This is a genomic window from Agromyces excoecariae, assembly GCF_051715505.1.
GTDB lineage: Bacteria > Actinomycetota > Actinomycetes > Actinomycetales > Microbacteriaceae > Agromyces.
On the sequence record NZ_JBPSLA010000001.1, the window covers coordinates 899,370 to 955,397 of the forward strand.

60 protein-coding genes (1 of these 60 cut by a window edge) are annotated in these 56,028 nt (G+C 70.5%); 55 read left to right on the forward strand and 5 right to left on the reverse strand.

What is annotated here, in order from left to right:
* Positions 1-65 precede the first annotated feature (65 nt).
* Positions 66-920 carry a spermidine synthase gene (locus ACSJD1_RS04210; protein ID WP_438854048.1) on the reverse strand — a complete coding sequence of 285 codons (855 nt, stop codon included), beginning with the start codon at positions 918-920 and terminating at the stop codon, positions 66-68.
* Between the two features lie 24 nt (positions 921-944).
* Entirely contained in the window at positions 945-1,700 is a 756-nt protein-coding gene (locus tag ACSJD1_RS04215) for a spermidine synthase (protein ID WP_438854049.1), read from the reverse strand.
* 107 nt (positions 1,701-1,807) lie between these two features.
* Here ACSJD1_RS04215 and ACSJD1_RS04220 point away from each other — a divergent pair, with 107 nt between their 5' ends.
* Positions 1,808-2,164, forward strand: a complete 357-nt coding sequence (locus ACSJD1_RS04220) for a group I truncated hemoglobin (protein ID WP_438854050.1) — start codon at positions 1,808-1,810, stop codon at positions 2,162-2,164.
* A gap of 15 nt (positions 2,165-2,179) precedes the next feature.
* Here the strand turns inward: ACSJD1_RS04220 and ACSJD1_RS04225 are convergent, their stop codons facing one another.
* On the reverse strand, positions 2,180-4,852 hold the full coding sequence (locus ACSJD1_RS04225) for a LuxR C-terminal-related transcriptional regulator (protein WP_438854051.1): 2,673 nt from the start codon (positions 4,850-4,852) through the stop codon (positions 2,180-2,182).
* A gap of 501 nt (positions 4,853-5,353) precedes the next feature.
* Between ACSJD1_RS04225 and ACSJD1_RS04230 the strand changes: the two genes are divergently transcribed.
* From ACSJD1_RS04230 to ACSJD1_RS04330, 21 genes are all read left to right on the forward strand, one after another.
* Entirely contained in the window at positions 5,354-5,731 is a 378-nt protein-coding gene (locus ACSJD1_RS04230; RefSeq protein WP_438854052.1) for a hypothetical protein, read from the forward strand.
* 1 nt (position 5,732) lies between these two features.
* Positions 5,733-6,134, forward strand: a complete 402-nt coding sequence (locus tag ACSJD1_RS04235; protein WP_438854053.1) for a hypothetical protein — start codon at positions 5,733-5,735, stop codon at positions 6,132-6,134.
* A 338-nt stretch (positions 6,135-6,472) separates the two neighbouring features.
* Positions 6,473-9,964 carry a DNA-directed RNA polymerase subunit beta gene (gene rpoB / locus ACSJD1_RS04240; RefSeq protein WP_438854054.1) on the forward strand — a complete coding sequence of 1,164 codons (3,492 nt, stop codon included), beginning with the start codon at positions 6,473-6,475 and terminating at the stop codon, positions 9,962-9,964.
* A 44-nt stretch (positions 9,965-10,008) separates the two neighbouring features.
* The gene (rpoC, locus tag ACSJD1_RS04245) at positions 10,009-13,911 is read left to right on the forward strand and encodes a DNA-directed RNA polymerase subunit beta' (RefSeq protein ID WP_438854055.1); all 3,903 of its coding nucleotides are present in this window, start codon (positions 10,009-10,011) and stop codon (positions 13,909-13,911) included.
* Positions 13,912-14,075: 164 nt separating this feature from the next.
* Positions 14,076-14,750 (forward strand): hypothetical protein, encoded by a 675-nt coding sequence (locus ACSJD1_RS04250; protein ID WP_438854056.1) that lies wholly within the window; start codon positions 14,076-14,078, stop codon positions 14,748-14,750.
* 127 nt (positions 14,751-14,877) lie between these two features.
* Positions 14,878-16,005: a hypothetical protein gene (locus ACSJD1_RS04255; RefSeq protein WP_438854057.1), complete on the forward strand. Its 1,128-nt coding sequence runs from the start codon at positions 14,878-14,880 to the stop codon at positions 16,003-16,005.
* Between the two features lie 120 nt (positions 16,006-16,125).
* Positions 16,126-17,304, forward strand: coding sequence for an RDD family protein (locus ACSJD1_RS04260; protein ID WP_438854058.1), 1,179 nt, complete (start codon positions 16,126-16,128; stop codon positions 17,302-17,304).
* On the forward strand, positions 17,301-21,782 hold the full coding sequence (locus ACSJD1_RS04265; RefSeq protein ID WP_438854059.1) for an FtsK/SpoIIIE domain-containing protein: 4,482 nt from the start codon (positions 17,301-17,303) through the stop codon (positions 21,780-21,782). Before ACSJD1_RS04260 ends, ACSJD1_RS04265 begins: the two co-directional genes overlap by 4 nt.
* 133 nt (positions 21,783-21,915) lie before the next feature.
* Positions 21,916-22,206 carry a WXG100 family type VII secretion target gene (locus tag ACSJD1_RS04270; RefSeq protein WP_400996246.1) on the forward strand — a complete coding sequence of 97 codons (291 nt, stop codon included), beginning with the start codon at positions 21,916-21,918 and terminating at the stop codon, positions 22,204-22,206.
* A gap of 86 nt (positions 22,207-22,292) precedes the next feature.
* Complete coding sequence (locus ACSJD1_RS04275; RefSeq protein WP_438854060.1) at positions 22,293-22,592, forward strand: hypothetical protein; 300 nt, start codon at positions 22,293-22,295, stop codon at positions 22,590-22,592.
* Between the two features lie 10 nt (positions 22,593-22,602).
* Complete coding sequence (locus ACSJD1_RS04280; RefSeq protein WP_438854061.1) at positions 22,603-23,880, forward strand: hypothetical protein; 1,278 nt, start codon at positions 22,603-22,605, stop codon at positions 23,878-23,880.
* A complete protein-coding gene (locus ACSJD1_RS04285) occupies positions 23,877-24,491 on the forward strand; it encodes a hypothetical protein (RefSeq protein WP_438854062.1) in 615 nt (204 codons plus the stop codon). Before ACSJD1_RS04280 ends, ACSJD1_RS04285 begins: the two co-directional genes overlap by 4 nt.
* The gene (locus ACSJD1_RS04290; RefSeq protein ID WP_438854063.1) at positions 24,491-25,036 is read left to right on the forward strand and encodes a hypothetical protein; all 546 of its coding nucleotides are present in this window, start codon (positions 24,491-24,493) and stop codon (positions 25,034-25,036) included. Before ACSJD1_RS04285 ends, ACSJD1_RS04290 begins: the two co-directional genes overlap by 1 nt.
* A complete protein-coding gene (locus tag ACSJD1_RS04295; protein WP_438854064.1) occupies positions 25,033-25,944 on the forward strand; it encodes a hypothetical protein in 912 nt (303 codons plus the stop codon). The genes ACSJD1_RS04290 and ACSJD1_RS04295 overlap by 4 nt, the downstream gene beginning before the upstream one ends.
* A gap of 46 nt (positions 25,945-25,990) precedes the next feature.
* Positions 25,991-26,467 carry a hypothetical protein gene (locus ACSJD1_RS04300; RefSeq protein WP_438854065.1) on the forward strand — a complete coding sequence of 159 codons (477 nt, stop codon included), beginning with the start codon at positions 25,991-25,993 and terminating at the stop codon, positions 26,465-26,467.
* A gap of 73 nt (positions 26,468-26,540) precedes the next feature.
* On the forward strand, positions 26,541-27,188 hold the full coding sequence (locus ACSJD1_RS04305; RefSeq protein ID WP_438854066.1) for a spermidine/putrescine ABC transporter substrate-binding protein: 648 nt from the start codon (positions 26,541-26,543) through the stop codon (positions 27,186-27,188).
* A 306-nt stretch (positions 27,189-27,494) separates the two neighbouring features.
* On the forward strand, positions 27,495-27,869 hold the full coding sequence (gene rpsL, locus ACSJD1_RS04310; protein WP_022889720.1) for a 30S ribosomal protein S12: 375 nt from the start codon (positions 27,495-27,497) through the stop codon (positions 27,867-27,869).
* Positions 27,869-28,339 carry a 30S ribosomal protein S7 gene (gene rpsG, locus ACSJD1_RS04315; RefSeq protein ID WP_067948599.1) on the forward strand — a complete coding sequence of 157 codons (471 nt, stop codon included), beginning with the start codon at positions 27,869-27,871 and terminating at the stop codon, positions 28,337-28,339. Before rpsL ends, rpsG begins: the two co-directional genes overlap by 1 nt.
* 97 nt (positions 28,340-28,436) lie before the next feature.
* A complete protein-coding gene (gene fusA, locus ACSJD1_RS04320) occupies positions 28,437-30,551 on the forward strand; it encodes an elongation factor G (protein ID WP_438854067.1) in 2,115 nt (704 codons plus the stop codon).
* A 112-nt stretch (positions 30,552-30,663) separates the two neighbouring features.
* Positions 30,664-31,857: an elongation factor Tu gene (tuf, locus tag ACSJD1_RS04325; RefSeq protein ID WP_438854068.1), complete on the forward strand. Its 1,194-nt coding sequence runs from the start codon at positions 30,664-30,666 to the stop codon at positions 31,855-31,857.
* 138 nt (positions 31,858-31,995) lie between these two features.
* Positions 31,996-33,210 carry an acyltransferase family protein gene (locus tag ACSJD1_RS04330; protein WP_438854069.1) on the forward strand — a complete coding sequence of 405 codons (1,215 nt, stop codon included), beginning with the start codon at positions 31,996-31,998 and terminating at the stop codon, positions 33,208-33,210.
* Between the two features lie 19 nt (positions 33,211-33,229).
* Here the strand turns inward: ACSJD1_RS04330 and ACSJD1_RS04335 are convergent, their stop codons facing one another.
* Positions 33,230-33,679 (reverse strand): OsmC family protein, encoded by a 450-nt coding sequence (locus tag ACSJD1_RS04335; protein WP_438854070.1) that lies wholly within the window; start codon positions 33,677-33,679, stop codon positions 33,230-33,232.
* A gap of 529 nt (positions 33,680-34,208) precedes the next feature.
* Between ACSJD1_RS04335 and rpsJ the strand changes: the two genes are divergently transcribed.
* The 23 genes from rpsJ to map all read left to right on the forward strand — a co-directional run bounded on the left by rpsJ (position 34,209) and on the right by map (position 46,726).
* On the forward strand, positions 34,209-34,517 hold the full coding sequence (gene rpsJ, locus ACSJD1_RS04340) for a 30S ribosomal protein S10 (protein WP_017201594.1): 309 nt from the start codon (positions 34,209-34,211) through the stop codon (positions 34,515-34,517).
* Between the two features lie 8 nt (positions 34,518-34,525).
* Complete coding sequence (gene rplC / locus ACSJD1_RS04345; RefSeq protein ID WP_438854071.1) at positions 34,526-35,182, forward strand: 50S ribosomal protein L3; 657 nt, start codon at positions 34,526-34,528, stop codon at positions 35,180-35,182.
* 1 nt (position 35,183) lies between these two features.
* On the forward strand, positions 35,184-35,843 hold the full coding sequence (gene rplD / locus ACSJD1_RS04350; RefSeq protein WP_438854072.1) for a 50S ribosomal protein L4: 660 nt from the start codon (positions 35,184-35,186) through the stop codon (positions 35,841-35,843).
* Complete coding sequence (gene rplW, locus ACSJD1_RS04355; protein ID WP_155052791.1) at positions 35,840-36,142, forward strand: 50S ribosomal protein L23; 303 nt, start codon at positions 35,840-35,842, stop codon at positions 36,140-36,142. Before rplD ends, rplW begins: the two co-directional genes overlap by 4 nt.
* A 19-nt stretch (positions 36,143-36,161) precedes the next feature.
* Entirely contained in the window at positions 36,162-37,001 is an 840-nt protein-coding gene (gene rplB / locus ACSJD1_RS04360; protein WP_438854073.1) for a 50S ribosomal protein L2, read from the forward strand.
* A 12-nt stretch (positions 37,002-37,013) separates the two neighbouring features.
* Positions 37,014-37,295 (forward strand): 30S ribosomal protein S19, encoded by a 282-nt coding sequence (gene rpsS / locus ACSJD1_RS04365; protein ID WP_155052793.1) that lies wholly within the window; start codon positions 37,014-37,016, stop codon positions 37,293-37,295.
* 25 nt (positions 37,296-37,320) lie between these two features.
* Positions 37,321-37,686, forward strand: coding sequence for a 50S ribosomal protein L22 (gene rplV, locus ACSJD1_RS04370; protein WP_154346541.1), 366 nt, complete (start codon positions 37,321-37,323; stop codon positions 37,684-37,686).
* Entirely contained in the window at positions 37,686-38,432 is a 747-nt protein-coding gene (gene rpsC, locus ACSJD1_RS04375) for a 30S ribosomal protein S3 (protein WP_438854074.1), read from the forward strand. The genes rplV and rpsC overlap by 1 nt, the downstream gene beginning before the upstream one ends.
* A gap of 2 nt (positions 38,433-38,434) precedes the next feature.
* A complete protein-coding gene (rplP, locus tag ACSJD1_RS04380; protein WP_155052795.1) occupies positions 38,435-38,854 on the forward strand; it encodes a 50S ribosomal protein L16 in 420 nt (139 codons plus the stop codon).
* The gene (gene rpmC, locus ACSJD1_RS04385) at positions 38,854-39,168 is read left to right on the forward strand and encodes a 50S ribosomal protein L29 (RefSeq protein WP_430647863.1); all 315 of its coding nucleotides are present in this window, start codon (positions 38,854-38,856) and stop codon (positions 39,166-39,168) included. The genes rplP and rpmC overlap by 1 nt, the downstream gene beginning before the upstream one ends.
* A 2-nt stretch (positions 39,169-39,170) precedes the next feature.
* The gene (gene rpsQ, locus ACSJD1_RS04390) at positions 39,171-39,473 is read left to right on the forward strand and encodes a 30S ribosomal protein S17 (protein ID WP_438854075.1); all 303 of its coding nucleotides are present in this window, start codon (positions 39,171-39,173) and stop codon (positions 39,471-39,473) included.
* A 33-nt stretch (positions 39,474-39,506) separates the two neighbouring features.
* Positions 39,507-39,875 (forward strand): 50S ribosomal protein L14, encoded by a 369-nt coding sequence (gene rplN / locus ACSJD1_RS04395; RefSeq protein WP_129233339.1) that lies wholly within the window; start codon positions 39,507-39,509, stop codon positions 39,873-39,875.
* Positions 39,876-39,877: 2 nt separating this feature from the next.
* Positions 39,878-40,237 carry a 50S ribosomal protein L24 gene (rplX, locus tag ACSJD1_RS04400; protein ID WP_129233340.1) on the forward strand — a complete coding sequence of 120 codons (360 nt, stop codon included), beginning with the start codon at positions 39,878-39,880 and terminating at the stop codon, positions 40,235-40,237.
* Positions 40,237-40,830: a 50S ribosomal protein L5 gene (gene rplE, locus ACSJD1_RS04405; RefSeq protein ID WP_438854076.1), complete on the forward strand. Its 594-nt coding sequence runs from the start codon at positions 40,237-40,239 to the stop codon at positions 40,828-40,830. The genes rplX and rplE overlap by 1 nt, the downstream gene beginning before the upstream one ends.
* A 166-nt stretch (positions 40,831-40,996) precedes the next feature.
* Complete coding sequence (rpsH, locus tag ACSJD1_RS04410) at positions 40,997-41,395, forward strand: 30S ribosomal protein S8 (RefSeq protein WP_400996200.1); 399 nt, start codon at positions 40,997-40,999, stop codon at positions 41,393-41,395.
* A 4-nt stretch (positions 41,396-41,399) separates the two neighbouring features.
* Positions 41,400-41,936: a 50S ribosomal protein L6 gene (rplF, locus tag ACSJD1_RS04415; RefSeq protein ID WP_438854077.1), complete on the forward strand. Its 537-nt coding sequence runs from the start codon at positions 41,400-41,402 to the stop codon at positions 41,934-41,936.
* A gap of 2 nt (positions 41,937-41,938) precedes the next feature.
* Positions 41,939-42,298 (forward strand): 50S ribosomal protein L18, encoded by a 360-nt coding sequence (rplR, locus tag ACSJD1_RS04420; RefSeq protein ID WP_155052801.1) that lies wholly within the window; start codon positions 41,939-41,941, stop codon positions 42,296-42,298.
* Positions 42,295-42,990, forward strand: coding sequence for a 30S ribosomal protein S5 (gene rpsE, locus ACSJD1_RS04425; protein WP_400996194.1), 696 nt, complete (start codon positions 42,295-42,297; stop codon positions 42,988-42,990). Before rplR ends, rpsE begins: the two co-directional genes overlap by 4 nt.
* A complete protein-coding gene (rpmD, locus tag ACSJD1_RS04430; protein ID WP_155052802.1) occupies positions 42,990-43,175 on the forward strand; it encodes a 50S ribosomal protein L30 in 186 nt (61 codons plus the stop codon). The genes rpsE and rpmD overlap by 1 nt, the downstream gene beginning before the upstream one ends.
* On the forward strand, positions 43,175-43,822 hold the full coding sequence (rplO, locus tag ACSJD1_RS04435; protein WP_438854078.1) for a 50S ribosomal protein L15: 648 nt from the start codon (positions 43,175-43,177) through the stop codon (positions 43,820-43,822). Before rpmD ends, rplO begins: the two co-directional genes overlap by 1 nt.
* Before the next feature lie 118 nt (positions 43,823-43,940).
* Positions 43,941-45,263, forward strand: a complete 1,323-nt coding sequence (gene secY / locus ACSJD1_RS04440) for a preprotein translocase subunit SecY (RefSeq protein ID WP_438854079.1) — start codon at positions 43,941-43,943, stop codon at positions 45,261-45,263.
* Positions 45,260-45,886, forward strand: coding sequence for an adenylate kinase (locus ACSJD1_RS04445; protein ID WP_438854080.1), 627 nt, complete (start codon positions 45,260-45,262; stop codon positions 45,884-45,886). The genes secY and ACSJD1_RS04445 overlap by 4 nt, the downstream gene beginning before the upstream one ends.
* Positions 45,887-45,898: 12 nt before the next feature.
* Positions 45,899-46,726 (forward strand): type I methionyl aminopeptidase, encoded by an 828-nt coding sequence (gene map / locus ACSJD1_RS04450; protein ID WP_438854081.1) that lies wholly within the window; start codon positions 45,899-45,901, stop codon positions 46,724-46,726.
* 21 nt (positions 46,727-46,747) lie between these two features.
* On the opposite strand, the gene ACSJD1_RS04455 is transcribed toward map, so the two are convergent.
* Entirely contained in the window at positions 46,748-48,658 is a 1,911-nt protein-coding gene (locus ACSJD1_RS04455) for a BglG family transcription antiterminator (protein ID WP_438854082.1), read from the reverse strand.
* 228 nt (positions 48,659-48,886) lie between these two features.
* Between ACSJD1_RS04455 and ACSJD1_RS04460 the strand changes: the two genes are divergently transcribed.
* The 10 genes from ACSJD1_RS04460 to rpsK form a co-directional block, all read left to right on the forward strand.
* Entirely contained in the window at positions 48,887-49,195 is a 309-nt protein-coding gene (locus tag ACSJD1_RS04460) for a PTS sugar transporter subunit IIB (protein ID WP_438854083.1), read from the forward strand.
* Positions 49,196-49,286: 91 nt separating this feature from the next.
* Positions 49,287-49,553 (forward strand): HPr family phosphocarrier protein, encoded by a 267-nt coding sequence (locus ACSJD1_RS04465; RefSeq protein ID WP_438854084.1) that lies wholly within the window; start codon positions 49,287-49,289, stop codon positions 49,551-49,553.
* 45 nt (positions 49,554-49,598) lie between these two features.
* A complete protein-coding gene (ptsP, locus tag ACSJD1_RS04470; protein ID WP_438854126.1) occupies positions 49,599-51,281 on the forward strand; it encodes a phosphoenolpyruvate--protein phosphotransferase in 1,683 nt (560 codons plus the stop codon).
* A gap of 18 nt (positions 51,282-51,299) precedes the next feature.
* Entirely contained in the window at positions 51,300-52,832 is a 1,533-nt protein-coding gene (locus ACSJD1_RS04475) for a PTS mannitol transporter subunit IICB (protein WP_438854085.1), read from the forward strand.
* Between the two features lie 150 nt (positions 52,833-52,982).
* Entirely contained in the window at positions 52,983-53,423 is a 441-nt protein-coding gene (locus tag ACSJD1_RS04480) for a PTS sugar transporter subunit IIA (protein WP_438854086.1), read from the forward strand.
* Positions 53,420-54,568 (forward strand): mannitol-1-phosphate 5-dehydrogenase, encoded by a 1,149-nt coding sequence (locus tag ACSJD1_RS04485; protein WP_438854087.1) that lies wholly within the window; start codon positions 53,420-53,422, stop codon positions 54,566-54,568. The genes ACSJD1_RS04480 and ACSJD1_RS04485 overlap by 4 nt, the downstream gene beginning before the upstream one ends.
* 150 nt (positions 54,569-54,718) lie before the next feature.
* Complete coding sequence (gene infA / locus ACSJD1_RS04490; RefSeq protein ID WP_011186713.1) at positions 54,719-54,940, forward strand: translation initiation factor IF-1; 222 nt, start codon at positions 54,719-54,721, stop codon at positions 54,938-54,940.
* A gap of 69 nt (positions 54,941-55,009) precedes the next feature.
* Positions 55,010-55,123 (forward strand): 50S ribosomal protein L36, encoded by a 114-nt coding sequence (gene rpmJ / locus ACSJD1_RS04495; protein ID WP_056734976.1) that lies wholly within the window; start codon positions 55,010-55,012, stop codon positions 55,121-55,123.
* Between the two features lie 132 nt (positions 55,124-55,255).
* Complete coding sequence (gene rpsM, locus ACSJD1_RS04500) at positions 55,256-55,636, forward strand: 30S ribosomal protein S13 (protein WP_400996166.1); 381 nt, start codon at positions 55,256-55,258, stop codon at positions 55,634-55,636.
* A 32-nt stretch (positions 55,637-55,668) separates the two neighbouring features.
* Positions 55,669-56,028, forward strand: partial view of a 30S ribosomal protein S11 gene (gene rpsK / locus ACSJD1_RS04505; RefSeq protein WP_092668574.1) — the 5' portion only. Its footprint extends 39 nt past the window's final position; the window shows 360 of its 399 coding nt (coding positions 1-360); its start codon is at positions 55,669-55,671; its stop codon lies off the right edge, out of view.

The window sequence follows — 56,028 nt, forward strand, 5'->3', positions numbered from 1 at the left end:
GGCGTGCCCACGGAACCGTCCTCGTGTGGTCGTTCGCCCTCGGATGCCGAGCAGGGTCGACGCCGCTACGGCTTGGACAGGAACACCGACCGGGCCGGCGGCGGGGACGGCACCGCCGTGGCATCCGTCACGATCGACGCGCCGGCGATGAAGCGCACGAGTTCGTCGCCGTCGACGAGCTTCGCCGGGGCGGGGTCGCTCGCGAGCCGCCTCGGCATCGCGTCGAACGGCAGCGCGTCGTGCGAGGCGTACATGACGACGTTGCCGAAGCGTCGCCCCTTCAGCATTCCCGTGTCGGCGGCGATCGCGACGTGTGCGTAGACGTGCGCGAGCGTCGCCGCCTGCGAGCGCGCGAACGCGAGCCCGGCGCCGTCGGCCACGTTGACGGCGACGATGCCGCCGGGCGCGAGCCTCGGCGAGATCAGCCCGTGGAACTCGACGCTCGTGACGTGGGCGGGCGTTCGGGCGCCGGAGAAGATGTCGACGACCGCGAGGTCGACCGCGCCGTCGAGCCCGGCCGGGAGCTTGGCGAGGACCTCGCGCGCGTCGCCGTGGCGCACCCGCACCTGCGCGCCGCGGGGGAGGGGCAGGTTCGTGCGCACGAGGTCGACGAGGTCGGACTCCAGCTCGATCACCTGCTGGCGGGAGCCCGGTCGGGTCGCGATGACGTACCGGGGGAGCGTGAACGCCCCGCCGCCGAGGTGGAGCGCGGTGATCGGCCGGCCCGGTTCGCGCACGAGGTCGACGGCGTGCCCGATGCGCCGCACGTACTCGAAGCCCAGCCACTCGGGCTGCTCGAGGTCGACGTGCGACTGGGGCGTCCCGTCGACGGTCAGCGTCCATGATCCCGGGCGCGTGCGCGACTCCTCGAGTCGGGCGAGGTGACCGCTCACGGCGAGGCGTCGTTCGAGTTCCGGCACGGATTCCACGCTACCCGCGTCGGATCAGCACGCGTCCCACAGCACCGCGTCCAGCCGCGCGCCCCGGAGCACCTCGACGGGGAACGGTCCGGCCTCGCGGAGCCGCTCGACGACGCGTGCCGGGATCGCGGGACCGGCGACGATCACCGCGTTGCCCTCCTCGGCGCCCGCGAGCACGGCGGGCGGCCCCGCGACGAGGAGGTCGGCGGCGGGCTCGGCACGCGCGAGGCCCCGGGCCTGGGCGGCGAGGCGCGGGCCGCCCGCGGCATCCGCCACGTTCACGACGACGGCCCCGTTCGGCGCGAGACGCGAGAGGCAGGCGCCGAGGAAGGAGGGTTCGTCGACGAACGCGGGCGCCTCGAGCCGGGCGTAGAGGTCGACGATCACGAGGTCGAACCGCAGACCGGGGTCGAGCCGGTCGAGCGCGTCGCGCGCGTCGGCCACCATGACCGAGATGCCGGAGCCCTCCGGCAGCGGGAGCCGTTCGGCCACGAGCGCCACGACCCGGGGGTCCGCGTCGACCACGACCTGGTTCGAGTCGGGGCGCGTGGCCGAGACGTACCGCGCGAGGCTCATGGCACCCCCGCCGAGGTGGAGCGCGCCGATCGGCGCACCGGGATCGGCGATGGCGTCGATCACGTTGCCGATGCGGCGCACGTACTCGAAGAAGAGGCGCGTCGGCTGCTCGGCGTCGACATGCGACTGCGCGGCCCCGTCCACGAGCAGCGTCCAGCCCCTCGACGAGAACACGTCGCGCTCGAACTCGATGCGGGGCGCCATGCGGGCATCGTCCCACAGCGCGGGCCCGCCACAGCCGGATCCGCGATCGCGGCTCCCCTCCGGCGGCGGCGGGCGAGTCTAGGATCGCTGGAGACGAGGGAGGCGGGATGCCCGAGCTGTACGACGAGGTCGGCGGTCAGGACGGCGTGCGGGCGGCGGTGGCGGTCCTCTATCGCCGCGTGGTCGTCGACGAGGAGCTCGTTCCGTGGTTCCGCGACATCGACCTCGACCGGTTGCAGTCCCACCAGCGCGCCTTCCTCACCGCCGCATTCGGCGGCCCCCACGTGTTCGGCGGACGCGGCCTCGCCGAGGCCCACGCCGGGCTCGCCATCACCGACGTCGCATTCGACCGGATCGTCGAGACGCTCATGACGAGCCTCGCCGACCTCGGCGTCCGTCACGAGGCGGTCGCGGCCGTCGGCGAGCGCCTGGAGCGCCTTCGCCGCGAGGTCGTGTCGGCGTAGCCGTCCCGGGCGGCCTCAGACCCGGAGTTCGCGGCGACCGCGGATGCCGAGCTTGGCGTACGTCGACTGCAGGTGGTTGTTCACGGTCCTCGGCGACAGGAACAGCCGTGCGGCGATCTCGTTCGAACTGAGTCCCTGCGCGGCGAGCGAGGCGACCTCGCGCTCCCGCGGCGTGAGGGGCTCCGTCCCCTCGGCGAATCGCAGCAGCGGAGTCCGCGCGCCCTCGCAGGCGGCGGCGAGCGTCGCCGAACGCTGCAGGTCGGCCGTCGCCTCGCGGCCGCGGCCGCCGGCGCGCGCCGCCTGCCCGGCCGACGCATGGGCCTCTGCGGCGTAGAGCAGGGCGCCGACCCGCTCCCATTCGGCCGCCGCCGCCCGCAGCGCCTCGGGATCGCCGTCCGCCTCGGCACGCGCGTGCGTCGCGCGGCGCACCAGGTCGGGCGCGTCGCCCGCGGCCGCCCGGAGGCGTTCCAGTCGCGTGGCGGCCTCCGCGGCGTGCTCGCGCGATCCGAAGCGGACGACGTGGTGCAGGAGGGCTGCAGCGACGCTCGCGGCGCCGCGGAGGGTCACCACGTCGACCCTGGCGAAGACGCGCGAGGCCGCCCGGTCGACCGCCCCTTCGGCGGCATCGATCCACGCGTCCGCGAGCGCCGTGACGGAGCTGTCGCGTTCCAGGCCGGGGACCACGCGCTCGCGATGGTCCCGTGCTGCCGCAGGGTCGCCCTGTTCCGCGGCGACCAGCGCGAGGAAGCAGCGCGCGTGCTCGCGGAGCGACTTCGGACCGTGCAGCTCGGCGCCTCCGACGGTGTCCCGGAACCAGCGGGCCGCGGTGTCGAGGCGCCCGAGCTGCCAGAAGATCCGCCCCATCATGAACTCGTCGAGCCGTGCCGTGAGTTCGTCGTTCTCGCGGATGGCGGCGTGCAGCGAGTCGACGACCGTCGCGCGTGCCTCCTCGAGGCGATCGGCCGCGATGAGCACGTGCGCGAGTCCGACCTCTGCGCGCCGCAGCGCGATCGACGCGTCCGGACGGCGGGCGAACGCGACGGCGCGCTCCGCGGCGGCGACGGCGTCGTCGGTGCGGCCGGTCAGCGAGAGCGGCATCGCCATGGCCAGGTCGAGCATCGCGCGGGCGTGCTCGCCGTCGCCGAGGGCAGCCGCCGCGGTGCGAACGCTCTCAAGCGCCGCCGAGCCGTACTCGAGATGGACCTGCATGGCCGCCTTGCTGAGCCCGATCGCCGCAGCCTGTCCCGGCAGCTCGGCCTCGAGGTACTCGAGGAGGTCGAGCCCGCGCCTTGTGCCCAGCGGATCGCCGCCGTGGACGTCGGCCTGCGCCCGCCCGATGGCCGCGAGCAGGGCTTCGTCGGCACCGTCATCCAGCGCACGTCGCTCGGCGCGCTCGAGGGCCTCGAGCGCCTCCGCCGAACGACCGAGCGACCAGAGCACCTCGCCGTACATCAGCAGCGTGGGCGCGTCGTCGGCGCCCGCGTCGACCGCCGCGCCCGCGAGACGTGCGGCGGTGCGGTGGTCATGGGCCGATCGGGCGAGTGCCGCGGAGCGCGCGAGCAGCGCGGGGTCGGACGGTCGGCCGGCGTCGAGTCGCCAGACCGCGACCCGCAGCTCGTCGCCGGCGTCCGTCGCGCGGGCTGCGACCAGGGCCGCCTGGTCCTCGAGCAGCGAGATGGCGCGGATCCTCGGGATCAAGTCGCGGACGGCTGCGGCGTAGTGCGGGTGCGCCAGGGCGACGCGGACGCGCACGGTCGACTCGTCGACGCGGATGAGGCCGCGCAGCTCGAGCCTCGCGAGCGCCTCATCGGATCCCGGCCGCGAGAACTCGTCGAGTGCGAGCGGCTCGCAGAGCGCGAGCCGTTCGATCGCGTCGCGCTCGGCCTCGTCGAGCCCGTTCAGCCGGGAGCGGATGAGGTCGCGCAGCGCCGGGGTGCCGACCGGATCGCCGGTGAGCTGCCAGAGCCCGTCGCGTGAGACGAGCGAGCCGGCCGCGGCCGCGCCGATGACGAGTTCGCGGAGGAACAGCGGATTCCCGTGCGCGGCCCGATGCAGCTCGACCACGTCGCGATGCGCGACCGCACCGCCGAGCACGCGGATCAGGAGCTCCGCGACCTCGTCGACCGTGAGCGGCTCGACGTCGAGCCGCAGCGCATCGGCGGAGCCGGCGACCGTCAGGAGGCCCTCCGGGACGGGGTCCGATTCGCGCACGGTCGCGGCGAGACGGATGGCGCCCGCGTCGACGAGTTGCGCGACGAGCGCGATCGAGACCGGATCCGCGACCGAGACGTCGTCGACGGCGAGGAGCACCGGGCGACCCTCGGCGAGACGGCGGACGGTCGCATCGGCCGACGAGAACAGCGCGACCGGGTCGCCGGTCGCGCCCACCAGCGAGCCCGGTTCGCGGGCGAGGACCGGCGCGAGGGTGGAGAGCGGGACGGCGCGGAGCGTCGCATTGCCGCTCGCCGAGAGCACGAGCCATCCGTCGGTTGCGAGCCGATCGGCGACGGCCCGGACCACTCGGCTCTTGCCGATCCCGGAGGCGCCGTACGCGAACGCGGCGTGCGCGGATCCTCGCAGCCCGGCCACGGCGCGCTCGACGAGCGCATCGCGTCCGACGAGCGGCCAGCTCCCGTCGAGCGCGAGGGACGGCCCGTCGGTCGTCCCCCCGGCATCCAACGCCACCATGTCGGCCCTTCAGGTCTCCGGCGAGGCCGGTGGTCTCACTGTACGGCGTGGTCCGCGGCGCGGGCACGGGTGGAGGAGTGCCCCGAACGGGGGACGGGATGCGGGCGCAGACCGGCCGGCTCGGACCTCCGCCGGGGGCGTCAGGTGGTCCGACTCCGCCCGGGCCTGGGCAATCGCGCTCGGGTCCTGAGCAATGCGCCCGCGCGATTGAGTACGCCGTGCCCATCCGTCCGGCCCGGCCTGGGCCGATGCTCGTCATCGGCGGCCGACCTCCGCCCCGCGCCGGCACCGAGTGCGCGACCTGAGACGAGGAGAGACGATGCGTACCCCGATCCAGCTTCCCGAACCGCTCCTCGGCGGGCCGTCCTCGATGCGGCCGCGGCCGCGGCCCACGTCGGCCGCCGGCCGCTCCGGCCGCGCCAGATGATCCCGACCACCCGTCCCCGTCGACGCGACACCACACGAGGTCGACGCGACACCACACGAGAAGGAACGACCACCATGAAGATGTTCAGCCAGTTCGGCGACATGGCGAAGATGGTGAAGGCCGCACCCGGCCTCATCGACCAGGCGAACACGCTCGCCGCGCAGAGCGAGTCCTACCGGCAGCAGATGGACGCGATGGCCGTCCAGGCCATGCGGGCCGAGCCCGCAGCGGGCGCGCTCGAGCCCATCGCCGGCGTCGACCTCGACCGGTACGCCCGCATCGTCAAGGGCATCGCCGCGTACGGCTACGACGAGACGAAGCTGCCCGTCGTGGCCGGCATGTTCGGCATCGACCCCGAGACCTGGGCGCAGGCGCAGGCCGGGTGGGGCGCACGGATCCAGGCCGACCGGGGCGTCGGCCGCGCCTTCAACGAGATCTACGCGGTGGTGTGAGATGGGCTTCCTCGCAGACCTCCGCACGCTGAACGCCCAGGCGACCGCCGTCCGCGACCGCATGGACGTCGGCGCGACCCTCGCAGCCGCCCAGCAGTCGCTCGAGCAGGCGAATCGGGTGATGGCCGCGAGCGTGGCCGCGAACGACCCGGTGTCCGACGCCGCACGCGTCCGCACGACCGCCACGGTGGTGTCGGCCAGGCAACTGCCGATGATGATCGGCATGGACGCCGTCGTCGAGCTCGAACTCGTCGCGCAGCTGCCGGGAGGCATCCCGCTGCCGGCGTCCCGGACCCAACCGCTCGCGCCGATCCAGCTCGCCCGCGTGACCCCGGGCGCGATCGTCGACGTGAGCCTCGTGCCGGGTCGTCCGGACACGGTCCGGCTCGAGCTCGGAGCCTGATCGGGCCCTCGACCGGTGGGTGACGACGGATGCCGCGCGGGCCGTCCCGCGCGGCATCCATCCGTCGCGTTCCGGGCTCCGACGGGCGCAGCCGCCGGGGTCTTCCGGGCCGTTCGCGCGGGTTATACCCGAGATGCCGAGACAAATCAAGAATCCGACTGGACATGGCGCGCCATCCGGTCTATGCTTGACCTTTGCGCTCCCAGACCCACTATGCCTTCATATTGCGGTCGGCTTCTGCGTGTCGGGTCTCCCGGCATCCGCACCACGTCTGAGGGGTCAACTCCACCACCACCGACAGTGAACCGGCCCCTGACGGGGCCATGGAGGTCATTTCCTTGGCTGCTGCGCGCAACGCAACCACGCCCACCCCCAAGAACGGACGCGGTGCAAGCCGCCTCTCGTTCGCGAAGGTCACCGACACCCTCACCGTACCCGATCTGCTCGCCCTCCAGACCGAGAGCTTCGACTGGCTCGTCGGCAACGAGGCGTGGCGGGCCCGCGTCGAGGAGGCCATCGAGTCCGGCCGTCAGGACCTTCCCGAGGCCACCGGCCTCGAGGAGATCTTCGAGGAGATCTCGCCCATCGAGGACCTCGGCGAGACCATGCAGCTCTCGTTCTCCAACCCCGAGCTCGAGCCGCCGAAGTACACCATCGACGAGTGCAAGGAGAAGGGCAAGACCTACTCCGCTCCGCTGTACGTCAACGCGGAGTTCATGAACCACCTCACCGGTGAGATCAAGACCCAGACGGTCTTCATGGGCGACTTCCCGCTCATGACCCCCAAGGGCACGTTCGTCATCAACGGCACCGAGCGCGTCGTCGTCTCGCAGCTCGTCCGTTCGCCCGGCGTCTACTTCGAGCGCACCCCCGACAAGACCTCCGACAAGGACATCTACTCGGCGCGCGTCATCCCGAGCCGCGGCGCGTGGCTCGAGTTCGAGGTCGACAAGCGCGACCAGGTCGGCGTCCGCATCGACCGCAAGCGCAAGCAGTCGGTCACGGTCTTCCTGAAGGCCCTCGGCCTCACCTCCGAGGAGATCCTCGAGGAGTTCGCCGGCTACGAGTCCATCGCGCTCACCCTCGAGAAGGACAACATCCTCACGAAGGAGGAGGCGCTCAAGGACATCTACCGCAAGCTCCGTCCGGGCGAGCAGGTGGCCGCCGAGGCTGCGCGTGCGCTCCTCGACAACTTCTACTTCAACCCGAAGCGCTACGACCTCGCCAAGGTCGGCCGGTACAAGATCAACAACAAGCTCGGCCTCGAGGCGCCGCTCACCGACTCGGTGCTGACGGTCCAGGACATCGTCGCCACGATCAAGTACCTCGTCGCCCTGCACGAGGACCGTGCGACCCTCCCGGGTCGCCGCGGCGGCAAGGCGGTCGACATCCGCCTCGACGTCGACGACATCGACAACTTCGGCAACCGTCGCATCCGCGCGGTGGGCGAGCTCATCCAGAACCAGGTCCGCACCGGCCTGTCGCGCATGGAGCGCGTCGTCCGCGAGCGCATGACCACGCAGGACATCGAGGCGATCACGCCGCAGACCCTGATCAACGTGCGACCCGTCGTCGCCGCGATCAAGGAGTTCTTCGGCACCTCGCAGCTCTCGCAGTTCATGGACCAGAACAACCCGCTCGCGGGTCTGACCCACAAGCGCCGCCTCTCGGCGCTCGGCCCCGGCGGCCTCTCGCGCGACCGCGCGGGCGTCGAGGTCCGCGACGTGCACCCCTCGCACTACGGCCGCATGTGCCCGATCGAGACGCCGGAAGGCCCGAACATCGGCCTCATCGGCTCGCTCGCGTCCTTCGCGCGCATCAACTCGTTCGGCTTCATCGAGACGCCCTACCGTCGCGTCGAGAACGGCAAGGTGACCGACCACATCGACTACCTCACCGCGATGGAGGAGGACGACTACATCGTCGCCCAGGCCAACGCGCCGCTCGACGGCAAGGGCCACTTCGTCGAGGAGCGCGTCCTGGCGCGCCGCAAGGGCGGCGAGGTCGACCTGTTCCCGGCCGACGAGATCGGCTACATGGACGTCTCGCCGCGCCAGATGGTGTCGGTCGGCACGTCGCTCATCCCGTTCCTCGAGCACGACGACGCGAACCGCGCCCTCATGGGTGCGAACATGCAGCGCCAGGCGGTGCCGCTGCTGCGCAGCGACTCGCCGTTCGTCGGCACGGGCATGGAGGGCTACGCCGCGATCGACGCCGGTGACGTGATCACGGCCGACCGCGCCGGCGTCGTGGCAGAGGTCTCGGCCGACGCCGTCACGCTGCAGCTCGACGAGGGCGGCACGCAGACCTACTACCTGCGCAAGTTCGACCGCTCGAACCAGGGCACGTCGTACAACAACCGCGTCGTCGTCTCCGCCGGCGAGCGCGTCGAGGTCGGCGAGGTCATCGCCGACGGTCCCGCGACCGACAACGGCGAGCTCGCGCTCGGCAAGAACCTCCTCGTGGCGTTCATGCCGTGGGAAGGCCACAACTTCGAGGACGCGATCATCCTCAGCCAGAACCTGGTGAAGGACGACGTCCTCTCCTCGATCCACATCGAGGAGTACGAGGTCGACGCCCGCGACACCAAGCTCGGCAAGGAGGAGATCACCCGCGACCTGCCGAACGTGAGCCCCGACCTGCTGGCCGACCTCGACGAGCGCGGCATCATCCGCATCGGCGCCGAGGTCCGCCCCGGCGACATCCTCGTCGGCAAGGTCACGCCGAAGGGCGAGACCGAGCTCTCGGCCGAGGAGCGCCTGCTCCGCGCGATCTTCAACGAGAAGAGCCGCGAGGTCCGCGACACCTCGCTGAAGGTGCCGCACGGCGAGCAGGGCACGATCATCGGCGTCAAGGTGTTCGATGCGCAGGACGGCGACGACGAGCTCGGCTCGGGCGTCAACCAGCGCGTGGTCGTCTACATCGCCCAGAAGCGCAAGATCACCGAGGGCGACAAGCTCGCCGGCCGCCACGGCAACAAGGGCGTCATCTCGAAGATCCTGCCGGTCGAGGACATGCCGTTCCTCGCCGACGGCACGCCGGTCGACGTCATCCTGAACCCGCTCGGCATCCCCGGTCGAATGAACTTCGGCCAGGTGCTCGAGACCCACCTCGGATGGGTCGCCAAGCAGGGCTGGAAGGTCGACGGCAACCCCGAGTGGGCCAAGCGCCTGCCCGAGGTCGCCCGCGAGGCCGAGCCCGGCACCAAGGTGGCCACGCCCGTGTTCGACGGCGCGCTCGAGGAGGAGATCGCGGGCCTGCTCGACTCGACCCTCCCGAACCGCGACGGCGAGCGGCTCATCGACTCCAGCGGCAAGACGCAGCTGTTCGACGGCCGCTCGGGCGAGCCCTTCCCGTACCCGGTCTCGGTCGGCTACATGTACATCCTGAAGCTCCACCACCTCGTCGACGACAAGATCCACGCGCGTTCGACCGGCCCGTACTCGATGATCACCCAGCAGCCGCTCGGTGGTAAGGCGCAGTTCGGCGGCCAGCGCTTCGGCGAGATGGAGGTGTGGGCTCTCGAGGCCTACGGCGCCGCATACGCGCTGCAGGAGCTCCTCACGATCAAGTCCGACGACATCCTCGGCCGCGTCAAGGTGTACGAGGCCATCGTCAAGGGCGAGAACATCCAGGAGCCCGGCATCCCCGAGTCCTTCAAGGTGCTCATGAAGGAGATGCAGTCGCTGTGCCTGAACGTCGAGGTCCTCTCGGCCGACGGCACCGCGGTGAGCCTCCGCGACACCGATGACGAGGCCTTCCGCGCAGCGGAGGAGCTCGGCATCAACATCTCCGCGCGCTTCGAGTCGTCGAACATCGACGAGATCTGATCCGCCAGGCATACGAGAACGACTTCAGGAATCTAGGAGAGAAATTGCTCGACGCAACGACGTTCGATGAGCTCCGTATCGGCCTGGCGACCGCCGAGGACATCCGCAAGTGGTCCTACGGCGAGGTCAAGAAGCCCGAGACCATCAACTACCGCACGCTGAAGCCCGAGAAGGACGGGCTCTTCGGCGAGCAGATCTTCGGACCCAGCCGCGACTGGGAGTGCGCCTGCGGCAAGTACAAGCGCGTGCGCTTCAAGGGCATCGTCTGCGAGCGATGCGGTGTCGAGGTCACCAAGTCCTCGGTCCGCCGCGAGCGGATGGGCCACATCGAGCTGGCCGCGCCCGTGACGCACATCTGGTACTTCAAGGGCGTGCCCTCGCGCCTCGGGTACCTGCTCGACATGGCGCCGAAGGACCTCGAGAAGGTCATCTACTTCGCCGCCTACATGGTGATCGACGTCGACGACGAGGGTCGTCACGCCGACATGCCCGGCCTCGAGAACGAGCTCCGGCTCGAGATCAAGGCCATCGGCGACGCTCGCGACGCTCGCATCGCCGAGCTCATGCAGCGCAAGGAGGAGGAGCTCGCGGCACTCGAGGCCGAGGGCGCCAAGTCCGACCAGAAGAAGCGCGCCGAGGCCGCGGCCGACAAGGAGATGGCCGGCGTCCGCAAGTCGGGCGACGAGCAGATCGCGCACCTCGAGCGCGTGTGGGAGGACTTCCGCACGCTGAAGGTCGGCGACCTGAAGCCCGAGGACTCGGTCTTCCAGGAGCTGCAGGACCGCTTCGGCATGTACTTCGAGGCCTACATGGGCGCCGAGGCGATCAAGAAGCGCCTCCTGTCCTTCGACCTGGCCGCCGAGGCGGAGGACCTGCACCTGCAGATCGCCGAGGGCAAGGGCCAGAAGAAGATCCGCGCCATCAAGCGGCTCAAGGTCGTCAACTCGTTCCTGCAGACCGGCAACTCGCCGGCCGCGATGGTCCTCGACGTCGTCCCGGTGATCCCGCCGGAGCTGCGCCCGATGGTCCAGCTCGACGGTGGCCGCTTCGCGACCTCCGACCTGAACGACCTCTACCGTCGCGTGATCAACCGCAACAACCGACTCCGCCGCCTGCTCGACCTCGGCGCGCCCGAGATCATCGTGAACAACGAGAAGCGGATGCTGCAGGAGGCCGTCGACGCGCTGTTCGACAACGGCCGTCGTGGTCGCCCCGTCACCGGCACCGGCAACCGCGCCCTGAAGTCCCTGAGCGACATGCTCAAGGGCAAGCAGGGTCGCTTCCGCCAGAACCTGCTCGGCAAGCGCGTGGACTACTCGGGCCGTTCGGTCATCGTGGTGGGCCCGCAGCTCAAGCTGCACCAGTGCGGCCTGCCCAAGCAGATGGCGCTCGAGCTGTTCAAGCCGTTCGTCATCAAGCGCCTGATCGACCTGAGCCACGCGCAGAACATCAAGGCCGCCAAGCGAATGGTGGAGCGTTCGCGCCCGCAGGTGTGGGACGTGCTCGAGGAGATCATCCGCGAGCGCCCCGTGCTGCTGAACCGTGCGCCCACGCTGCACCGCCTCGGCATCCAGGCGTTCGAGCCGCAGCTCGTCGAGGGCAAGGCCATCCAGCTGCACCCGCTCGTCTGCGCCGCCTTCAACGCGGACTTCGACGGCGACCAGATGGCCGTGCACCTGCCGCTGTCGGTCGAGGCCCAGGCCGAGGCCCGCATCCTGATGCTGGCGTCGAACAACATCCTCAAGCCGTCCGACGGCCGTCCGGTGACCCTGCCCTCGCAGGACATGATCATCGGCCTGCACCACCTGACGACGGTCATCGAGGGCGGCGCCGGTGAGGGCCGCGCGTTCTCCTCGATCGCCGAGGCGATCCTCGCGTTCGACCAGAACCGTCCGGGCGAGCCCGTGCTCGACCTCGGCGCCACGGTGAAGATCCGCCTCGAGGGGCTGCACTTCGCCGAGGGCCAGGAGCCCGAGGGCTTCGTGTCGGGCCATCCGTTCCTCATGGAGACGACCCTCGGTCGCGCGCTCTTCAACGAGGCGCTGCCGGCGGACTACCCGTACTTCAACGCCCAGGCGGGCAAGTCGCAGATCTCGCAGATCGTCAACGACCTCGCCGAGCGCTACCCGAAGACCGAGGTGGCCGCGACGCTCGACCGCATCAAGGACGCCGGCTTCCGCTGGGCGACCCGTTCGGGCGTGACCGTCGCGCTCTCCGACATCGTCGAGCTGCCGCAGAAGCGGGAGATCGTCTCGAAGTACGAGAAGCAGGCCGCGAAGGTCCAGTCGCAGTTCGAGAAGGGTCTGACGACCGACCTCGAGCGTCGTCAGGAGCTCATCCAGATCTGGACCAAGGCGACCGACGAGGTCGCGAAGGCCATGCAGGAGGAGTTCGCCGCGAACCAGGGCAACACCATCAACCGCATGGTGACCTCGGGCGCTCGAGGCAACTGGCTGCAGGTGCGCAACATCGCCGGCATGCGAGGCCTCGTGAACAACCCGAAGGGCGAGATCATCCCGCGTCCGATCATCTCCTCGTACCGCGAGGGGCTGTCGGTGGCGGAGTACTTCATCGCCACGCACGGTGCCCGCAAGGGCCTGGCCGACACGGCCCTCCGCACGGCCGACTCGGGCTACCTCACGCGTCGTCTGGTCGACGTCTCGCAGGACGTCATCATCCGCGAGGACGACTGCGGCACGTCGAAGGGCCTCGAGCTGCCGATCGCCGCGGTCGACTCCACGGGTGCGCTCGTGCGCGACCCGAACGTCGAGAACTCGGTGTTCGCCCGGTCGCTCGCGACCGACGCGGTCAACGCGAAGGGCGAGGTGGTCGCCGAGGCCGGCGACGACGTGGGCGACGTGCTCATCGACAAGCTCGTCGCGGCGGGCGTCGAGTCGATCAAGGTCCGCTCGGTGCTGACCTGCGAGTCCGCGGTCGGCGTGTGCGCGAAGTGCTACGGCCGTTCGCTCGCGACCGGCAAGCTCGTCGACATCGGCGAGGCGGTCGGCATCATCGCGGCCCAGTCGATCGGCGAGCCGGGCACCCAGCTCACGATGCGCACCTTCCACACCGGTGGATCGGCCTCGGCCGACGACATCACGCAGGGTCTTCCCCGCGTGCAGGAGCTCTTCGAGGCCCGCACCCCCAAGGGTGCGTCGCCCATCGTCGAGGCCCCCGGTCGCATCACGATCGACGAGACCGAGAAGCAGCGCAAGGTCATCCTCACGCCCGACAACGGCGACGAGCCGATCGCGTACAACGTGCTCAAGCGTTCGACGCTGCTCGTCGAGGACGGACAGCACGTCGAGCTCGGCCAGCAGCTGATCGTCGGCACCGTCGACCCGAAGGAGGTCCTCCGGGTCAAGGGCGTGCGCGAGGTGCAGAAGCACCTGGTGAACGGCGTCCAGGACGTGTACCGCTCGCAGGGCGTGCCGATCCACGACAAGCACATCGAGGTCATCGTCCGGCAGATGCTCCGCAAGGTCACCGTCGTCGACCACGGCGACACCGACCTGCTGCCGGGTGAGCTCGTCGACCGCTCGCGGTACAACGAGATCAACCGGACGGCGCTCACCGAGGGCAGGAAGACGGCGTCGGCGCGCCAGGAGGTCATGGGAATCACCAAGGCCTCGCTCGCGACCGAGTCGTGGCTGTCGGCCGCGTCCTTCCAGGAGACGACCCGCGTGCTCACGCAGGCCGCCATGGAGGGCAAGTCCGACCCGCTCGTCGGCCTCAAGGAGAACGTGATCATCGGCAAGCTGATCCCGGCCGGTACGGGCCTCGCCAAGTACCGGAACGTGACCGTCGAGGCGACCGAGGAGGCGAAGGCGGAGCGCTACCCGAACCGCATCTTCGCCGACGACGCGTCGTTCACCGAGGGCGACCTCAGCTTCGTCGACTTCGACTCGTTCTCGAGCGACGACTTCACCCCCGGCAACTACAGCTGATCCATGCGGGCGGCGGCCTCGCCGCCGCCCGCACCCCACGACGGGCCCCGGAGCGATTCCGGGGCCCGTCGTCGTCTCGGAGCACGTCACCTGATGACGGCACTCAGGTGCGGCGGATAGTATCTCGGGCGGTCGCCCTCATCCGTTTCCGACCCGGAGCCCACATGCCAGACGCCGCCCCCGCCTCCCGCCGAACGAGGACGCTGCTCATCGTCGCGGCGTCCGCGCTGGTGATCGCGGTCGTCGCGCTCGTGGCGGCGCTCGTGCTGCCCGCACCGGTCAGCCAGTCCGCCGAGCCGACGTCGCCGCCGCGCCCGGCGCCCTCCAGCGAGGCGGCGCCCGCGCCCGTCGTGGTGCCGACCCCCGAACCGGTGCGGGACGAGCGCATCCCGACGGATTGCGCGGCCATCTACACGTTCGACTGGTCGAGCACCTTCGCTCCCGACTACGTCCTGAATCCGGGATGGTCGACCGCCGAGGGCGCCACGGCCCTCTTCGGCACGGACGACCCGGGCGCACTGCCCATCCTGCAGGAGACGTCGCAGCTCACGTGCGGGTGGCTCCCCCCGGACGGCGGCGACGGCCGCATCGGGCTGGTGACCAACGTCGCGAGCCTCGACGAGGCGCAGACCGCGGCCGCCATCGCGGCCCTCCAGGCCGCAGGTCAGGAGTGCTACGAGGAGGAGGGGGGCACGCGCTGCATCCTCGAATTCGGGGGAGTCACGGGTTCGGCCGGCGAGTCGCACTTCTTCCGCGAGGGCCTCTGGATCGCCACGCGCTGGGACGGCCCCTCGGTGAGCGGGTACACGCTCGACATCGCGACGCAGCTCTTCTCCTGACCCGCAGGCGGACCCGTCGACCGCGACGCGCGGTCGACGACCCGCGCGTGCTTCCGGATGGCGCGCCGACGCGTTGCTAGAGTGAGCCGCACCACGGGCGGCCGGTGCTGCCCGGAAGGAGCGGACGATGAGCAGCACGACCCCCGGATCCGAGCCCGGCCGCCGCGACCTCGACGGCGACGGCCTGCCCGATCGACCGATCGACGACGACGGGTCCACGACCGCCGAGACGACCGATGCGCCGGCGATGACGGGCGCTGCGCCCGACGAGGTCGCCGCCGAGCAGGCGGAGGTCGACCCGACCGCCCCGCATGCGGAGGACGTCGATCGCGTCGAGCACCCGGTCGCCGCTCCCGACCCGACCACGGAGTCGGAGGACGCGGAGCACGGCTTCACCGGCACCGACGACGCGCCCGAGCCCGTTCCCGCCCAGCCGCTGCCCTCGGCGGACGCGGACTCCGGCGACGAGCGTTCCGAGCTCGATGCCGCCGTCGAGCGGGCGCGGACCGAGCACCCGCCGGTGGTCGATGAGACCGCGGTGGTCGAGGAGCACCCCGAGCCGGTGCGCGCCGCGGAGGTGCGCCGCGAGACCGGCGTGCCCGAGACGGTCGGCGCGGCCGGCATGGGCGCGGCAGCGGGGGTCGGAGCGGCGACCGCGGCCCCCGAGGCCCCCGCGCCGCCACTGCCGCAGACGATCTACGTCCAGGCCCCGACACCGCCGAAGGACAAGGGAAACCGCGGCTTCGGCGTACTCGTCGGACTGGTCGCGACCGTCGCCTTCGCCCTCCTCTACGCGGGGATCTCCTACCTCGTGATCGCCTGGTACGGCGCGGGTCGCGGCGACGGCATCCGCGTCTACACCGAGTTCCTCGCGCAGCCGGTGTTCTGGGTCCCCGTGGTCTTCTTCTTCCTCGCGTTCGCGCTGCTCGCCGCGATCCTGAACCGCGCCGCGTGGTGGACCTGGGCCGTCTTCGGCCTCGCGATCGGCATCATCGTCTACTTCTCGTACATCGGCGCATCGTTGCTCACCGTCGCGGCGTGGCAGTTCACGCCGCAGCAGGCCGCGGACTTCGTCGCCGAGCGCTGGGTCGACCCGTTCGCGATCATCGCGTTCATCGTCGCCCGCGAACTGCCGATCTGGTTCGGCGGCTGGATCGCCGCGCGCGGCCGTGCCGTGGGCGAGCGGAACGTCCGGGCGCGCGAGGAGTACGACCGCCAGATCGCGGCGGGTCCGCAGCCGATCACGACGCGCTAGCGGAGGCGATCGTCCGGGTACCCTCGTCTGGGGTTGCGCGCATGGTGAGCGCTCCCCATCGACGTGGCGCACCCGGCCTGCTTGGGTGGCTCCCTGACCCTGCACACCCGAGGAGCGCTGTTGAGCATCACGATGCAGACCGCCGAGCCAGTCCCCGGCACCGGTCCCGACGGTCGGCCCGATCCCGCGTACGCGGCGGCGCTGGGGCTCGTGCCCGCTCCGAACGGCCGGCGGTCCGCGGCGTTCACGATCGATGCGGCGGTGTTGGCGCTGGTCGCGGTGCCCGCGGCCATCGGGTGGGCGCAGCTCGTCGTCGCGCTGTCGGCGAACGGCGGGGCGACCCCGACGACGGCGGATGCCTCAGCGTTCGTCGGCCCGCTGGTCCTCCTCGGCGCGGGGCAGCTCCTCGTCGGCCTGCTCGGCATCGTGCAGCTCGCGCTCCACGGCCGGAGGGGCGTCACGATCGGCAAGGCCTCGCTCGGCCTGCGTTCGGTGAACGTCGCCACCTTCGAACGACCCGGGTTCTGGAGGGTCGTGCTCCGTGCACTGGTGCTCTGGCTGTCCCAGGGCGTCCTCCCGTTCGCCGGGCCGGCGATCTGCTTCGGTTCGGGCCTGTGGGATCCGGACGGCCGCGGCCGCAGTTGGCTGGACCGCGTCGGCCGCTGCTTCGTCGTGGACGCCCGACGCGGCCTCGATCCGTTCGACGCGAAGGCGTTGCGGCACGCGCGGCGGCAGGTCGAGGCCGAGCCGCTCGCGCCGCGCGCGAGCCTGCCGTCGCTCGCCTCCGAACGCGGCCTCGACGAGCGCACGTTCATCCCGTCGGCGCGGTCGAGCGCCGGCGTCGTCGCGGCGCCGCCTCCGGCCGCGGCCGCGCCGCAGGCCGGCGCGGGTGGCTGGACCCCGCCGCCGCTCGGGACCCCGCCGTCGCGCGAGACGCCGTCGGCGCCGCCGGCACCCGGGCCCGCCGTCACGCTCGTGTTCACCGACGGCGCGCGGATCGCGGCATCCGGCACCACGCTGCTCGGCCGCGGTCCCGCGCGGAGCGATGCCGACCCCGTCGATGCCGCGCTCATCGCGCTCGTCGACCCGAGCATGGGGCTGTCGAAGACGCACGCGGCCGTCGAGGTCGACGCCAGGGGCATCCGCGTGACGGACCGCTGGTCGAGCAACGGGACGTCGTTCGTCGACGCGACCGGCGCCGAACGCGGCCTCGAGCCCGGCGTGGCCCAGAGCGTGCCGCCGGGTTCGGCGGTCCGACTGGGCGGCCTGGAGTTCCGCATCGAGGCGGTCGGCGCGTGAGGCTCAAGCTCGGGCTGCGGCGGCAGTCGGGTGCCGGCGTCGACGTCGTCGTCACCGCCGACGCGACCTCGACGGTCGGCGACCTCGCACGGGCGGTCGCCGACACCGATCCCGCCTCGGCGCACCTGCCGTCGCATCCCGGGCTGCTCACGCTCGCGGTCGCGCCGCCGACGTCGTCGGAGCCGGTCGTGCTCGACCCGGACACGCTCGCCGCCGACGCCCCGATCGGTTCGGGGTTCAACGCCGCGGTGGTCTCGCCGGCCGCGCGATCGTCCGTCGCCGACGCTCCCGTCGCGGTCATGCACGTCCACTCGGGGCCGGATGCGGGGCGCGAGTTCCCGCTCCGCCGCGGCCACGGCGTGATCGGCCGTGCGGCGGACGCCGACGTCGTGCTCGCCGACCCGCTCGTGTCGAAGCGGCACGCGCGCGTCGAGGTCGATCAGGCGGTCGAGCTCGTCGACCTGAACTCGGCCAACGGGCTGCTCGTCGACGGCGGCCACGTCGCGCGCGTGCGCGCCCTGCCGGGCGTCCGCGTCACGATCGGCGACACGGTCGTCTCGTTCAGTGCCGTCGCCGGCACGGATGCCGCGACCGATCCGATCCTCGAGCGCGGCGGCGCGCTCATGTTCAACCGGTCGCCCCGCGTCGAGGCCCGCTATCCGGGCACGGCGCACCCCGAGCCGCGCGTGCCGAGCGAGGAGACGCCGCGCCTCTTCCCGTGGCCGATGATCGCCTCGCCCGTGCTCATGGGCCTGGGCATCTTCGCGATCACGCAGCGGCCGGCGTCCCTCCTCATCGTCGTGCTGACGCCGGTGATGCTGCTCGCCAACTTCCTCGGCCAGCGCATGGGCAGCGGCAGGAAGCTGCAGCGGGAGGTCGAGACCTTCGAGGTGCAGTTGGAGGTCCTGGAGGAGACGCTCGAGCGCGAACGGCACGTCGAGCGCGAGCGTCGGCACGACGAGACCCCTCCGGTGGCGACCGTCTACGAGCAGGCGATGCGCCTCGGCCCCATGCTCTGGACGCGCCGTCCGGAGCACTGGAACTTCCTCGCCCTCCGACTCGGGGTCGGCCGTGCCCGGAGCCGGAACTCGATCCGCGAGTCCGAGGGGGCGAACGACGGCATCCCGGCGTACGCGAAGCAGGTCGACACCCTGCGCGAGCGGTACCGCGACATCGACGACGTGCCCGTCATGGAACTGCTGCCGAGCTCGGGCGCCCTCGGCATCGCCGGCCCCGGCGACCTCGCGGCGGACGCGCTGCGCGGCATCGCCGTGCAGGTGTTCGGCCTGCACGCGCCGAACGACGTCGTGGCCGCCGCGATCGTCGACCCCGCCTGGAGCCGCGAGCTCGACTGGCTGAAGTGGCTGCCGCACACGTCGGGGGAGCGGAACCCCGTCGCCGGCGCCGCCCTGGCCGACAGCCCATCGGCGGGCGCGACCCTCCTGAGCGCGCTCGAGGAGCTGATCCTGCAGCGACTGTCGGCGGCGCCCGTCCGCCGCGGCCCGCTCTCCGACGAGGACGGCTCGATGGCGCGCGGCTCCCGCATCGGCACGCCGGGCGGCGTCCGCGAGGAGGCCCGGCCCGACTCGGCGCTCATCCTGGTCGTCTCGGCCGACGCGCCAGTGGATCGCCCTCGCCTCGTCCAGCTCATCGAGCGCGGCGCCGAGGTCGGCATCCACGCGGTCTTCGTCGCGCCCACGGTCGAGTCGCTCCCTGCGGCGTGCCGCACGTTCGTCGACGTGACCGGCGGGCTCGACCGCGCGCGCATCGGCGTCGTGCGCTCGGGCGTCGAGTACGCCGACGTCGCGGTCGAGGGCGTGTCGCTCCGCTACGCCGAGGTGTTCGCGCGCCGCCTCGCGCCGGTCGTCGACGCGAGCACCGTCGTCGAGGACTCCAGCGACCTGCCGCGGAGCGTCTCGATGCTCTCGCTCATCGGGAGCGAGATGGCGCAGGACGCGGAGGGCGTCGTCGAACGCTGGCGGCAGAATGCGTCGGTCCTCGACCGCTCCGGGGCGAAGCTGCCCCGCCTGAAGCGCGCCGGGACGCTGAAGGCGTTCGTCGGCCAGGGCAGCCCGGATGCCATGACCCTCGACCTGCGGACGCAGGGCCCCCACGCGCTCGTGGGCGGCACGACGGGCGCCGGCAAGTCCGAGTTCCTGCAGGCGTGGGTGCTCGGGATGGCGGCCGAGTACAGTCCCGACCGCGTCACGTTCCTCTTCGTCGACTACAAGGGCGGCTCGGCCTTCGCCGACTGCGTCGAGCTGCCGCACTGCGTGGGCCTCGTGACCGACCTCAGTCCGCACCTGGTCCGCCGCGCACTGACGAGCCTGCGCGCCGAACTGCACCACCGCGAGCACCTGTTCAACCGCAAGAAGGCGAAGGACCTCCTCGAGCTCGAGAAGCGGCAGGACCCGGAGACCCCGCCCGCGCTCGTCATCGTGATCGACGAGTTCGCGGCCCTCGCGGGCGACGTGCCCGAGTTCGTCGACGGGGTCGTCGACATCGCGCAGCGCGGGCGCTCGCTCGGCATCCACCTCATCATGGCGACGCAGCGCCCGGCCGGCGTCATCAAGGACAACCTTCGCGCCAACACCAACCTGCGCGTCGCCCTGCGGATGGCCGACGAGTCGGACTCGCGCGACGTCGTCGGCGATGCGGTCGCGGCCGGGTTCGACCCCGGAATCCCCGGGCGCGGCATCGCCAAGACCGGCCCCGGGCGTCTCGTGCCGTTCCAGTCGGCGTACACGGGCGGATGGACCAGCGACGCGCCGGAGGCCGCGGACGTGCGCCTCGCGGAGCTGCGCTTCGGTTCCACGGTCGTGTGGGAGCGCGAGGGGGTCGCCGACGACGACGTCCACCTGGGCGATCCCGGCCCGAACGACCAGAAGCGAATGGTCGACGCGTTCATCCGTGCGGCGACGGCCGCGGGCATCCCGGCGCCTCGACGGCCGTGGCTCGACGACCTGGCGACGACGGTCGCGGTGGAGGACCTGCCGGCGATGGGCGATGGGGAGGTCGTGTTCGGCCTGGCCGACGTGCCCGAGCGCCAGCTGCAGTCGCCCATGGCGTTCGTGCCCGACCGCGACGGCGCGATGCTCGTCTACGGAACGAGCGGTTCCGGCAAGTCGACCCTGCTGCGCAGCCTCGCGATCTCGATCGGCCTCCGCCCCGACCTCGGCGCGGCCGAGGTGTACGGCCTCGACTTCGGTTCGGGTGCGCTCCGCTCGCTCGAGGCGCTGCCCCACGTCGGCTCCGTCATCGCGGGCGACGACCCCGAGCGCATCCAGCGCCTGCTGCGAACCCTCGACGACGTGCTCGACCGACGCGGGCGGGCGTTCAGTGCCGCGAACGCGGCGAGCCTCACCGAGTACCGCGAGCTCACCGGCATCCGCGAACCGCGCGTGCTGCTCGTCATCGACGGCTTCGCGCAGTTCAAGGCGGACTGGGACTCGACCACCGTCCGCATGCCGTTCTACGACATCGTCGTGCGGCTGCTCGCCGAGGGGCGCCCGCTCGGCGTGCACGTCGTCGCGACGGCCGACCGCTCCGGCGCCGTGCCGACCGCGGTGAGCGCCAACGTCACCAAGCGCATCGTCCTGCGACTCTCGGACGAGGGCGGGTACCAGGTGCTCGGCGTGCCGAAGGACGTGCTCGACGAGCGGTCGGCCCCGGGACGCGCGATCGTCGACGGCCTCGAGACCCAGGTCGCCGTGCTCGGCGGCACGGCGAACGTCGCGGAGCAGACCAGGGCGCTCGAAGCGCTCGCCGACCGGCTGCGGGCGGGCGGCGCGGCCGAGGTCGCCCCGGTCGGCTCGCTGCCGGCATCGTTCGGATCCCACGAGCTGCCGAGCGAGGTCCGGGGCGAGCCCGCGCTCGGCCTCTCGGACGACACGCTCGCGCCGATCGGCTTCGAACCCGTCGGCACGTTCGCGATCACCGGTCCGCCGCAGAGCGGCAAGACGACCGCGATGCGCGCCGTCATCGACGCCGTGCGCCGCCACGATCCGGACGTGCGACTGTTCCACATGGCCGGGCGCCGGGCGGCGCTCACCGGCCACGCCGACTGGATGCGGAGCGCGACGAGCGTCGAGGACGTCACGGCGCTGGCGCGCGAGCTCATCGAGGTCATCGGCGACCCGACGGTGCCCGGTCGCTACCTCATCGCCGTCGAGAACGTCACGCAGTTCGCCGACTCCGACGCCGAGCGGCCGCTCAAGGAGCTCTTCCAGGCCGTGAACCGCAGCGAGCACTTCCTCGTCGGCGACGCCGACGTGGCGAACCTCTCGAGCGGATTCGGATTCGTCGGCGACTTCAAGGCCGGGCGCCGCGGCGTCGCGCTGAAGCCCGATGCGTACGACGGGGACTCGGTGTTCAAGACCCCGTTCCCGAAGGTCAAGCGCTCGGACTTCCCTGAGGGCCGCGGGATCTTCGTGCAGAACGGCCGCATCACGACGGTGCAGATGCCGCTCGTCGGATGACCGCGGTGCGCGTTCGCAGGCCGTTCGGGCCGGTGGGGAGTGCTCCCCATGGGCCCTCGCCCGCGGCATCCGTAGTCTGATCGACACCGGCTCGCGGTCGCGGGCAGATCCCGAACGAAGGAAAGGTTCCACCATGGCTGCAGACTTCGGCGCCTCGTACGGCGAGATGGAGGCGATGGCGAGCAAGCTGTCGGACGCGCGCGACGACATCCAGTCCCAGCTCGACCAGCTGAAGAGCTCCGTCGACAACCTGCTCGGCAACGACTTCAAGACCCAGCACGCCTCCGGCAAGTTCGGCCAGGGCTACGAGGAGCTCACCACGGGCCTGAAGAACGCCGTCGACGGCATCGGCGAGATGGGCGAGGCCCTCCGCGGCATGATGCAGGCGATCCAGGACCTCGACCAGCAGCTCGCCGGTCGCTGACCTCCGTTGCGCGGCGGCCGCGGCTCGAGCCCGGTCGCCGCGCGGCGTCGCATCCGATACCCGAGACCGTCCGTGAGGAGCACACCGTGGGAGACGGAGTCGAGATTCCGCTGTCCTCGATGCAGGAGCTGGACCAGGCCCTGAAGGACATCGTCGTCGAGTTCGACGAGGCCGGCGGGCGCACCGGCCGCCTCGTCGAGGCCATCCGACGACCGATGGGCCGATCCGGCCTGCGCGATGCCGCCGACGAGTTCGAAGGCGCGTGGGACGACAAGCGCGAGACGCTCAAGGGGCACCTCGTCGAGCTGCAGCAGCGCGTCGAGGCAGTGAAGGACGGCTGGGCGTCGCTCGACCGCGACCTCGCCGCCCAGCTCGAGACGAAGTGACGGCCTGACGATGGGGAACAGCGCGTACTTCCACCGCTTCATGCCGGATTCGCCCAAGGGGCGCGAGATCGAGCGGCTCGAGGGGGACGCCTCGGTCATCATCGAGCGCGGCACGGCGATCGAGGAACTCGGCCTGCGGATGCAGAAGGCCGCGAACACGCTCCGCCTGCTCGCCGACGGCCAGGTCGGCCGGGGCGAATCGCTCGACGCCGTCCGCGACCAGGCCGAGGAGGTGCACGCCGACCTCCGGACGGCGGGCCTGCGCTACTCGCCGAGCGGAACGGCGCTCCGCAGGTACGGCGAGGCCGTCGACGAGGTGCAGTTCTCGTTGAACGCGGCCGTGCGACATTGCGAGGAGCTGTGGGAGTCGGTGCGGACCCGCGCCACCGCGGTGGACGACGCCGACGACACCCCGGCCGACCCCGACGGCGCGACGTCGGCGCGCGACGAGGCGCAGGCCGCCGCGGATGGCGCGCTCGAGACGGCCGAGCAGGAGTGGCGGGAGGCCGCCGCACGGTTCGACGGCTTCTACGACACGTGGGACGCCGCGTACGACACCGCGCTCAGCGGTCTCGAGGGGGCCAACGACGACGGCGTCGAGGACGGCTTCTGGGACGACGCGCTCCCGGTGCTCGACTTCATCGTGGAGGTGCTCGAGGTCGTCGGGGTCGTGCTGTTCGTCGCCGCGCTGATCGTCGGCGGGCCGCTCGTCGCGATCCTCGCCACCGCCGCCGCACTCATCACGCTCGCCGCGACGATCGTGCTCTACGCGAAGGGGCGGAAGAACGGGATGGACCTCGGCCTCGCGATCGTCGGGGTCATCCCGTTCGGCAAGCTCGGCCGGATCTTCGCGGCGGCCGGCGAGGGCAGTGCGCTCGCACGGATCGGGAAGCCGGTCGGGCTCTTCCTCGGCGTCGACGACGTCAGCGCCCTGCGCACGCACCTCGGCACGATCAGCCGCAACGCCGCCGACGCCTGGAACGCCGGTGACAACCTCGTCCCGTGGGTGCAGACCTCCGTCGTCAGCCAGATGCTCCGCGAGACCGGGGAGGGCTGGCGCTACGTCATGGAGACCGCGCAGCTCTCGAACAGCTCGGACATCTTCCTCGGCCGGTTGTGGGGCGTCGGGGATTCGGTCGCGGAGTCCTTCGACTCCGGCGCCGCGGGCATCGTCGACCTCGTGGCCGGCTCGAAGCAGCCCTGGGCACAGGGCATCCAGATCACCGACTTCATCACGGGCGAGGTCGCCCAGTCGGCCGAGGATCGGCTGGTGGACTCGTGGCGATGAGCCTGCGCGATGAACTCACCGGCTCCACCCGCACGCCGGTCCCGCCGTTCGTGCTCCTGCTTCCGCCGGGGTGGGTCTCGGTCGAGCCGACCCGGGAGCGCTTCGACGAGCTCCTCGGCTCGGTCTCGGAGCGGATGCGGGCCGAGCACCGCCCGGACCTCGACGCCAGGTTCCGTGCCCTCGTCCGACGTGCCTCCGACGAGTTCCTCCGCCGAGATCCCGTGCGGCTCGTGTACCAGCGATCCGTACCCGCCGAGCGGATGCTTCCCCTCGCGATCACGGCGGCGCGGGTCTGCGCTCCGGCGGGCGCCACGCTCGACGCGCAGGTCGCCGAGCTCGTGCGCACGCGCGGCGCCGCACCGCTCGACGACGCCCGCGTCCTCATGCGCTGGACCTCGGACTCGTCGCACCGGATCGACGGCGGTGCGCTCCGCACGCGCTCGTTCGACTACCTCGTCGCGATCCCCGGCACCGGGCGCCGCGAGGCGCTCGTCTTCACCGCCGTGGTCCCGCTCGCCGCGGGCGGCGAGCGGCTCGACGAGGAGAGCGCCGAGGAGTTCGGCCTGCTCGCGGATGCGATCCTGTCCACCTTCCGCTGGAGCGGCGCCTGATGCGATTCGAGATCTCGTACGACGAGCGCGTGTGGGCCGTCATGCCCGAAGCGGATGCCGCCGCCGACGACGTCTGGGTCGCCGACCAGCGCATGCGGGTCGCCGACGGGCCGTTCGGCGCCCACGTCGACGCGTTCGAGGCGGCGGCCCGCGAGGCGCTGAACCGCCGACGCACGGGCGGGATCACCTCGCTCTTCTTCCGTCCCGAGTCGGTTCCCGCGACCGGCGTGCTCCACGTCGGGCTCGTCGAGCGGCCGGTCGACGAGCGCGAGGGTGCGCTGGCCTGGCTTCCCCCGGGCACGACGCCGCGGATCGACCCGGCGGTCGCGACGTTCGAGACCGCGCTCGTCCCCCGTGGCCAGCGGGTGGCGTACGTGAGCGACCGCGACGCCGCCGACGGAGCGCCGCTCGCTGGCCTCGTCTACGGCCTGCCGCTCGACGGGCTGACCGGGTACGTCTTCGCCGAGGAGGCGCACAGCGACGTGATCGGACTCATGCAGGCGCACGCCGACGCGATCGTCGGCTCGCTGAAGCTCGTCGCATGAGCGGATCGAGCGCCGCGGAGTGGGCCCGGCACGCCGATGCGACCGCGCTCGCCGTCCGTCGCGACGAACTCGATCGGCGCGCGCTCGCCGAGCTGCCCGAGGTGCGCGACGCGCTCGCCGCGCTCGGCGTGCACGCGGCCCGCGACCTCGGGCGCTGGCGCGAGCACCGGCTCTCCCGTCTCGCCGGGGAAGAACCGGGCGTGGCGGCGGCGGTCCGCCCGCATCGCGCCGTGACCGCCGGCCACCTCGCGGCGTCGCTCGCGGTCGCGGTCGCGTACGCGCTGTTCTTCAGTCGCGGCAGTCTCGGGATGGAGTTCGAGGTCGTCGCATCCGCCGCAGCGCTCGTCGTCGCGGCTGCGGTGATGGCGGTGGTCGTCCCGTGGTCGCGTCGGCGGCCCGTCACCGCAGGCGACGCGACGATGGCCTGCATCGTCGCCGGCTTCGGCGCGGCGGCCGCACTCGCGACGGTCGTCCAGGCCGCTCGGGCCGACGGCGGGCCCGCGATCGCGGCCGCGGTCGCCGCGTCGAGCGGGTTCGCGCTGGTGGTGTTCGCCGTCGCGACGACGGTGCGTCGCCTCCGCATCCCGCGATCCGCCCGGGAGCGCGAGGCGGCACGCGCCGCCGAGGTGCGCGAGGAGTTCGGCGACGAACTCGTTCGCGTGCGGCGCGCGTGCGGTGAACAGGTCTCGGCGGCACTCGAGCAGGCCGACCCCGCCGCGGTCGCCCGCGCCCGCGGCGAGATCGTCGCGGCCTACGGCGTGCTCGCCCGGCGCGGGCTCGTCGACCCGTCCGCGGCGCCGCACGAGCCGGGGATGCTCCTCATCGACGACCCCATCGCGCGCGCGGCCCGGGCCGCGCGCGCGCCCGACCGCGACCCGCTCGTCCCCGCCCTCGCCCGGGCGCGCTGAACGGAGTCGCCGGGCGAGCGCAGCCCACCCGGCGTAGGCTCGGAGGATGGCGTCGAACCCGACCTCCGCCTGGGCCGTCGCCGGCTTCGCGGCGGCGCTCGACGTCGCGCTGATCGTCGCGGCGTTCGGGTTCGTCAGCCTGCTCGCCGACCTCGAGCCCATCCCCGATCCCGCCGCCGGTCGACTCGTCGGTCCGATCACGATCGGCGTCGCCGTCGGCGCATTCCTGCTCCTGCTCGGTGCCGGGCTCACGCGAGGGGTGCGCGCCTGGACGCTCGCAGGCCTCGCGTTGGTCGCGACATGGGCGGCGGGCGTCGTGGCGGGGACGATCGCCTACGCGGCATCCACCGGGACGATCCTCGCCGCATTCCTCTTCGCACTGTCGTTCATGTCGGTCGGGTTCGGCCTCATCGTCCCGCTCGCGAGCGCGCTCGTGGCGCTCCTCGCCGCCGTGACGGTACGTGCAGAGGAGGGCGGGGTGGAGCGGCCGAGGTGGCCGTGGGAGCGCGACGACGACGGGTGAACCTCCCGCCGGCGTCGGACATCCGTTCACCGCTTGGGCGCCGCGACACGCCGTCGGCAGTAGGGTGAACCGCGTGGAGGGATCGGTCGAGGCCCGCGTGAGCCACGAGGTCGACCGCTGGTTGGCGTGGCTGCCGCGCTGGCGGCCGGGCACGCACCGGGGTCGGGTGCGCCTCTGCACGCGCTGCTTCGGCTCGCCGATCCTCGCCGCGGCCGGGCTCGACGTCGACGTGCCGCACCCCGTGCAGCACGCCTTCTCGATGCGCATGAAGGGCATCATCGACGTCGCCGTCGACGACTACACGGCGCGGAACCTGCCGATGCTGCACCGCGAGATCCGGCTCGCGGAGGAGCGGAAGGCGCGGCGTCCCTACCGCGCCGGCGAGGGGCTGGATCCCGAGTTCCTCGGGCTCGAGCTCGATCCCGATCCGACCCCGGGCGAGCCGTTCCTCTTCACGCTGCAGGGCCTCGAGGCGGATGCCGCGGCCGAGGCCGCCGAGCCTGCGCCGCGTCCGTTCACCCCGCAGGAGAAGGAGGCGCTCCGCGAGGAGGTGCGCCTCGCAGACGAGTTCGCCAAGCAGCTCGGCCGGCGCATCTGCGCTGAGCTCGCACGACATCGCCAGCGCATCGCGAACGCGGTCGAGCGGCTCGTCGAACCGCAGGTGGCGGAGCTGCTCGCCGACCTCGACCGCGAGCTCGACGCGCCGGGCTGGAGCAGCTGACCCCGCGAGCGACGGCATCCGGCGTTCGCCGAGGGCGTGCAGGCGCCATTTGACCGCATCGTGACGCCGGATTACCATTGGTCGGGTGTGCGCGTTGCCGCGCGCTCGTGCCGTGCCCGCGGATCCCCGGATCCTCGGAGGGCGGAACGGGTTCTCACAGGGCGCACATCAGGGCGCCGGCCCCCGGCCGGAACGCCCCCACGGCATACCCACCACTGAAAAGGCGCCGCCGCTCGGCGGTGCCGGTGGGTCGTGATGTGAAATCCATCAAACGCTGTCACCGTGCAGCACCAACAAGGAGAAGCAGTGCCAACCATTCAGCAGTTGGTCCGCAAGGGTCGCTCGCCGAAGGTCACCAAGACCAAGGCTCCCGCCCTGAAGGCCAACCCCCAGCAGCGCGGCGTGTGCACGCGTGTGTACACCACCACCCCGAAGAAGCCGAACTCCGCGCTCCGCAAGGTCGCCCGCGTGAAGCTCTCGAACGGCACCGAGGTCACCGCCTACATCCCCGGTGAGGGCCACAACCTGCAGGAGCACTCGATGGTGCTCGTCCGCGGCGGTCGTGTGAAGGACCTCCCGGGTGTCCGTTACAAGATCATCCGCGGCGCCCTCGACACGCAGGCCGTGAAGAACCGCAAGCAGGCTCGCAGCCGCTACGGCGCGAAGATGGAGAAGAAGTAATGCCTCGCAAGGGACCCGCTCCGAAGCGCCCCGTCGTCGCAGACCCCGTCTACGGCTCGCCGGTCGTCAGCCAGCTCGTCAACAAGATCCTCGTCGACGGCAAGAAGGACCTCGCGCAGCGCATCGTCTACGAGGCGCTCGAGAACGTCGCGAACAAGTCCGGCCAGGACGCCGTCGCGGTCCTGAAGAAGGCCCTCGACAACGTGCGCCCCACCCTCGAGGTGCGGTCGCGCCGCGTCGGCGGCTCGACCTACCAGGTCCCCGTCGAGGTCAAGCCCCACCGCGCGAACACCCTGGCGCTCCGCTGGCTCACCAGCTACGCCAAGGCCCGCCGCGAGAAGACCATGACCGAGCGTCTCACCAACGAGATCCTCGACGCCTCGAACGGCCTGGGTGCCGCGGTCAAGCGCCGCGAGGACACCCACAAGATGGCCGAGTCGAACCGCGCCTTCGCCCACTACCGCTGGTAGTCGGCCGAGCGGATGCCGCGGGCCTCGCGCTCGCGGCGGCCACGCGGCATCCGCTCGCCCCCCAACCCTTCCCTTCCTGAACATCCGGAGGAACCCCGTGGCACTTGACGTGCTCACCGACCTGAACAAGGTCCGCAACATCGGCATCATGGCGCACATCGATGCCGGCAAGACCACCACGACCGAGCGCATCCTGTTCTACACGGGCGTCAACCACAAGATCGGCGAGACGCACGACGGCGCGTCGACCACCGACTGGATGGAGCAGGAGAAGGAGCGCGGCATCACGATCACGTCGGCCGCCGTGACCTGCTTCTGGAACAAGAACCAGATCAACATCATCGACACGCCCGGCCACGTCGACTTCACCGTCGAGGTGGAGCGCTCGCTGCGCGTGCTCGACGGCGCGGTCGCCGTCTTCGACGGCAAGGAGGGCGTCGAGCCCCAGTCCGAGACCGTCTGGCGCCAGGCCGACAAGTACGACGTCCCGCGCATCTGCTTCGTCAACAAGATGGACAAGCTCGGCGCCGACTTCTACTTCACCGTCGACACGATCGTCAAGCGCCTCGGCGCGAAGCCGCTCGTGCTGCAGCTCCCGATCGGCGCCGAGAACGACTTCGTCGGCGTCATCGACCTGGTCGAGATGCGCGCGCTCGTGTGGCCCGGCGACGCCAAGGGCGACGTGACCATGGGCGCCAAGTACGAGGTCCAGGAGATCCCGGCCGACCTGAAGGACAAGGCCGAGGAGTACCGCCAGCAGCTGCTCGAGACCGTCGCCGAGACCAGCGACGAGCTGCTCGAGAAGTTCTTCGGCGGCGAGGAGCTCACGGTCGACGAGATCAAGGGCGCGATCCGCAAGCTGACGGTCAACTCCGAGATCTACCCCGTGCTGTGCGGCTCGGCGTTCAAGAACCGCGGCGTGCAGCCCATGCTCGACGCCGTCATCGACTACCTGCCGTCGCCGCTCGACGTGCCTGCCGTGCAGGGTCACGACGTGCGCGACGAGGAGAAGATCATCGAGCGCCACGCCGACGCGACCGAGCCGTTCTCGGCGCTCGCGTTCAAGGTCGCGGTGCACCCGTTCTTCGGTCGCCTCACCTACGTCCGCGTCTACTCGGGCCGCCTCGACTCCGGTGCCCAGGTCATCAACTCGACCAAGGGCAAGAAGGAGCGCATCGGGAAGATCTTCCAGATGCACGCCAACAAGGAGAACCCGGTCGACTCGGTCACCGCGGGCAACATCTACGCCGTCATCGGCCTCAAGGACACCACGACCGGCGACACCCTGTGCGACCCGGACAACCAGGTCGTCCTCGAGTCGATGACCTTCCCCGAGCCCGTCATCGAGGTCGCCATCGAGCCGAAGACCAAGGCCGACCAGGAGAAGCTCGGCACGGCCATCCAGAAGCTCGCCGAGGAGGACCCGACCTTCCGCACCGAGCTCAACCAGGAGACCGGCCAGACGGTCATCAAGGGCATGGGCGAGCTGCACCTCGACATCCTCGTGGACCGCATGAAGCGCGAGTTCAAGGTCGAGGCGAACGTCGGCAAGCCGCAGGTGGCCTACCGCGAGACGATCCGCCGCACGGTGGAGCGTCACGACTACACCCACAAGAAGCAGACGGGTGGATCGGGCCAGTTCGCGAAGATCCAGTTCAAGCTCGAGCCGCTCGAGGTCGAGGGCGACAAGACCTACGAGTTCGAGAACGCCGTCACGGGTGGCCGCGTCCCGCGCGAGTACATCCCGTCGGTCGACGCGGGCTTCCAGGACGCCATGCAGGTCGGCATCCTCGCCGGCTACCCGATGGTGGGCGTCAAGGCGACGCTCACCGACGGTGCCGCCCACGACGTCGACTCCTCGGAGATGGCGTTCAAGATCGCCGGCTCGATGGGCTTCAAGGAAGCCGCTCGGAAGGCGAACCCCGTCCTGCTCGAGCCGCTGATGGCCGTCGAGGTCCGTACTCCCGAGGAGTACATGGGCGACGTCATCGGCGACCTGAACTCGCGCCGCGGCCAGATCCAGTCCATGGAGGACGCCGCCGGCGTGAAGGTCGTGCGTGCGCACGTCCCGCTCTCGGAGATGTTCGGCTACATCGGCGACCTGCGGTCCAAGACCTCGGGCCGCGCCGTGTACTCGATGGAGTTCGAGAGCTACGCGGAGGTCCCGAAGGCCGTGGCCGAGGAGATCGTCCAGAAGAACAAGGGCGAATAGCGCCCGAACGCACGGACCGACAGGTTCGCGTAACATAACAACACAACCCCGTAGCACACCGGTCGCAATCCGGCGCCCGGTGCTGCTACACGGATCCTGAGGAGGACCCACAGTGGCTAAGGCCAAGTTCGAGCGGACCAAGCCGCACGTCAACATCGGAACGATCGGTCACGTCGACCACGGCAAGACCACGCTCACCGCAGCGATCTCCAAGGTGCTCGCCGACAAGTACCCGTCGGCCACCAACGTGCAGCGCGACTTCGCGTCGATCGACTCCGCTCCCGAGGAGCGCCAGCGCGGCATCACGATCAACATCTCGCACGTCGAGTACGAGACGCCGAAGCGCCACTACGCGCACGTCGACGCCCCGGGTCACGCCGACTACATCAAGAACATGATCACCGGTGCCGCCCAGATGGACGGCGCGATCCTCGTGGTCGCGGCGACCGACGGCCCGATGGCCCAGACGCGTGAGCACGTGCTGCTCGCCAAGCAGGTCGGCGTGCCCTACCTGCTCGTCGCGCTGAACAAGGCCGACATGGTCGACGACGAGGAGATCCTGGAGCTCGTCGAGCTCGAGGTCCGCGAGCTGCTCTCGTCGCAGGGCTTCCCCGGCGACGACGCCCCGGTCGTCCGCGTCTCGGGCCTCAAGGCGCTCGAGGGCGACGAGAAGTGGGTCAACTCGGTCCTCGAGCTCATGGAGGCCGTCGACGAGTCGATCCCCGACCCCGTGCGTGACAAGGACAAGCCGTTCCTCATGCCGATCGAGGACGTCTTCACCATCACCGGTCGTGGCACGGTCGTCACGGGTCGCGCCGAGCGCGGCACGCTGAAGATCAACTCCGAGGTCGAGATCGTCGGCATCCGCCCGACGCAGAAGACCACGGTCACGGGCATCGAGATGTTCCACAAGCAGCTCGACGAGGCATGGGCCGGCGAGAACTGCGGTCTCCTGCTCCGCGGCACCAAGCGCGAGGACGTCGAGCGCGGCCAGGTCGTCGTGGCCCCGGGCTCGGTCACCCCGCACACGAACTTCGAGGGCACCGCCTACATCCTCTCGAAGGACGAGGGCGGCCGTCACAACCCGTTCTACGCGAACTACCGCCCGCAGTTCTACTTCCGCACCACCGACGTCACCGGCGTCATCACGCTGCCCGAGGGCACCGAGATGGTCATGCCCGGCGACACCACCGACATGACGGTCGAGCTCATCCAGCCGATCGCCATGGAGGAGGGCCTCGGCTTCGCCATCCGCGAGGGTGGCCGCACGGTCGGCGCCGGTACCGTCACGAAGATCCTCAAGTAATCTTCGCGATCGCGACCTGCAAGGGGTCGGGCCTTCGGGCCCGGCCCCTTCGTGGTTCCGGTCGCACGGCGGTGCACCGACGTCCAGGTGCGGGTGGGGGATCCCTCGTCGAGGAGACCTCGGGTTAGCCTTGACCGGATGGTTCCCCCGTCGATCCGAACGCGTGCCGCCGTGCGGCCCGAGATACAGGCGCTCCGCGCGATCGCGGTGTGCGCCGTCGTGCTGCACCACGGCTGGCCCGCGGTCGCACCCGCCGGCTACATGGGCGTCGACGTGTTCTTCGTCGTCTCGGGCTTCCTCATCACGGCCCTCCTGCTGCGCGAGTCCGCCCGCACCGGGCGCATCTCGCTGAAGGACTTCTACCTGCGCCGCGCCCGGCGGATCCTGCCCGCGGCCATGGCGGTGCTCGTCGCCGTCACGGTGCTGACGTACCTCGTCGTGCCGAGGATCGAGTGGCGCTCGTACTTCCGCGAGGTCATCGCGAGCGCGCTCTACTTCGAGAACTGGCTGCTGGCGGCCGATTCCCAGGACCCGACGCGAGACGACCTCGCGTCCACGCCGGTGCAGCACTTCTGGTCGCTCTCGGTCGAGGAGCAGTTCTACCTCGTGTGGCCGCTGCTGATCATCGCGGCCATCGCGATCGCCGCGCGGACGTCGCGGGACCCTCGGCGCGCCCTGCTCGTCGTGCTCGGCCTCGCGACGATCGCCTCGTTCGCGTGGAACCTGGTCCTCACCGCCCAGGACCACAACCTCGCCTACTTCTCGACGTTCACGCGCGTCTGGGAGTTCGGAGTGGGCGGCATCCTCGCCGTCCTCGTCCCGGCGTCCTCACCGGGGCGGGATCGGCTCCGGGCCGTCGTCGGATGGCTCGGGCTCGCGCTCATCGCCGTCCCGATCGTGCTCTTCCGCACCCCGGAGGTGTTCCCCGGGCTCGTCGTCCTCATGCCGGTCGTCGGCGCGCTCGCGGTGATCTGGGCGGGGATGCCTGCCGTGCGGTGGTCGCCGGCGCGGGCGACCGGTCTCGCGCCGGTGCAGTGGACCGGCGACATCTCGTACTCCCTCTACCTCTGGCACTGGCCCATCTTCATGTTCGTGCCGTTCATCACCGGCGTGCCGAGCCCGCCGTGGCTCATGGCGTTGCTCGTGGTCGCGGCGTTCGTCGTGGCCGCCGCGTCGAAGCGGTGGATCGAGGACCCCGCACGATTCGGCCCCACCGGCGCACGCCGGCCCCGTTCGGCGCTGCTGCTCGGCTCGGTCGCCACGATGGCGGCCCTGGTCGTCGCGGCGGGAATCGTCGGCCCGAACGCCGCGGGCGCCGAGGCCTGCGAGCGTCCCGGGCAGACGGGGGAGTGACCGAGCACCGACGGGTGCGTCAGATCTCGATGCCGTCGACGGTGGTCCGCAGCTCGATCGCACCCTCGACGCTCCGAGCGACCGTGCACGCCTTCGCGATCGCGCGGGCCATGATCGACGCGAGCTTCTCGCGCTCCTCGGGCTCGAGGGCGGAGAGGTCGATGACGATCTCCTCGTCGATCTCGCGGTAGCGGTTGTCGTCCTTCGAGGTGCCGTGGGCCCATACGGTGATTGCGACGTCGTCGCCGAGCCGGCGCGCGGCCACCGAGTCGGCGCTCATGCCCGCGCAGCCCGCCAGGGCGAGTTTCAGCAGCTCGCCCGGGGTGAAGTGGCCCGGGGCCTCCGCGGGACCGATGAGCACGGTCGAGCCGCGCTCGTTCAGGCCCTCGTACGTTCGCGGGCCCGTCCGCGTCACCGAGACGCTCCCCGGTCCGATCCGCTCGCCGACCGCGTGCGCGTGCTCCGTCATCGAGTCCTCCTCCGCCCTGCAGTGCAGTGCCGTGTCGTGCACCGATTCCACCACGACGACGGATGCCGCGGCATCCGCTTGACTGGGAGGATCCGGTGAGCCGCTCCGCCGCGACACGCCCGGGTTGCACGGATGGGCCGCCATGTGGCAAACTCGTTGAGTTCAACATTTCGAACGGCGTGCCTTGCTGCGCTCCGATCGGATCACTGCCAGGCAGTGCATAGCCACCGGAAGCTCCACGGAGCCCCACGGGTCAGGCTAGGCCGCGGGCAGCAGGACACACAACCGACCACCACCCTTCGAGCATGGGATGCCCCATGCCCGTTTTCGCGAGTGCGACACGCCCGAGCGCGGGGGCCGGTTGGGGCTCGAAGGTCGAGCGTGTCGAGACCACCGCGACGCGGGGTGGTTTCGACAGGCTCGATCAGCGGCCTTTGACAGAAGAACAGTGGTGCTTCACACGAAGTGGCTACGCGGCGTCCGATGCCCTCGGAAGGGGTAAGACGCCTTGACAGAGAGAGAGTCAGCAATGGCGGGACAGAAGATCCGCATTCGACTGAAGTCGTATGACCACGAGGTCATCGACACCTCGGCGCGCAAGATCGTCGACACGGTGACCCGCGCGGGCGCCACGGTCGTCGGCCCCGTGCCGCTTCCGACCGAGAAGAACGTGGTGTGCGTCATCCGTTCGCCCCACAAGTACAAGGACAGCCGCGAGCACTTCGAGATGCGCACGCACAAGCGACTGATCGACATCGTGGACCCGACGCCCAAGGCCGTCGACTCGCTCATGCGTCTCGACCTTCCGGCCGACGTCAACATCGAGATCAAGCTCTGAGGTACGACATGTCCACCACTGCAAAGACCGTGAAGGGTCTGCTCGGCACCAAGCTCGGCATGACCCAGGTGTGGGACGAGAACAACAAGCTCATCCCGGTCACCGTCATCGAGATCGCCCCCAACGTGGTCACCCAGCTCCGCACCCCGGAGCGCGACGGCTACGCGGCCGTCCAGATCGCCGCGGGCGCCATCGACCCCCGCAAGGTCACCAAGCCCCTCACCGGTCACTTCGAGGCCGCCGGCGTCACGCCGCGCCGCCACGTGACCGAGGTGCGCACCGCCGACGCCGCGGACTACGCGCTCGGCCAGGAGCTCACCGTCGACGGCACCTTCGAGGCCGGCCAGCTGGTCGACGTCGTCGGCACGTCGAAGGGCAAGGGCTTCGCCGGTGTCATGAAGCGCCACAACTTCGCGGGCGTCTCCGCGTCGCACGGTGCCCACCGCAACCACCGCAAGCCCGGTTCGATCGGCGCGTCGTCGACCCCGAGCCGTGTCTTCAAGGGCATGCGCATGGCCGGCCGCATGGGTGGCGAGCGCGTCACCGTCCTGAACCTCCGCGTGCACGCCGTCGACGCCGAGAAGGGCCTGCTGCTCGTCAAGGGCGCGGTTCCCGGTGCTCGCGGTCGTCTCGTGTTCGTCCGCAACGCTGTGAAGGGAGCCTGAGATGGCTACCGCTGCCACCATCGACGTCCTCGACGTCACCGGCAAGAAGTCCGGCTCGATCGAGCTGCCCGCCGAGCTCTTCGACGTGCAGACCAACGTGCCGCTGATCCACCAGGTCGTCGTCGCCCAGCTCGCCGCCGCGCGCCAGGGCACGCACAAGACCAAGACCCGCGGCGAGGTCTCCGGCGCCGGCCGCAAGCCCTTCAAGCAGAAGGGCACGGGCCGCGCCCGCCAGGGCTCGATCCGCGCGCCGCACATGACCGGCGGTGGCGTCGTCCACGGCCCGCAGCCGCGCGACTACTCGCAGCGCACCCCCAAGAAGATGATCGCCGCCGCCCTGCTCGGCGCGCTCTCCGACCGCGCTCGCGGCGGCCGCATCCACGCGGTCGAGTCGCTCGCCAACGGTGAGGCCCCGAAGACGAAGGACGCCGTCGCGCTCCTCGCCTCGGTCGCTCCGTCGCGGCACCAGCTCGTCGTGCTCACCCGCGACGAGGAGCTCTCGGAGCGTGCGGTCCGCAACATCCCGACCGTGCACGTCCTGCCGGTCGACCAGCTGAACGCCTACGACGTGCTCGTCTCCGACGACATCGTCTTCAGCAAGGCCGCGCTCGAGGCGTTCGTCGCCGCGAAGCAGGCGAAGAAGGAAGAGGTCTCCGCATGAGCGCCGCGCACAACAAGGACCCCCGCGACATCATCATCGCGCCGGTGGTCTCGGAGAAGAGCTACAACCTGATCGACGAGGGCAAGTACACGTTCATCGTGGACCCGCGCTCGAACAAGACCGAGATCAAGCTCGCCATCGAGAAGATCTTCAACGTCCAGGTCGCATCGATCAACACCCTCAACCGTCAGGGCAAGACGCGTCGCACCCGCTTCGGCATGGGCAAGCGCAAGGACACCAAGCGCGCGATCGTCACCCTCAAGTCCGGCTCGATCGACATCTTCACGAACGTCGGCTAAGGAGCAGAGGAACCTCACTATGGCTATTCGCAAGTACAAGCCCACGACCCCGGGTCGTCGCGGTTCGTCGGTCGCCGACTTCGCCGAGATCACGCGCTCGACGCCCGAGAAGTCGCTGCTCCGCCCGCTCTCGAAGTCCGGTGGTCGCAACAACCAGGGCCGCATCACCACCCGCCACGTCGGCGGAGGCCACAAGCGCCAGTACCGTGTCATCGACTTCCGTCGCAACGACAAGGACGGCGTGCCCGCCAAGGTCGCGCACATCGAGTACGACCCGAACCGCACGGCGCGCATCGCGCTGCTGCACTTCGCGGACGGCACCAAGCGCTACATCCTGGCCCCGGCCAAGCTGGCGCAGGGTGACCTCGTGGAGTCGGGCCCGAGCGCCGACATCAAGCCCGGCAACAACCTGCCGCTGCGCAACATCCCGACCGGTACGGTCATCCACGCCATCGAGCTCCGTCCCGGCGGCGGCGCGAAGATGGCGCGTTCGGCCGGCGCCTCGGTGCGCCTGGTCGCGAAGGACGGCCCCTACGCGCAGCTCCGCCTGCCGTCGGGCGAGATCCGCAACGTCGACGCGCGCTGCCGCGCGACCGTCGGCGAGGTCGGCAACGCCGAGCAGTCGAACATCAACTGGGGCAAGGCCGGCCGCATGCGCTGGAAGGGCGTGCGCCCGACCGTCCGCGGTGTCGCGATGAACCCGATCGACCACCCGCACGGTGGTGGTGAGGGCAAGACCTCCGGTGGTCGCCACCCGGTCAGCCCGTGGGGTCAGCCCGAGGGACGCACCCGTCGCCCCAACAAGGAGAGCGACAAGCTCATCGTCCGTCGTCGCACCGTCGGCAAGAAGCGCAAGTAGGAGTAAGAGAAGATGCCTCGCAGCCTCAAGAAGGGCCCCTTCGTCGACGAGCACCTGCTTCGCAAGGTCGCCTCGCAGAACGAAGCGGGTTCCAAGAACGTCATCAAGACGTGGTCGCGTCGCTCGATGATCGTCCCGGCCATGCTCGGCCACACGATCGCCGTGCACGACGGCCGCAAGCACATCCCGGTGTTCGTCACCGAGACCATGGTGGGCCACAAGCTCGGCGAGTTCGCGCCCACCCGCACCTTCCGTGGACACGTGAAGGACGACAAGAAGGGCCGCCGCCGCTGACGCGGTGGCGTGAAGGAGGAGAGAAATGGTGGAGTCGATCGCCCGCGTGCGTCACATCCGCGTGACCCCCATGAAGGCCCGCCGCGTCGTCAACCTGATCCGCGGCAAGCAGGCACAGGAGGCCCTGGCCATCCTGAAGTTCGCCCCGCAGGGTGCGAGCGAGCCGGTGTACAAGCTCGTCGCTTCGGCCATCGCGAACGCTCGCGTCAAGGCCGATGCCACGAACACCTACCTGGACGAGCAGGACCTCTACGTGAAGACGGCTTACGTCGACGAGGGCACCACCCTCAAGCGTTTCCAGCCGCGCGCGCAGGGTCGTGCCTTCCGCATCAACAAGCGCACGAGCCACATCACCATCGTGCTCGGCACGCCCGAGGAGGGTACGAAGTAATGGGTCAGAAGGTAAACCCGTACGGCTTCCGTCTCGGCATCACCACCGACCACGTGTCGCGGTGGTTCTCCGACTCGACGAAGCCCGGACAGCGCTACGCCGACTACCTCGCCGAGGACGTCAAGATCCGTCGCCTGCTCCAGACGTCGCTCGACCGTGCGGGCGTCTCCCGCATCGAGATCGAGCGCACCCGCGACCGCGTCCGCGTGGACATCCACACGGCTCGTCCGGGTATCGTGATCGGCCGCCGCGGCGCCGAGGCCGAGCGCATCCGCGCCGACCTCGAGAAGCTCACCGGCAAGCAGATCCAGCTCAACATCCTCGAGGTGAAGAACCCCGAGGCCGACGCCCAGCTCGTCGCGCAGGGCATCGCCGAGCAGCTCTCCGCCCGCGTGGCCTTCCGCCGCGCGATGCGCAAGGGCCTGCAGGGTGCGCAGCGCGCCGGCGCCAAGGGTGTCCGCATCCAGGTCTCGGGTCGCCTCGGCGGCGCCGAGATGAGCCGCTCGGAGTTCTACCGCGAGGGTCGGGTGCCGCTGCACACGCTCCGCGCGAACATCGACTACGGCTTCTACGAGGCCAAGACCACGTTCGGCCGCATCGGCGTGAAGGTGTGGATCTACAAGGGCGACATCACCAACAAGGAGCTCGCCCGCGAGCAGGCCGCCCAGAAGCCGTCGCGTGACCGTAACGACCGTCGTCGTGCGCCCCGTGCGCAGGAGTCGGCCGCAGCAGGAGTTGAGGCATAACCATGTTGATTCCCCGTCGAGTCAAGTACCGCAAGCAGCACCACCCCGGCCGTTCGGGCCAGGCCACCGGCGGCACGAAGGTCTCCTTCGGCGAGTACGGCATCCAGGCCCTGAGCCCCGCCTACGTGACCAACCGTCAGATCGAGTCCGCTCGTATCGCCATGACGCGTCACATCAAGCGCGGCGGCAAGGTGTGGATCAACATCTACCCCGACCGTCCGCTCACGAAGAAGCCCGCCGAGACCCGCATGGGTTCCGGTAAGGGTTCGCCCGAGTGGTGGGTCGCCAACGTCAAGCCGGGCCGGGTCCTCTTCGAGGTCTCGGGCGTCTCCGAGCAGCTCGCTCGCGAGGCCATGACCCGTGCAATCCACAAGCTGCCCCTCAAGGCACGCATCATCAAGCGCGAGGAGGGCGACGCATAATGGCCGTCGGTTCCAAGGAGCTCGCTGTGACCGAGCTCGACACCTTCGAGGACGAGCGTCTCGTCGACGAGCTGAAGAAGGCCAAGGAGGAGCTGTTCAACCTCCGCTTCCAGTCGGCCACGGGCCAGCTCGAGAGCCACGGCCGCCTGAAGGCCGTCAAGCGCGACATCGCCCGCATCTACACGGTCATCCGTGAGCGCGAGCTCGGCATCCGTGCCACGCCCGCGCCGGTCGAGGCGCCCGCAGCGCCTGCGAAGAAGACGAAGAAGGCCAAGGCCGCTGAGGCGACCGAGGCCGAGACGAAGGAGGCCTGATCATGGCTGAGACCAAGAAGGCTGCGGCCGAGGTCGCCGAGACGGCCGAGCTCGTCCGCGGGTACCGCAAGGTCCGTCGCGGGTACGTCGTCAGCGACAAGATGGAGAAGACCATCGTCGTCGAGGTCGAGGACCGCGTGAAGCACCCGCTGTACGGCAAGGTCATCCGCCGTACGTCGAAGGTCAAGGCGCACGACGAGCAGAACAGCGCCGGCATCGGCGACCTCGTCGTGATCTCCGAGACCCGCCCGCTCAGCGCCACCAAGCGCTGGCGCCTGGTCGAGATCGTCGAGAAGGCCAAGTAAGCCCCCGGGCTTGCTTCCCAGAAGGAGTACGAAGTGATTCAGCAGGAATCCCGGCTCAAGGTCGCCGACAACACGGGCGCCAAGGAGCTGCTCACCATCCGCGTGCTCGGCGGCTCCAGCCGCCGCTACGCGGGTCTCGGCGACGTCATCGTCGCCACCGTCAAGGACGCGATCCCGGGCGGCAACGTGAAGAAGGGCGATGTGGTCAAGGCCGTCATCGTCCGCACCGTGAAGGAGACCCGTCGTCCCGACGGCTCCTACATCAAGTTCGACGAGAACGCCGCGGTGATCCTCAAGAACGACGGTGACCCCCGTGGCACCCGCATCTTCGGGCCGGTCGGTCGGGAGCTTCGCGACAAGAAGTTCATGAAGATCATCTCGCTGGCGCCGGAGGTGCTGTAACCATGGCCAAGATCAAGAAGGGCGACCTCGTCGAGGTCATCTCGGGCCGCAGCCAGGCTCGCGGCGGCGACCGCGGCAAGCAGGGTCGCGTCATCGAGGTCCTGGTCGACCAGAACCGCGTCGTGGTGGAGGGCGTCAACTACGTCACCAAGCACGTGCGCGTCGGCCAGACCCAGCGCGGCTCCAAGACCGGCGGCATCGAGACCCACGAGGCCCCGATCCACGTGTCGAACGTCGCGATCGTCGACCCCGAGACGAAGAAGCCGACCCGCGTCGGCTTCCGCACCGAGACGGTCACCAAGGACGGCGTCGAGAAGACGGTCCGCGTCCGCTACGCCAAGAAGTCAGGTAAGGACCTGTAATGACTGACACCGCGACTGCCGCGCCGGCTGGCAAGATCCAGCCGCGCCTCAAGCAGAAGTACCAGAGCGACATCACCAAGGCCCTGACCGAGGCGAACGGGTACACCAACCCGCACCAGGTCCCCGGCCTCGTGAAGATCGTCGTCAACATGGGCGTCGGCGAGGCCGCACGCGATGGCAAGGTCATCGACGGTGCCATCGCCGACCTCACGAAGATCACCGGTCAGAAGCCGCAGGTCACCAAGGCCCGCAAGTCCATCGCGCAGTTCAAGCTGCGCGAGGGCCAGCCGATCGGCGCGCACGTCACGCTGCGCGGCGACCGGATGTGGGAGTTCCTCGACCGCCTGCTCGCGCTCGCGCTGCCCCGGATCCGCGACTTCCGCGGCCTCTCGGACCAGCAGTTCGACGGCACCGGCAACTACACCTTCGGTCTCACGGAGCAGTCCGTGTTCCACGAGATCGACCAGGACAAGATCGACCGCGTCCGCGGCATGGACATCACCGTGGTGACCACCGCCAAGACCGACGAGGAGGGTCGCGCGCTGCTCAAGGCGCTCGGCTTCCCGTTCAAGTCGAACGAGTCCGCCCAGTAGTTCGTAGTAGACTCTACGAGTTTGTGCCAGCGCCGGCGGGTCTCGGAGCCATCCGAGGCCCCGCCGGCACCGGCATCCGGCGGTTCGCAACCGCGTGCCGCCACCACCACAGGTCAGTCCCCGTGTAACGGGTCCTGAAACCTGGTGAACGTAAGGAACCATTGTCATGACGATGACCGACCCGGTCGCTGACATGCTGACGCGCCTGCGCAACGCCAACTCCGCGCACCACGACACCGTGTCGATGCCGCACTCCAAGCTCAAGGGGCACATCGCCGAGATCCTCAAGTCCGAGGGCTACATCTCGGGCTTCGAGATCGCCGACGCGCGCGTGGGCAAGACGCTCACGCTGCAGCTCAAGTTCGGCCCCAACCGCGAGCGTTCGATCGCGGGCATCAAGCGGGTGTCCAAGCCCGGCCTTCGCGTGTACGCGAAGTCGACCGAGATCCCCAAGGTGCTCGGCGGCCTCGGCGTCGCGATCCTGTCCACTTCCAGCGGTCTGCTCACCGACCGCCAGGCCGAGAAGAAGGGCGTGGGTGGGGAAGTCCTCGCCTACGTGTGGTAGTTCCATGTCACGAATCGGACGACTTCCCATCGACATCCCCGCCGGTGTCGACGTCAAGGTGGACGGCCGCGCCGTCACCGTGAAGGGCCCGAAGGGCGAGCTCGCACTCACCGTGGCGCAGCCCATCGAGGTCAAGATCGAGGACAACCAGGTCCTCGTCACGCGCCCCGACGACGAGCGCGCCTCGCGTGCGCTGCACGGCCTCACGCGTACCCTCATCGCCAACGACATCGTCGGCGTCACCCAGGGCTACTCGAAGGGCCTCGAGATCGTCGGCACCGGTTACCGCGTGGCGCAGAAGGGCAGCGCGGTCGAGTTCGCGCTCGGCTTCTCGCACCCGGTCACCGTCGAGCCGCCCGTCGGCATCACGCTGACGGTCGAGGGCAACAACAAGATCACCGTCTCGGGCATCTCGAAGCAGGCCGTCGGTGAGACCGCCGCCAACATCCGCAAGATCAAGAAGCCCGAGCCCTACAAGGGCAAGGGCATCCGCTACGCCGGCGAGGTCGTGCGTCGCAAGGCCGGAAAGGCTGGTAAGTAATCATGGCCGTCAAGAGCAAGTCGGCTGCGCGTTCGCGCCGCCACACCCGGCTTCGCAAGAAGATCGTCGGCACCGAGCTGCGTCCCCGTCTCGTGGTGACGCGTTCGGCCCGCCACGTCTTCGTGCAGGTCGTCGACGACAGCAAGGGCCACACCGTGGCATCCGCCTCGACCATGGAGGCCGACCTCCGCGCGTTCGAGGGTGACAAGACCGCCAAGGCGAAGAAGGTCGGCGAACTCGTCGCCGAGCGTGCGAAGCAGGCCGGCATCGACTCGGTCGTGTTCGACCGCGGCGGCAACAAGTACGCCGGTCGCGTCGCCGCGATCGCCGACGGAGCGCGAGAGGCAGGGCTGAGCCTGTGAGCGAGAACACTGTGAAGGAGACCGAGGTGGCCGCAGAGGCACCCGTCGAGACGGCAGCTTCCTCGGAGCCGCCGCGCAACGAGCGCGAGGGCCGCCGCGGCGGCCGCGACCGCGGCCAGGGCCGCGACCGTCGCGAGCGCGACGCCGAGAAGAGCCAGTTCCTCGAGCGCGTCGTCACCATCAACCGCGTGTCGAAGGTCGTCAAGGGCGGCCGTCGCTTCAGCTTCACGGCGCTCGTCGTCGTGGGCGACGGCAACGGCCTCGTCGGCGTCGGCTACGGCAAGGCGCGCGAGGTGCCGACCGCGATCTCGAAGGGCGTCGAGGAGGCGAAGAAGAACTTCTTCCGCGTCCCGCGCGTCGGTTCGTCGATCCCGCACCCCGTGCAGGGCGAGGCAGCCGCCGGTGTGGTGCTCCTGCGTCCGGCCGGCCCCGGTACCGGTGTCATCGCCGGTGGTCCGGTCCGCGCCGTGCTCGAGTGCGCCGGCATCCACGACGTGCTGAGCAAGTCGCTCGGTTCGTCGAACACCATCAACATCGTGCACGCCACGGTCGAGGCGCTGAAGCAGCTCGAGGAGCCGCGCGCCGTCGCCGCCCGTCGTGGTCTCGACTACGACGAGGTCGCGCCCGCCCGTCTGCTGCGTGCCGAGGCCCAGGCGGCCGAGGCCGCCGCAGCAGCGAAGGCAGGTGCCTGATGGCCAAGCAGCTCAAGGTGACCCAGGTCAAGTCCAAGGTGAGCGAGAAGCAGAACCAGCGCGACACGCTGCGCAGCCTCGGTCTGAAGAAGATCGGCCAGAGCGTCGTGCGCGAGGACACCCCCCAGGTGCGCGGCTACGTGAAGACGGTCGCCCACCTCGTGACGGTTGAGGAGATCGACTAATGGCTGACGAGACGAAGGACGTCGCCGCCGAGGAGACCCCGAAGAAGGCTCCCGCGAAGAAGGCCGCCGCCAAGCCGGCCGCCGAGAAGAAGGCTCCGGCCAAGGCCGCCGCCGCCAAGGCCGACGACGCGAAGGCCGAGAAGGCTCCCGCGAAGAAGGCCCCGGCGAAGAAGGCCCCGGCCAAGAAGGAGTCCGAGGACGTCGTGCGCGAGCCGGTGCTCAAGGTGCACCACCTGCGCCCGGCGCCGGGTGCCAAGAAGGACAGGACCCGCGTCGGTCGCGGTGAGGGCTCGAAGGGCAAGACCGCCGGTCGCGGCACCAAGGGTTCGAAGGCCCGCAACAACATCCGCCCCGGCTTCGAGGGTGGCCAGCTTCCGTACCACATGCGTGCGCCGAAGCTCCGCGGCTTCAAGAACCCGTTCCGCGTCGAGTACCAGGTGGTCAACCTGGACAAGCTCGCCGAGCTCTACCCGAAGGGCGGCGACGTCACCGTCGCCGACCTGGTGGCCAAGGGTGCCGTCCGCAAGAACGAGCGCGTCAAGGTGCTCGGCAACGGCGACATCCAGGTGAAGCTCAACGTCGAGGTCGACAAGGTCTCCGGCTCCGCAGAGCAGAAGATCGTCGCCGCCGGCGGCTCGGTCAAGTAGAGGCCGCTGCACCACACACGGAATTCGAGCCTGTCGGGACCTCGCGTATGATTCACGGGGGTCTCGACAGGCTCGAGCCGCATTCATACTGACTGCGGCGTCAGTAACAGGAGGACGAGTGTTCAACGCCATCGGGCGGATCTTCCGCACCCCCGACCTTCGCCGGAAGATCGGTTTCACGCTGGGCATCATCGCCCTGTTCCGCCTCGGCTCGTTCATCCCGGCGCCGTTCGTGGACTTCGGCAACGTCCAGCAGTGTCTTGCGGCGAACCAGGGCGCTTCGGGCCTCTACGAGCTCGTCAACCTGTTCTCGGGCGGCGCGCTCCTCCAGCTGTCGATCTTCGCGCTCGGCATCATGCCGTACATCACGGCGTCGATCATCGTGCAGCTGCTGCGCGTGGTCATCCCTCACTTCGAGACCCTCTACAAGGAGGGCCAGGCCGGCCAGGCGCGTCTGACGCAGTACACGCGCTACCTGACGATCGCCCTCGGCGTCCTCCAGTCGACGACGCTCATCACGGTGGCCCGCTCCGGCGCGCTGTTCCCCGCGAACTCCGACCCGTCGTGCTCGCAGCTCATCACGAACGACGCCTGGTACGCGATCCTGCTCATGGTCGTGACGATGACCGCCGGCACCGGCCTCATCATGTGGCTCGGCGAGCTCGTGACCGAGCGCGGCGTCGGCAACGGCATGTCGCTGCTCATCTTCACCTCGATCGCCGCGACCTTCCCGACCTCCCTCTGGGCGATCGGCGTCGCGCGCGGCTGGGACGTGTTCGCGCTCGTCCTCGGCATCGGCCTGCTGGTCGTGGTCGCCGTGGTGTTCGTCGAGCAGTCGCAGCGCCGCGTGCCGGTCCAGTACGCCAAGCGGATGGTCGGACGCCGGACCTACGGCGGCAACAACACGTACATCCCGATCAAGGTGAACATGGCCGGCGTCGTGCCGGTGATCTTCGCGTCGTCGCTGCTCTACCTGCCGGCGCTCATCGCCCAGTTCAACCAGCCCGCTGCCGGCGAGGAGCCGCAGCCGTGGGTCGTCTGGATCACGAACTACCTCACCAAGGGCGACCACCCGCTCTACATGCTCCTGTACTTCCTCCTCATCGTCGGGTTCACGTACTTCTACGTGGCGATCACGTTCAACCCCGACGAGGTGGCCGAGAACATGAAGAAGTACGGCGGCTTCATCCCCGGCATCCGGGCCGGCCGACCGACCGCCGAGTACCTCGACTACGTGCTCACCCGCATCACGCTCCCCGGCTCGATCTACCTCGGCCTCATCGCGTTGCTGCCGCTCATCGCGTTCTCGTGGTTCGGCGCGAACCAGAACTTCCCGTTCGGCGGCGCTTCGATCCTGATCATCGTCGGCGTGGGCCTCGAGACCGTGAAGCAGATCGACGCCCAGCTTCAGCAGCGCCACTACGAAGGACTCCTCCGATGACGCAAGCTCCCTCCGCCCGATTCCTCATCGTCGGCCCCCAGGGCTCCGGCAAGGGCACCCAGGGCGTCCTCGTCGCCGAGGCGTTCGGCGTCCCGCAGGTCGCCACTGGCGACATCTTCCGCGAGAACGTGAAGGGCGGCACCGAGCTCGGCAAGCGCGTCCAGGCGATCATCGAGGCCGGAGACCTGGTGCCCGACGAGCTGACCAGCGAGCTGGTCCGCGATCGCCTCCAGCAGGATGACGCCGCACGCGGCTTCCTCCTCGACGGGTACCCGCGCAACCGCGGCCAGGTCGACGACCTCGAGGGCTTCCTCGCCGGCCGCGGCGAATCGCTCGACGCGGTCATCGAGCTCGTGGTCCCGCGCGAGGAGTCGATCACGCGGCTGCGCCAGCGTGCGATCGACCAGGGCCGGACGGATGACACCGAGGAGGTCATCGCGAACCGCCTCGCGATCTACGAGCGCGAGACCGCTCCGATCCTCGAGGTGTACCGCGAGCACGGCCTGGTCGTTCGCGTCGACGGCGTCGGCACGCTCGAGGACGTCACCGGGCGCATCTTCGCGGCCCTCGCCGAGCGCGGCCTCCAGCCGAACGGCGACGGCGCTGCGGTGGGCGCCGCGTAACCGGCGCGCCACGTGTTCGGCCGCCTGAAGCTCAAGACGCCGGCCGAGCTGCGCGCAATGGTGCCCGCCGGCGAGGCGACCGCGGCGCTCCTCACGGCGGCACGTGAACGGCTCGTCGTCGGAGCGACCCCCCTCGACCTCGATGCCGCCGCCGATGAGGTGATCCGCGAGCACGGTGGGCGGTCGAACTTCCGCCTCGTCCCCGGGTACCGGCATGCGCTCTGCGTGTCGGTCGACGACGACGTCGTGCACGGCATCCCGGGCGACCGGCCGTTCCGTCCCGGTGACATCGTCTCGGTCGACGGCGGAGCCGAGATCGGCGGCTGGAACGGCGACGCCGCGTTCACCGTGGTCCTGCCGGATCCGGAGCGCCCCGACGTGGTGCTCGCGCGACGGCAGCTCGCCGCGGCGGCGGAGCGGTCGCTGTGGGCGGGCATCGCCGCGCTCGCGTCGGCTCGGCACCTGAACGAGGTCGGCGAGGCGATCGAGGCCTCGGTCGAGGCGTCCGGAGACTACGGGATCCTCGAAGGCTTCGGCGGTCACGGCATCGGCCGAGCGATGCACGAGGACCCGTCGGTCTACAACCACGCGGTCCGGGGCCGCGGACCGCGGGTGAGGCCGGGGCTCGTGGTCGCCATCGAGCCGATGATCACCTCCGGCGACGCGGCGACGTTCGTGCGCGACGACGGCTGGACCGTGGCGACGGCCGACGGCGGCGACGGCGCGCATGTCGAGCACAGCGTGGCCGTGCACGCCGGCGGCATCTGGGTGCTCACCGCGCCCGACGGCGGTGCGGACGGACTCGCACCGTTCGGCGTGCGGCCGGTGCCGATCGCGTGATCGGCCGCGGCGCGGCATCCGTCAGGTCGACATGAGGCCGGACAGCTCGGTCAGGAGGCCGGGGTAGTCGGTGGCGCCGCGGACGAGCCGCCGCACGTTCTCGGGCTCGGAGAAGGCCTCGACGAACTGGTCGAAGACGGACTGGAACTCGGCCCGGCCGTCCTCGGCGAAGGCGATGAGCGCGACGACGTGGACGTTCGCCTCGCCCCACTCGATCGCGTGCTCGTCGATCGCGATGGCGATGGCGCTCCGGGTGGCCGTCATCGTCATGGCGTGCGGCACCGCGAGGAGGTCGGTGAACGCGGTGGACGACATGCGCTCGCGTTCGAGGGCGCCCTCGACGTACGCGTCGTCGACGACGCCGGCGTCGATCAGCCGGTCGCCGAGCAACCGGATCACCGCCTCGCGGTCGCGGCCGCCCACGCCCCGCACGAACAGGTCGGGGCCGATCGAGTGCGAGAGCGTCGAGGCGAGCCGGGCGCGTCGGCGACCGCGACGCAGCCGCGCGACCTCGGCACGCACGCGATCGACGTCGTCGGGGGTCGGGAACGGCGCGACGATCACCACCGCGGGCAGGGGCGAATCCGGTGGGAGCACCGCGACCACCAGGTCCGCCTCCGCGAGGTCGCCGTCGACGAGTTCGGCCTCGTCGCCGAGCGCCCCGCGGAGCCGATCGACGAGCAGCGCGCGGGCGTCGTGGTACTCGGGGACGTCGACGGCGACGCGCACCACGTCGCCTCGCGATCGCGTTCGCTCGAGCTGCGCCCCGAGGTGCATCGCGAGGTACGCGATCTCGTCGTCGTTCACGGTGATGCCCTCCAGCCGCGCCAGTTCGCTGGCGAGGTGGACGGCGAGGTCGTAGATCAGGGGGTAGGCGGACTTGATGGACGAGGTCAGCGGGTTCCGCGAGTAGCTCTGCTCGGCGGCACGCGCGGCGAGGTTCTCGACATGCATCGCGAGGCGCTCGATGAACCGGTCGTCGCCGAGTTCGACGAGCCACTCCTGCGAGATGCGCGCGATGATCTCGCGGACCACGGCCTCGCGTGCCGGGCCCTGCTGGAGCGTCGCCACGCGCGAGCCGACGAGTCGTGCGAGGTGATCGAGCTCGGCCGGCGGGAGTCGCACGTCGAACCCGTCGCGGACGAGTCGATCGAGGATGGCGGACAGGGACTCGAGCGCGGAGGCCGCAGGGGGTGCTCCCTCGACGGAGTCCGCGTCGGGCGAGCCCGGTGGCGCCGGCGTCGGGGGTGAGGTCGCAGGGTCGACCGATCCGGCGAGCACGCGATCGCGACCGACGCGGTCGAGCGCGATCGCGACGTGCAGGAGCACGTCGTCGAGCGCGTACTCGTTCGGTGCGTACCCCGCGTCGCGGAGGCCGGAGACCAGGCTGGCGCGGAACCCGTCCATCGACGGGAACCCGGCTCGCAGCGACGAGAGGTCGCGGATGCCGCGTCGCCCCTCTTCGCGGACGAGCGAGCCGAGGAGCCGGCGCATCGCCGTCTCGGGGCCCGCGATCCGCACGCGGCTGCCGTCGCGTGCGAGGCTGAGGCCCGTGCCCTGCAGCCGGGCCCGGACCCTCCCGAGGTCGGCCTCGATCGTGGAGTCGCTCACGTGCGCCCTCGAGGCCACCTCGTGCACGTCGAGGCCGTCGGGCGCGTCGACGAGGTCGCGGATGAGGCGGGCGCGCCGGCCGTCCGGCGTGGCATCCGCGGCCTCCGAGCGGGCGTGCAGGAGCCGCGCCCACGCCGCCCGATCGAGCCGGTATCCGTCGGGCCCGGACTCGACGATGACCTCGCCCGTGCGGTTCGCCTGGGCGGCGTAGGAGCGGACGGTCCGGTCGGACACCCCGAGGCGGTCGGCGAGCCGGGCCGCCGTCACGGCGACGTCGTCGTCGGCGAGTGCCTCGACGAGGCGCTCCCAGTTCTCCGGCACGCGGTCCGCTCCGATCGTCGCCGCCTCGGTGCGCACGGTCGCCGGGCGGGTGCAGCCCAGTCAACCACCTGCCGGTCGGTCGGGGGAGCGGATGCGACGCATCTTCCGGGGGTCCGGAAGCCGATCTGTTGGCGGCGCAGCCCGCGACCGGAGCAGACTCGGGATGTTCGCGGCATCCGCCGTGACCGATCGAAGAGGACCGGGCCAGGCTCGGCGAGGAGGCCGAAGATGCGGATCGTCGTGGTGTGCGGAGCGGGTGCGTCGAGCACCTTCGCCGCGCTGCGCATCCGCCGGGCGGCCGAGGCGCGGGGCATGACGGTCGACGTGCGCGCGGCGGGCGAGCAGACGCTCCACGATGCGCTGGAGGGCGCCGACGCCCTGCTCGTGGGGGTCCATCTCGTCCCCCGGCTCGGTTCGCTCGAGCAGCTCGCGGCTGCGGCATCCGTGCCCGTCGCCGTGCTGCCAGACGAGACCCGAGCGCTCGACGGCGACGCCGCGCTCGACCTCGCGATCGCGATCATCGGAGCCCGAGCATGAACCCGCCCACGCCGCGCAACCCCGTTCCCTGCGCGAACGCACGGGTCTATGGTGATCACGGGAACGGACACCAGCGACGGAGGCCGGAGACATGGTGGAGCGCACTGTTCGAGTCGGATCGAGCCACGGACTGCACGCCAGGCCGGCCAAGCTCTTCACGCAGGCCGCTGCGGCATCGGGGGCCAGCGTCACGATCGCGAAGTCGGGAGGCGCTCCCGTCAACGCTGCGAGCATCCTCGCCGTCATCGCGCAGGGCATCGACCACGGCGACGAGGTCACCGTGGCCGTCGACGGCGGCGACGAGCAGCGCGTGCTCGACGAGCTCGTCGAGCTGCTCAGCACCGATCACGACGAATAGCCCGAGGCGTCCGTCGCCCATCGAACCGAACGGGGAGGGCGAGTGATGGAGTTCAGAGGCACCGGCATCGGCCAGGGCGTGGCCGTCGGTCCGGTCGTACGGATGGCGGAGCGGCTGCCGGAACCGGTGGACCGACCGAGCCACCTCGATCCGGCCCGCGAGGAGGAGCGCGCCCGAGCGTCGGTCTCGGTCGTCGCCGACGACCTGCAGCGCAAGGGCGCCCAGGCGGGCGGGGCCGCACAGGACGTGCTCGAGGCCCAGGCGATGATGGCCGAGGACCCGACCCTCATGGAGGACGTCGTCAAGCGGCTCGCGGACGGCAAGACCGCCGAGCGCGCCGTGTTCGAGGCGTTCGCCGCGTTCCGAGACCTGCTGTCGTCGATGGGCGGCTACATGGGCGAACGTGCTGCCGACCTCGACGACGTGTCGCAGCGCGTGGTCGCGCACCTCTTGAAGGTGCCCGCGCCGGGCGTTCCGAACCCGGGTCACCCGTTCGTGCTCGTCGCCCGTGATCTCGCACCGGCCGACACGGCGCTCCTCGACCTCACCCAGGTGCTCGGCCTCATCACGATCGACGGCGGTCCGACCTCGCACACCGCGATCCTCGCCCGCGAGAAGTCCATCGTCGCGGTCGTCGGGGCGGCGGATGCCTCGGCCCTGGCCGACGGCGACACCGTGATCGTCGACGCCGAGAACGACCTCGTCGTCCAGGCGCCCGACGCCGACGCCGTCGCAGCGGCCAAGGAGCGCATCGCCGAGCGCGCCGCGCGCGCGGCGGCGCCGATCACGCCGGGCGCGCTCGCCGACGGCACGGCCGTGCCCCTCCTCGCGAACCTCGGTTCGGCCGACGGTGCGGCCGGAGCGGTCGAACTCGGTGCCGAGGGCGTCGGGCTGTTCCGCACCGAGTTCCTCTTCCTCGATGCCGACCGCGCACCGAGCGTCAGCGAGCAGCAGGACCAGTACACGCGCCTGCTCGCGGCGTTCCCGGGGAGGAAGGTCGTGGTCCGCGTGCTCGACGCCGGCGCCGACAAGCCGCTCGCGTTCCTCAACGACGCCGAGGAGGAGAACCCGGCGCTCGGGCTCCGCGGCATCCGCGCGCTCCGCCACGCCGAGGTGATCCTTCGCGAGCAGCTGACCGCCCTCGCCGCGGCCGACGCCGCGACCGACGCCGACCTCTGGGTCATGGCGCCGATGATCGCGACCGTGGACGAGACGCGCTACTTCACCGACCTGTGCCGCGAGTTGGGCCTGAAGACCGCCGGCGTGATGGTCGAGACGCCGTCGGCGGCGCTCATCGCCGACCGCGTGCTCGGGGTCGCCGACTTCGCGTCGATCGGCACGAACGACCTCACGCAGTACACGATGGCCGCCGACCGGCTGCTCGGAACCGTCGCGAACCTGCAGGACCCGTGGGCGCCGGCCGTGCTGCGCCTCGTGGCCGAGGTCGGCGCCGCCGGCGCCCGGCTCGGCAAGCCCGTCGGCATCTGCGGCGAGGCCGCCGCCGATCCGCTCCTCGCCGTGGTGCTCGTCGGCCTCGGCGCCACCACGCTGTCGATGTCCCCATCGGCACTCGCAGACGTCCGCGCCTCCCTCGCGCGGTACACCCGGGAGGATGCCGAGCGCATCGCCCGGGCAGCCCTGGCCGCAGAGGGAGCGGCCGAGGCGAAGCAGGCGGCGAGAGAGGCCGCCGAATCCGCACCCACCCCCACCGGCACGACCGTGCCGTGACCCAGCACTGGAGGCATCATGACGACGACGTCAGCTGAGGCGAAGCGACCCGGGGGAGCCCGAGTCGCCGTCCAGCGCTTCGGAACCTTCCTCAGCGGCATGATCATGCCGAACATCGCGGCATTCATCGCCTGGGGATTCATCACCGCGCTGTTCATCCAGGTCGGGCCGTTCCCGATCCCCGAGATCGGCGGATTCCCGAGTCCCGACGGCACGGAGAACATCGGCCTCGTCGGCCCGATGATCACCTACCTGCTGCCGCTGCTCATCGCGAACATGGGCGGCCGCATGGTCTACGACACCCGTGGCGGCGTCGTCGGCACCATCGCGACCGTCGGCGTGATCGTGGGCGCGGGCATCCCGATGTTCATCGGAGCGATGATCATGGGCCCGCTCGCCGCCTGGGTCATGAAGCAGATCGACCGCCTGTGGGAGGGGAAGATCAAGGCCGGCTTCGAGATGCTGGTCAACAACTTCTCCGCCGGCATCGTCGGCATGCTGCTCGCGCTCGTCGGCTTCTACGCGTTCGCGCCGGCCGTCGAGGCCGTGAGCAACGGCCTCGAGGCCGCGGTGAACTGGCTGGTCCTCGCGGGACTGCTGCCGCTGGTGTCGATCCTCGTCGAGCCCGGCAAGGTGCTGTTCCTGAACAACGCCATCAACCACGGCGTGTTCACGCCGCTCGGCGTGCAGCAGTCCGAGGAGACCGGCAAGTCGATCCTGTTCCTCATCGAGGCGAACCCCGGCCCCGGCCTCGGCATCCTGCTCGCGTTCGCGATCTTCGGCGTGGGCCTCGCCCGGGCGAGCGCGCCGGGCGCGATCATCATCCAGTTCCTGGGCGGCATCCACGAGATCTACTTCCCGTACGTGCTGATGAAGCCGCTGCTCATCATCGCGGCGATCGCGGGCGGCATGACCGGCGTGGCGACGAACGTGGTGTTCTCGAGCGGCCTGCGCGCGCCGGCCGCGCCGGGCAGCATCTTCGCGGTGCTGCTCCAGACCGCGTCCGACAGCTACGTCGGCGTCATCCTCTCCGTGGTCCTCGCGGCGACGGTCTCGTTCGTGATCTCCGCGATCATCCTCCGGGCGAGCCGCAAGCGCGACCTCGAGAAGGAGAACGCGGGCGACCTCTCGGCGGCGATCGCGCAGACCCAGGCCAACAAGGGCAAGGAATCGGGCGTGCTCTCCGGCCTCCAGGCCGGTGGCGTCGCCGCCGGGGCCGGGCTCATCTCCGAGGGCGAGCAGGCCGCGTTCGAGCACAAGCCGATCCACTCGATCATCTTCGCCTGCGACGCGGGCATGGGTTCGAGTGCGATGGGGGCGACGGTCCTGCGGAACAAGATCAAGAAGGCGGGCATCGACAGCGTGACGGTCACCAACAAGGCGATCGCCAACCTGACCGACGACGTCGACCTGGTCATCACGCACCAGGACCTGACCGAGCGGGCGAGGCTGCAGTCGCCGAGCGCGCTGCACGTGTCGGTCGAGAACTTCATGAACTCGCCGAAGTACGACGAGATCGTGAACCTGCTCGAGTCGGAGGGCGTCCGCTGACGACCTCCACCGGATGACGCGACGCCCGGGTCGCGGTCCCGCATCACGCGGTGATCGCGACTCGGGCGGCCGCGTCATCCGAACGCCGCGGACCGCGAGACGATACGACACGACCATGACGATGACGCGATAGAGGAAGAGGGAGCACCCATGACCGATCAGATCCTGTCGCCGGGCGACGTCCGCCTGGCCCCGGCCGCCGCGAGCCGCGAGGAGGCGATCCGCGCCGCGGGCGCGATCCTCGTCGAGGCGGGCGCGGTCCGTCCGGAATACGTCGACTCGATGCTCGAGCGCGAGGGCAGCGTGTCGACCTACATGGGCAACTGGCTCGCCATCCCCCACGGCACCAACGAGGCCAAGGACCAGATCCTGCGCTCCGCGCTCTCGTTCATCCGCTACGACGACCCCGTCGACTGGGGCGGCGAGCAGGCGCGGTTCGTCGTCGGCATCGCGGGAATCGGCGACGAGCACCTCGAGATCCTGTCGAAGATCGCGATCATCTTCTCCGACGAGGACGAGGTCGGCAAGCTCCTCGCCGCCGGCTCGTCCGACGAGCTCGTCGCCCTGCTCTCCGAGGTGAACGAGTCGTGAAGGCCATCCACTTCGGCGCCGGCAACATCGGCCGCGGCTTCATCGGGCTGCTGCTGCACGACGCCGGTTACGAGGTCGTCTTCGCCGACGTGAACGCCGAGCTGATCGACGCGCTCGCGGCATCCGATCGGTACATCGTCCACGAGGTCGGCGTCGGCGCGCGCGACCTCGTGGTCGACCGGTACCGTGCGATCAACTCCCAGTCGGATGCCGCTGCCCTCGCCGCCGAGCTCGCCGACGCCGACGTGCTCACCACGGCCGTCGGCCCGAACATCCTGCGGTTCATCGCGCCGCACGTGCTCCAGGCGCTCCGCGATCGATCGCCCGACGCGCCACCGCTCGCCGTCATGGCGTGCGAGAACGCGATCGACGCCACCAGCCTGCTGCGCGACGAGACCCGGCACCTCGCCGGACCCGACGAGTGGCTGGAACTGGAGCGCCGCGCCGTGTTCGCGAACACCGCGGTCGACCGGATCGTGCCCGGCCAGCCCGCCGACGCCGGGCTCGACGTCACGGTCGAGACCTTCTCCGAGTGGGCGATCGAGGAGCCGCCGTTCGGCGACGCGCCGCCCGTCATCCCCGGGGCGCACTTCGTCGATCGCCTCGGGCCCTACATCGAGCGGAAGCTGTTCACGGTGAACACCGGGCACGCGTCGACGGCGTACTTCGGTTTCCTCGCCGGGCACACCCGCATCGCCGAGGCCCTCGCCGACCCGTCCGTCGCCGGGCGCGTCGAGCAGGTGCTCCACGAGACCTCGTCGCTCATCGTGGCCAAGCACGGATTCGGCGAGGGCGAGATGGCGGAGTACCGCGAGGTGATCCTGGGGCGCTTCCGCAACGAGGCGCTGCCCGACACGGTCGAGCGCGTCGGGCGCCAGCCGCTGCGGAAGCTCTCGCGCCGGGAGCGCTTCATCGCGCCCGCGGCGGAACTCGCCGAGCGCGGGCTCCCGGTCGACGGACTCCTCGCCGCCGTGGAGGCGGCGCTGGGATTCGACGTGCCGGCAGACCCGGAGAGCGTCGAGCTGCAGGAGCGGCTGCGAACGGATGCCGCGCCGACGTTCGTGCGCGAAGTGTGCGGCATCGAGCCCGGACATCCGCTGCACGAGGCCCTCGTCGAGGTCGTCGTACGCCGCACCGCAAGCTGACACGCGGCCCGACTGGCGAATCGGGAGCGATTCGCCTATAGTTGACCCTTGGTGTTTTGCACGCCCGCTTCGGCATGCCCGATGGGCCATGTCGGGGTGTGCATCATCATCGCACGACCGACAACCCAAACTCCAAGCGATAGTGAGGCTATGGCCAAGAAAGACGGCGTCATCGAGATCGAAGGCTCGGTCATCGAGGCACTCCCGAACGCGATGTTCCGGGTGGAGCTGACCAACGGGCACAAGGTGCTCGCCCACATCTCCGGAAAGATGCGCCAGCACTACATCCGCATCCTCCCCGAGGACCGCGTGATCGTGGAGCTGAGCCCGTACGACCTGACCCGCGGCCGCATCGTCTACCGATACAAGTAGGGCCTGTCGGAAAGTAACGACCCGCGGCACCCCGCGGGTACGAGGACAGCGAAAAAAGGAACAACGACTGTGAAGGTCAACCCCAGCGTCAAGCGCATCTGCGACAAGTGCAAGGTCATCCGCCGCCACGGCCGCGTCATGGTGATCTGCGAGAACCCGCGCCACAAGCAGCGCCAGGGCTAGTCCCGCGCCGACGCAACTTCATACCGGCACTTCCATGAACCCGCGCCCCAGGGGCGCGGGGGACACCCTCGGACGGAGGCCGAGGCACCGGAAGTGCTCCACACCTCCACACATCCAACAGGAGAAGCCACCATGGCACGTCTGGCAGGAGTCGACATCCCGCGCGAGAAGCGCGTGGAGATCGCACTGACCTACATCTACGGCGTCGGTCGTACCCGCGCGCTGGAGACGCTCACCGCGACCGGCATCGACGGGAACATCCGCGTCAAGGACCTCAGCGACGAGCAGCTCGTCGCGCTCCGCGACCACATCGAGGGGACCTACAAGGTCGAGGGCGACCTCCGCCGCGAGGTCGCCGCCGACATCCGCCGCAAGGTCGAGATCGGCTCCTACGAGGGCATCCGCCACCGCCGCGGCCTCCCGGTCCGTGGTCAGCGCACCAAGACCAACGCTCGTACCCGCAAGGGCCCGAAGCGCACCGTCGCCGGCAAGAAGAAGCCCGGCCGCAAGTAACCGCTCGCGCCAAGATCTAGGAGATTTCGACAATGGCAGCACCCAAGGCGGCTACTCGCAAGCCGCGCAAGAAGGAAAAGAAGAACATCGCCGTGGGCCAGGCCCACATCAAGTCGACGTTCAACAACACCATCGTGTCGATCACCGACACGACCGGTGCCGTGATCAGCTGGGCCTCCTCCGGTGGCGTCGGCTTCAAGGGCTCGCGCAAGTCGACCCCGTTCGCCGCGCAGCTCGCCGCCGAGTCGGCAGCGCGCCAGGCGCAGGAGCACGGCATGAAGAAGGTCGACGTCTTCGTCAAGGGCCCGGGTTCGGGCCGCGAGACCGCGATCCGCTCGCTCCAGGCCGCGGGCCTCGAGGTCGGCAGCATCAACGACGTGACGCCCCAGGCG

Bases quoted from the DNA above. Each gene is read 5' to 3' on its own strand.
- rplF (WP_438854077.1), top strand. From the start codon at position 41,400: ATGTCACGAATCGGACGACTTCCCATCGACATCCCCGCCGGTGTCGAC.
- rplX (WP_129233340.1), top strand. From the start codon at position 39,878: ATGGCCAAGATCAAGAAGGGCGACCTCGTCGAGGTCATCTCGGGCCGC.
- ACSJD1_RS04445 (WP_438854080.1), top strand. From the start codon at position 45,260: ATGACGCAAGCTCCCTCCGCCCGATTCCTCATCGTCGGCCCCCAGGGC.
- rpsJ (WP_017201594.1), top strand. From the start codon at position 34,209: ATGGCGGGACAGAAGATCCGCATTCGACTGAAGTCGTATGACCACGAG.
- rplR (WP_155052801.1), top strand. From the start codon at position 41,939: ATGGCCGTCAAGAGCAAGTCGGCTGCGCGTTCGCGCCGCCACACCCGG.
- rplE (WP_438854076.1), top strand. From the start codon at position 40,237: ATGACTGACACCGCGACTGCCGCGCCGGCTGGCAAGATCCAGCCGCGC.
- ACSJD1_RS04460 (WP_438854083.1), top strand. From the start codon at position 48,887: ATGCGGATCGTCGTGGTGTGCGGAGCGGGTGCGTCGAGCACCTTCGCC.
- ACSJD1_RS04285 (WP_438854062.1), top strand. From the start codon at position 23,877: ATGAGCCTGCGCGATGAACTCACCGGCTCCACCCGCACGCCGGTCCCG.
- ACSJD1_RS04295 (WP_438854064.1), top strand. From the start codon at position 25,033: ATGAGCGGATCGAGCGCCGCGGAGTGGGCCCGGCACGCCGATGCGACC.
- rplC (WP_438854071.1), top strand. From the start codon at position 34,526: ATGTCCACCACTGCAAAGACCGTGAAGGGTCTGCTCGGCACCAAGCTC.
- rplD (WP_438854072.1), top strand. From the start codon at position 35,184: ATGGCTACCGCTGCCACCATCGACGTCCTCGACGTCACCGGCAAGAAG.
- ACSJD1_RS04465 (WP_438854084.1), top strand. From the start codon at position 49,287: ATGGTGGAGCGCACTGTTCGAGTCGGATCGAGCCACGGACTGCACGCC.
- ACSJD1_RS04475 (WP_438854085.1), top strand. From the start codon at position 51,300: ATGACGACGACGTCAGCTGAGGCGAAGCGACCCGGGGGAGCCCGAGTC.
- ACSJD1_RS04215 (WP_438854049.1), bottom strand. From the start codon at position 1,700: ATGGCGCCCCGCATCGAGTTCGAGCGCGACGTGTTCTCGTCGAGGGGC.
- ptsP (WP_438854126.1), top strand. From the start codon at position 49,599: ATGGAGTTCAGAGGCACCGGCATCGGCCAGGGCGTGGCCGTCGGTCCG.
- ACSJD1_RS04230 (WP_438854052.1), top strand. From the start codon at position 5,354: ATGAAGATGTTCAGCCAGTTCGGCGACATGGCGAAGATGGTGAAGGCC.
- rplB (WP_438854073.1), top strand. From the start codon at position 36,162: ATGGCTATTCGCAAGTACAAGCCCACGACCCCGGGTCGTCGCGGTTCG.
- rpsC (WP_438854074.1), top strand. From the start codon at position 37,686: ATGGGTCAGAAGGTAAACCCGTACGGCTTCCGTCTCGGCATCACCACC.
- ACSJD1_RS04225 (WP_438854051.1), bottom strand. From the start codon at position 4,852: ATGGTGGCGTTGGATGCCGGGGGGACGACCGACGGGCCGTCCCTCGCG.
- rpmC (WP_430647863.1), top strand. From the start codon at position 38,854: ATGGCCGTCGGTTCCAAGGAGCTCGCTGTGACCGAGCTCGACACCTTC.
- rpsS (WP_155052793.1), top strand. From the start codon at position 37,014: ATGCCTCGCAGCCTCAAGAAGGGCCCCTTCGTCGACGAGCACCTGCTT.
- ACSJD1_RS04290 (WP_438854063.1), top strand. From the start codon at position 24,491: ATGCGATTCGAGATCTCGTACGACGAGCGCGTGTGGGCCGTCATGCCC.
- ACSJD1_RS04255 (WP_438854057.1), top strand. From the start codon at position 14,878: ATGAGCAGCACGACCCCCGGATCCGAGCCCGGCCGCCGCGACCTCGAC.
- ACSJD1_RS04335 (WP_438854070.1), bottom strand. From the start codon at position 33,679: ATGACGGAGCACGCGCACGCGGTCGGCGAGCGGATCGGACCGGGGAGC.
- ACSJD1_RS04235 (WP_438854053.1), top strand. From the start codon at position 5,733: ATGGGCTTCCTCGCAGACCTCCGCACGCTGAACGCCCAGGCGACCGCC.
- ACSJD1_RS04250 (WP_438854056.1), top strand. From the start codon at position 14,076: ATGCCAGACGCCGCCCCCGCCTCCCGCCGAACGAGGACGCTGCTCATC.
- rpsM (WP_400996166.1), top strand. From the start codon at position 55,256: ATGGCACGTCTGGCAGGAGTCGACATCCCGCGCGAGAAGCGCGTGGAG.
- ACSJD1_RS04220 (WP_438854050.1), top strand. From the start codon at position 1,808: ATGCCCGAGCTGTACGACGAGGTCGGCGGTCAGGACGGCGTGCGGGCG.
- rpsG (WP_067948599.1), top strand. From the start codon at position 27,869: ATGCCTCGCAAGGGACCCGCTCCGAAGCGCCCCGTCGTCGCAGACCCC.
- rplP (WP_155052795.1), top strand. From the start codon at position 38,435: ATGTTGATTCCCCGTCGAGTCAAGTACCGCAAGCAGCACCACCCCGGC.
- ACSJD1_RS04280 (WP_438854061.1), top strand. From the start codon at position 22,603: ATGGGGAACAGCGCGTACTTCCACCGCTTCATGCCGGATTCGCCCAAG.
- ACSJD1_RS04270 (WP_400996246.1), top strand. From the start codon at position 21,916: ATGGCTGCAGACTTCGGCGCCTCGTACGGCGAGATGGAGGCGATGGCG.
- ACSJD1_RS04480 (WP_438854086.1), top strand. From the start codon at position 52,983: ATGACCGATCAGATCCTGTCGCCGGGCGACGTCCGCCTGGCCCCGGCC.
- rpsQ (WP_438854075.1), top strand. From the start codon at position 39,171: ATGGCTGAGACCAAGAAGGCTGCGGCCGAGGTCGCCGAGACGGCCGAG.
- rplW (WP_155052791.1), top strand. From the start codon at position 35,840: ATGAGCGCCGCGCACAACAAGGACCCCCGCGACATCATCATCGCGCCG.
- infA (WP_011186713.1), top strand. From the start codon at position 54,719: ATGGCCAAGAAAGACGGCGTCATCGAGATCGAAGGCTCGGTCATCGAG.
- rplV (WP_154346541.1), top strand. From the start codon at position 37,321: ATGGTGGAGTCGATCGCCCGCGTGCGTCACATCCGCGTGACCCCCATG.
- rplO (WP_438854078.1), top strand. From the start codon at position 43,175: ATGGCTGACGAGACGAAGGACGTCGCCGCCGAGGAGACCCCGAAGAAG.
- rpmD (WP_155052802.1), top strand. From the start codon at position 42,990: ATGGCCAAGCAGCTCAAGGTGACCCAGGTCAAGTCCAAGGTGAGCGAG.
- rpsH (WP_400996200.1), top strand. From the start codon at position 40,997: ATGACGATGACCGACCCGGTCGCTGACATGCTGACGCGCCTGCGCAAC.
- ACSJD1_RS04300 (WP_438854065.1), top strand. From the start codon at position 25,991: ATGGCGTCGAACCCGACCTCCGCCTGGGCCGTCGCCGGCTTCGCGGCG.
- ACSJD1_RS04330 (WP_438854069.1), top strand. From the start codon at position 31,996: ATGGTTCCCCCGTCGATCCGAACGCGTGCCGCCGTGCGGCCCGAGATA.